57 protein-coding genes, 1 tRNA gene and 1 pseudogene (2 of these 59 only partly in view) are annotated in these 54,997 nt (G+C 63.8%); 20 read left to right on the top strand and 39 right to left on the bottom strand.

Going from position 1 to position 54,997, the window contains the following annotated elements; all coding sequences use genetic code 11:
- A protein-coding gene (locus tag AB3N21_RS04650; RefSeq protein ID WP_367934106.1) for an aldehyde dehydrogenase family protein crosses the window boundary here: on the bottom strand, window positions 1-302 show its beginning. 1,171 nt of this gene lie to the left of the window's left edge; the window shows 302 of its 1,473 coding nt (coding positions 1-302); it begins with the start codon at window positions 300-302; its stop codon lies beyond the left edge, outside the window.
- 75 nt (window positions 303-377) lie between these two features.
- Here AB3N21_RS04650 and AB3N21_RS04645 point away from each other — a divergent pair, with 75 nt between their 5' ends.
- Together AB3N21_RS04645 and AB3N21_RS04640 are read left to right on the top strand one after the other, a co-directional pair.
- A complete protein-coding gene (locus AB3N21_RS04645; protein WP_367934105.1) occupies window positions 378-1,253 on the top strand; it encodes a LysR family transcriptional regulator in 876 nt (291 codons plus the stop codon).
- Between the two features lie 96 nt (window positions 1,254-1,349).
- Window positions 1,350-1,426: transfer RNA gene (locus AB3N21_RS04640), tRNA-Arg, on the top strand.
- A 23-nt stretch (window positions 1,427-1,449) separates the two neighbouring features.
- On the opposite strand, the gene AB3N21_RS04635 is transcribed toward AB3N21_RS04640, so the two are convergent.
- The 4 genes and pseudogenes from AB3N21_RS04635 to AB3N21_RS04620 all read right to left on the bottom strand — a co-directional run bounded on the left by AB3N21_RS04635 (window position 1,450) and on the right by AB3N21_RS04620 (window position 3,929).
- Window positions 1,450-2,709 (bottom strand): FCSD flavin-binding domain-containing protein, encoded by a 1,260-nt coding sequence (locus tag AB3N21_RS04635; protein WP_367934104.1) that lies wholly within the window; start codon window positions 2,707-2,709, stop codon window positions 1,450-1,452.
- A 25-nt stretch (window positions 2,710-2,734) separates the two neighbouring features.
- A pseudogene (locus AB3N21_RS04630) lies at window positions 2,735-2,995 on the bottom strand (cytochrome c); the annotation flags it as partial.
- Between the two features lie 160 nt (window positions 2,996-3,155).
- Window positions 3,156-3,485, bottom strand: coding sequence for a thiosulfate oxidation carrier complex protein SoxZ (gene soxZ, locus AB3N21_RS04625; RefSeq protein WP_367934103.1), 330 nt, complete (start codon window positions 3,483-3,485; stop codon window positions 3,156-3,158).
- A gap of 15 nt (window positions 3,486-3,500) precedes the next feature.
- Window positions 3,501-3,929: a thiosulfate oxidation carrier protein SoxY gene (locus AB3N21_RS04620; RefSeq protein ID WP_367934102.1), complete on the bottom strand. Its 429-nt coding sequence runs from the start codon at window positions 3,927-3,929 to the stop codon at window positions 3,501-3,503.
- Window positions 3,930-4,110: 181 nt separating this feature from the next.
- Between AB3N21_RS04620 and AB3N21_RS04615 the strand changes: the two genes are divergently transcribed.
- The 9 genes from AB3N21_RS04615 (at window position 4,111) to pqqE (ending at window position 11,184) form a co-directional block, all read left to right on the top strand.
- Window positions 4,111-4,857, top strand: a complete 747-nt coding sequence (locus AB3N21_RS04615; RefSeq protein ID WP_367934101.1) for an ABC transporter ATP-binding protein — start codon at window positions 4,111-4,113, stop codon at window positions 4,855-4,857.
- Window positions 4,854-5,645, top strand: a complete 792-nt coding sequence (locus AB3N21_RS04610) for an ABC transporter permease (RefSeq protein ID WP_367934100.1) — start codon at window positions 4,854-4,856, stop codon at window positions 5,643-5,645. The genes AB3N21_RS04615 and AB3N21_RS04610 overlap by 4 nt, the downstream gene beginning before the upstream one ends.
- A 2-nt stretch (window positions 5,646-5,647) precedes the next feature.
- On the top strand, window positions 5,648-7,243 hold the full coding sequence (locus AB3N21_RS04605) for an ATP-binding protein (protein ID WP_367934099.1): 1,596 nt from the start codon (window positions 5,648-5,650) through the stop codon (window positions 7,241-7,243).
- Window positions 7,244-7,252: 9 nt separating this feature from the next.
- Entirely contained in the window at window positions 7,253-7,936 is a 684-nt protein-coding gene (locus AB3N21_RS04600) for a response regulator transcription factor (protein WP_367934098.1), read from the top strand.
- A 102-nt stretch (window positions 7,937-8,038) separates the two neighbouring features.
- On the top strand, window positions 8,039-8,137 hold the full coding sequence (pqqA, locus tag AB3N21_RS04595; RefSeq protein WP_171173089.1) for a pyrroloquinoline quinone precursor peptide PqqA: 99 nt from the start codon (window positions 8,039-8,041) through the stop codon (window positions 8,135-8,137).
- A gap of 23 nt (window positions 8,138-8,160) precedes the next feature.
- Window positions 8,161-9,057 (top strand): pyrroloquinoline quinone biosynthesis protein PqqB, encoded by an 897-nt coding sequence (pqqB, locus tag AB3N21_RS04590; RefSeq protein ID WP_367934097.1) that lies wholly within the window; start codon window positions 8,161-8,163, stop codon window positions 9,055-9,057.
- Entirely contained in the window at window positions 9,054-9,803 is a 750-nt protein-coding gene (gene pqqC, locus AB3N21_RS04585; RefSeq protein ID WP_367934096.1) for a pyrroloquinoline-quinone synthase PqqC, read from the top strand. Before pqqB ends, pqqC begins: the two co-directional genes overlap by 4 nt.
- Window positions 9,803-10,078 carry a pyrroloquinoline quinone biosynthesis peptide chaperone PqqD gene (gene pqqD / locus AB3N21_RS04580; protein WP_171173432.1) on the top strand — a complete coding sequence of 92 codons (276 nt, stop codon included), beginning with the start codon at window positions 9,803-9,805 and terminating at the stop codon, window positions 10,076-10,078. The genes pqqC and pqqD overlap by 1 nt, the downstream gene beginning before the upstream one ends.
- Entirely contained in the window at window positions 10,075-11,184 is a 1,110-nt protein-coding gene (gene pqqE / locus AB3N21_RS04575; RefSeq protein WP_367934095.1) for a pyrroloquinoline quinone biosynthesis protein PqqE, read from the top strand. Before pqqD ends, pqqE begins: the two co-directional genes overlap by 4 nt.
- 4 nt (window positions 11,185-11,188) lie before the next feature.
- On the opposite strand, the gene AB3N21_RS04570 is transcribed toward pqqE, so the two are convergent.
- Genes AB3N21_RS04570 through AB3N21_RS04540 form a run of 7 tightly spaced genes read right to left on the bottom strand, consistent with a single transcriptional unit; the run spans window position 11,189 to window position 16,411 of the window.
- Window positions 11,189-11,785 (bottom strand): ABC transporter ATP-binding protein, encoded by a 597-nt coding sequence (locus AB3N21_RS04570; RefSeq protein WP_367934094.1) that lies wholly within the window; start codon window positions 11,783-11,785, stop codon window positions 11,189-11,191.
- A complete protein-coding gene (locus tag AB3N21_RS04565) occupies window positions 11,782-12,531 on the bottom strand; it encodes an ABC transporter permease (protein ID WP_367934093.1) in 750 nt (249 codons plus the stop codon). Before AB3N21_RS04565 ends, AB3N21_RS04570 begins: the two co-directional genes overlap by 4 nt.
- A gap of 6 nt (window positions 12,532-12,537) precedes the next feature.
- Entirely contained in the window at window positions 12,538-13,503 is a 966-nt protein-coding gene (locus tag AB3N21_RS04560; protein WP_367934092.1) for an ABC transporter substrate-binding protein, read from the bottom strand.
- Between the two features lie 16 nt (window positions 13,504-13,519).
- A complete protein-coding gene (locus tag AB3N21_RS04555; RefSeq protein WP_367934091.1) occupies window positions 13,520-13,768 on the bottom strand; it encodes a PepSY domain-containing protein in 249 nt (82 codons plus the stop codon).
- Window positions 13,769-13,782: 14 nt separating this feature from the next.
- Window positions 13,783-14,220: a hypothetical protein gene (locus AB3N21_RS04550; RefSeq protein WP_367934090.1), complete on the bottom strand. Its 438-nt coding sequence runs from the start codon at window positions 14,218-14,220 to the stop codon at window positions 13,783-13,785.
- Between the two features lie 19 nt (window positions 14,221-14,239).
- A complete protein-coding gene (locus tag AB3N21_RS04545) occupies window positions 14,240-15,211 on the bottom strand; it encodes a YVTN family beta-propeller repeat protein (RefSeq protein WP_367934089.1) in 972 nt (323 codons plus the stop codon).
- Window positions 15,212-15,223: 12 nt separating this feature from the next.
- Window positions 15,224-16,411: an ABC transporter substrate-binding protein gene (locus tag AB3N21_RS04540; protein WP_367934088.1), complete on the bottom strand. Its 1,188-nt coding sequence runs from the start codon at window positions 16,409-16,411 to the stop codon at window positions 15,224-15,226.
- A gap of 258 nt (window positions 16,412-16,669) precedes the next feature.
- Between AB3N21_RS04540 and AB3N21_RS04535 the strand changes: the two genes are divergently transcribed.
- Both AB3N21_RS04535 and AB3N21_RS04530 read left to right on the top strand, forming a co-directional pair.
- A complete protein-coding gene (locus AB3N21_RS04535) occupies window positions 16,670-17,212 on the top strand; it encodes an SRPBCC family protein (protein ID WP_367934087.1) in 543 nt (180 codons plus the stop codon).
- Between the two features lie 5 nt (window positions 17,213-17,217).
- The gene (locus AB3N21_RS04530; RefSeq protein WP_367934490.1) at window positions 17,218-18,033 is read left to right on the top strand and encodes a quinoprotein dehydrogenase-associated SoxYZ-like carrier; all 816 of its coding nucleotides are present in this window, start codon (window positions 17,218-17,220) and stop codon (window positions 18,031-18,033) included.
- A 1-nt stretch (window position 18,034) separates the two neighbouring features.
- Here AB3N21_RS04530 and AB3N21_RS04525 read toward each other — a convergent pair whose 3' ends face one another.
- From AB3N21_RS04525 to AB3N21_RS04495, 7 genes are all read right to left on the bottom strand, one after another.
- Window positions 18,035-18,586: a PQQ-dependent catabolism-associated CXXCW motif protein gene (locus tag AB3N21_RS04525; protein WP_367934086.1), complete on the bottom strand. Its 552-nt coding sequence runs from the start codon at window positions 18,584-18,586 to the stop codon at window positions 18,035-18,037.
- Window positions 18,583-19,434 carry a substrate-binding domain-containing protein gene (locus AB3N21_RS04520; RefSeq protein WP_367934489.1) on the bottom strand — a complete coding sequence of 284 codons (852 nt, stop codon included), beginning with the start codon at window positions 19,432-19,434 and terminating at the stop codon, window positions 18,583-18,585. Before AB3N21_RS04520 ends, AB3N21_RS04525 begins: the two co-directional genes overlap by 4 nt.
- Window positions 19,409-19,915 carry a c-type cytochrome, methanol metabolism-related gene (locus tag AB3N21_RS04515; RefSeq protein WP_367934085.1) on the bottom strand — a complete coding sequence of 169 codons (507 nt, stop codon included), beginning with the start codon at window positions 19,913-19,915 and terminating at the stop codon, window positions 19,409-19,411. Before AB3N21_RS04515 ends, AB3N21_RS04520 begins: the two co-directional genes overlap by 26 nt.
- A gap of 68 nt (window positions 19,916-19,983) precedes the next feature.
- Window positions 19,984-21,786, bottom strand: coding sequence for a lanthanide-dependent methanol dehydrogenase XoxF5 (xoxF5, locus tag AB3N21_RS04510; protein ID WP_367934084.1), 1,803 nt, complete (start codon window positions 21,784-21,786; stop codon window positions 19,984-19,986).
- A gap of 123 nt (window positions 21,787-21,909) precedes the next feature.
- A complete protein-coding gene (locus AB3N21_RS04505; protein ID WP_367934083.1) occupies window positions 21,910-22,311 on the bottom strand; it encodes a cytochrome c family protein in 402 nt (133 codons plus the stop codon).
- A 24-nt stretch (window positions 22,312-22,335) separates the two neighbouring features.
- Window positions 22,336-23,166: an S-formylglutathione hydrolase gene (fghA, locus tag AB3N21_RS04500; RefSeq protein WP_367934082.1), complete on the bottom strand. Its 831-nt coding sequence runs from the start codon at window positions 23,164-23,166 to the stop codon at window positions 22,336-22,338.
- 2 nt (window positions 23,167-23,168) lie between these two features.
- Window positions 23,169-24,281 carry an S-(hydroxymethyl)glutathione dehydrogenase/class III alcohol dehydrogenase gene (locus tag AB3N21_RS04495; protein WP_367934081.1) on the bottom strand — a complete coding sequence of 371 codons (1,113 nt, stop codon included), beginning with the start codon at window positions 24,279-24,281 and terminating at the stop codon, window positions 23,169-23,171.
- Window positions 24,282-24,441: 160 nt separating this feature from the next.
- On the opposite strand from AB3N21_RS04495, the gene AB3N21_RS04490 reads away from it, so the two are divergent.
- Window positions 24,442-25,065 (top strand): hypothetical protein, encoded by a 624-nt coding sequence (locus AB3N21_RS04490; protein ID WP_367934080.1) that lies wholly within the window; start codon window positions 24,442-24,444, stop codon window positions 25,063-25,065.
- A gap of 8 nt (window positions 25,066-25,073) precedes the next feature.
- Here the strand turns inward: AB3N21_RS04490 and AB3N21_RS04485 are convergent, their stop codons facing one another.
- Complete coding sequence (locus tag AB3N21_RS04485) at window positions 25,074-26,111, bottom strand: quinoprotein relay system zinc metallohydrolase 2 (RefSeq protein WP_367934079.1); 1,038 nt, start codon at window positions 26,109-26,111, stop codon at window positions 25,074-25,076.
- A 124-nt stretch (window positions 26,112-26,235) separates the two neighbouring features.
- Between AB3N21_RS04485 and AB3N21_RS04480 the strand changes: the two genes are divergently transcribed.
- On the top strand, window positions 26,236-27,048 hold the full coding sequence (locus tag AB3N21_RS04480; protein ID WP_367934078.1) for a quinoprotein dehydrogenase-associated SoxYZ-like carrier: 813 nt from the start codon (window positions 26,236-26,238) through the stop codon (window positions 27,046-27,048).
- A gap of 498 nt (window positions 27,049-27,546) precedes the next feature.
- Window positions 27,547-28,782 (top strand): adenylate/guanylate cyclase domain-containing protein, encoded by a 1,236-nt coding sequence (locus AB3N21_RS04475; protein WP_367934077.1) that lies wholly within the window; start codon window positions 27,547-27,549, stop codon window positions 28,780-28,782.
- Between the two features lie 177 nt (window positions 28,783-28,959).
- Here the strand turns inward: AB3N21_RS04475 and AB3N21_RS04470 are convergent, their stop codons facing one another.
- The 17 genes from AB3N21_RS04470 to AB3N21_RS04390 all read right to left on the bottom strand — a co-directional run bounded on the left by AB3N21_RS04470 (window position 28,960) and on the right by AB3N21_RS04390 (window position 49,631).
- Window positions 28,960-29,310, bottom strand: a complete 351-nt coding sequence (locus AB3N21_RS04470) for a hypothetical protein (RefSeq protein ID WP_367934076.1) — start codon at window positions 29,308-29,310, stop codon at window positions 28,960-28,962.
- Complete coding sequence (locus tag AB3N21_RS04465) at window positions 29,307-29,981, bottom strand: hypothetical protein (protein WP_367934075.1); 675 nt, start codon at window positions 29,979-29,981, stop codon at window positions 29,307-29,309. Before AB3N21_RS04465 ends, AB3N21_RS04470 begins: the two co-directional genes overlap by 4 nt.
- A 31-nt stretch (window positions 29,982-30,012) precedes the next feature.
- Window positions 30,013-32,298 (bottom strand): PAS-domain containing protein, encoded by a 2,286-nt coding sequence (locus AB3N21_RS04460; RefSeq protein ID WP_367934074.1) that lies wholly within the window; start codon window positions 32,296-32,298, stop codon window positions 30,013-30,015.
- Window positions 32,298-33,455, bottom strand: a complete 1,158-nt coding sequence (locus tag AB3N21_RS04455) for an FIST N-terminal domain-containing protein (RefSeq protein ID WP_367934073.1) — start codon at window positions 33,453-33,455, stop codon at window positions 32,298-32,300. Before AB3N21_RS04455 ends, AB3N21_RS04460 begins: the two co-directional genes overlap by 1 nt.
- A 23-nt stretch (window positions 33,456-33,478) precedes the next feature.
- On the bottom strand, window positions 33,479-34,198 hold the full coding sequence (locus AB3N21_RS04450; protein WP_367934072.1) for a response regulator: 720 nt from the start codon (window positions 34,196-34,198) through the stop codon (window positions 33,479-33,481).
- A 124-nt stretch (window positions 34,199-34,322) separates the two neighbouring features.
- Window positions 34,323-35,525: a hypothetical protein gene (locus AB3N21_RS04445; protein ID WP_367934071.1), complete on the bottom strand. Its 1,203-nt coding sequence runs from the start codon at window positions 35,523-35,525 to the stop codon at window positions 34,323-34,325.
- Window positions 35,522-36,196, bottom strand: coding sequence for a hypothetical protein (locus tag AB3N21_RS04440; RefSeq protein WP_367934070.1), 675 nt, complete (start codon window positions 36,194-36,196; stop codon window positions 35,522-35,524). The genes AB3N21_RS04445 and AB3N21_RS04440 overlap by 4 nt, the downstream gene beginning before the upstream one ends.
- The gene (locus AB3N21_RS04435; protein ID WP_367934069.1) at window positions 36,193-37,092 is read right to left on the bottom strand and encodes a VWA domain-containing protein; all 900 of its coding nucleotides are present in this window, start codon (window positions 37,090-37,092) and stop codon (window positions 36,193-36,195) included. The genes AB3N21_RS04440 and AB3N21_RS04435 overlap by 4 nt, the downstream gene beginning before the upstream one ends.
- The gene (locus AB3N21_RS04430; protein ID WP_367934068.1) at window positions 37,089-38,051 is read right to left on the bottom strand and encodes a VWA domain-containing protein; all 963 of its coding nucleotides are present in this window, start codon (window positions 38,049-38,051) and stop codon (window positions 37,089-37,091) included. The genes AB3N21_RS04435 and AB3N21_RS04430 overlap by 4 nt, the downstream gene beginning before the upstream one ends.
- On the bottom strand, window positions 38,044-38,412 hold the full coding sequence (locus AB3N21_RS04425) for a hypothetical protein (RefSeq protein ID WP_367934067.1): 369 nt from the start codon (window positions 38,410-38,412) through the stop codon (window positions 38,044-38,046). Before AB3N21_RS04425 ends, AB3N21_RS04430 begins: the two co-directional genes overlap by 8 nt.
- Entirely contained in the window at window positions 38,409-39,314 is a 906-nt protein-coding gene (locus AB3N21_RS04420) for a DUF58 domain-containing protein (RefSeq protein WP_367934066.1), read from the bottom strand. The genes AB3N21_RS04425 and AB3N21_RS04420 overlap by 4 nt, the downstream gene beginning before the upstream one ends.
- Window positions 39,311-40,267, bottom strand: coding sequence for an AAA family ATPase (locus AB3N21_RS04415; RefSeq protein WP_367934065.1), 957 nt, complete (start codon window positions 40,265-40,267; stop codon window positions 39,311-39,313). Before AB3N21_RS04415 ends, AB3N21_RS04420 begins: the two co-directional genes overlap by 4 nt.
- Window positions 40,268-40,814: 547 nt before the next feature.
- Window positions 40,815-41,306, bottom strand: coding sequence for a hypothetical protein (locus AB3N21_RS04410; protein ID WP_367934064.1), 492 nt, complete (start codon window positions 41,304-41,306; stop codon window positions 40,815-40,817).
- Window positions 41,307-41,324: 18 nt separating this feature from the next.
- Window positions 41,325-45,314 (bottom strand): hypothetical protein, encoded by a 3,990-nt coding sequence (locus AB3N21_RS04405; protein WP_367934063.1) that lies wholly within the window; start codon window positions 45,312-45,314, stop codon window positions 41,325-41,327.
- Window positions 45,315-45,331: 17 nt separating this feature from the next.
- Entirely contained in the window at window positions 45,332-46,561 is a 1,230-nt protein-coding gene (locus AB3N21_RS04400) for a hypothetical protein (protein ID WP_367934062.1), read from the bottom strand.
- 127 nt (window positions 46,562-46,688) lie between these two features.
- On the bottom strand, window positions 46,689-47,408 hold the full coding sequence (locus AB3N21_RS04395; protein ID WP_367934061.1) for a response regulator: 720 nt from the start codon (window positions 47,406-47,408) through the stop codon (window positions 46,689-46,691).
- Complete coding sequence (locus tag AB3N21_RS04390) at window positions 47,409-49,631, bottom strand: ATP-binding protein (RefSeq protein WP_367934060.1); 2,223 nt, start codon at window positions 49,629-49,631, stop codon at window positions 47,409-47,411.
- Window positions 49,632-49,883: 252 nt separating this feature from the next.
- Here AB3N21_RS04390 and AB3N21_RS04385 point away from each other — a divergent pair, with 252 nt between their 5' ends.
- The 4 genes from AB3N21_RS04385 (at window position 49,884) to AB3N21_RS04370 (ending at window position 53,217) form a co-directional block, all read left to right on the top strand.
- On the top strand, window positions 49,884-50,708 hold the full coding sequence (locus AB3N21_RS04385; RefSeq protein WP_367934059.1) for an alpha/beta fold hydrolase: 825 nt from the start codon (window positions 49,884-49,886) through the stop codon (window positions 50,706-50,708).
- Window positions 50,709-50,751: 43 nt separating this feature from the next.
- Window positions 50,752-51,651, top strand: a complete 900-nt coding sequence (locus tag AB3N21_RS04380; protein ID WP_367934058.1) for a class I SAM-dependent methyltransferase — start codon at window positions 50,752-50,754, stop codon at window positions 51,649-51,651.
- A 128-nt stretch (window positions 51,652-51,779) separates the two neighbouring features.
- The gene (locus tag AB3N21_RS04375) at window positions 51,780-52,154 is read left to right on the top strand and encodes a group 1 truncated hemoglobin (protein WP_367934057.1); all 375 of its coding nucleotides are present in this window, start codon (window positions 51,780-51,782) and stop codon (window positions 52,152-52,154) included.
- Window positions 52,144-53,217, top strand: a complete 1,074-nt coding sequence (locus AB3N21_RS04370) for an adenylate/guanylate cyclase domain-containing protein (RefSeq protein WP_367934056.1) — start codon at window positions 52,144-52,146, stop codon at window positions 53,215-53,217. The genes AB3N21_RS04375 and AB3N21_RS04370 overlap by 11 nt, the downstream gene beginning before the upstream one ends.
- Window positions 53,218-53,230: 13 nt before the next feature.
- Here AB3N21_RS04370 and AB3N21_RS04365 read toward each other — a convergent pair whose 3' ends face one another.
- Together AB3N21_RS04365 and AB3N21_RS04360 are read right to left on the bottom strand one after the other, a co-directional pair.
- The gene (locus AB3N21_RS04365) at window positions 53,231-54,097 is read right to left on the bottom strand and encodes a GTP-binding protein (RefSeq protein WP_367934055.1); all 867 of its coding nucleotides are present in this window, start codon (window positions 54,095-54,097) and stop codon (window positions 53,231-53,233) included.
- Window positions 54,094-54,997, bottom strand: the 3' portion of a protein-coding gene (locus tag AB3N21_RS04360) for an amidohydrolase (protein ID WP_367934054.1). Its footprint extends 725 nt past the window's final position; only the last 904 of its 1,629 coding nucleotides appear in the window; the start codon falls outside the window, past its right edge; its stop codon occupies window positions 54,094-54,096. The genes AB3N21_RS04365 and AB3N21_RS04360 overlap by 4 nt, the downstream gene beginning before the upstream one ends.

The following is a 54,997-nucleotide window of genomic DNA, read 5'->3' as shown; positions in this document are numbered from 1 at the left end:
GGCTTGCCTTCCTCGCGGCTGAGCAATGTGCCCAGTTCTTCGGCCCGCGCCATCAGTTCATTGCCGATATTCATCAGCACGGCCTGCTTGCGCTCCATGCCATAGGCGGCCCATTCGGCCTGCGCGGCGCGCGCCTGTTCCAGTGTCGCGTCAAGCTGATCGGCGCTGGCTTGGGCAAAGACGCCGACAAGATCGCTCAGGTCCGAAGGGTTGCGGTTCTCGATCTCGCTTTCGCCCGCCAGCCACTCGCCAGCGATCAGGTTCAGTTTGGTCACGTCGGGCCCCAAATCCACAAGTTCCATTCTGGTCAGGATGGACTTCCGACCTTACATCAGTCAAACTCAATAAACTTAACCAAACTTCAGAAAATCTGAAATATGGCGATTAAGATCGAAATGCTGCGCTATTTCTGCACTGTGGCGCAGACCGGAAATCTGGCCGAGGCCGCAAACCGGCTGGGCCGGACGCAATCCGCCGTTTCCATGACGCTCAAGCAGCTTGAGGATCATCTGGGCAAGAAACTGTTCGAGGGCGAGCGCAAGAACCACCTGTCTCCGCTGGGCGAACAGGTGTTCGAACTGGCCCTGAAACAGGTGCGCGGGTTCGATCAGACGGTGCAAAGCATCGAAATGGTGGCCGAGGCCATTCACGGCCTGATCCGGATCGTTTCCGTCCCGTCGGTCGCAGCACTCGTGTTCCCCGAGGTTCTCGACCACATGACCCATCGCTTTCCGGGCCTGAAGATCGAATTGCGCGACACCGACACCCAGCAGGTGATCGACGCATTGGCCGAGGGCAAGGCCGATATCGGCATCGCCTCCGGGTACCACCCCCTTAACGGCGTCAGGGCGGTACCACTGTTCGAGGACCGGTTCGGGCTGGTCTGCGCCGCCGATCACCCGCTGATTCAGCAGGCCGATCCGCCGAACATCGCGGATGTGTTCGCGGCACCCTTTGTCCGCAATGCTCTGTGCGAGCTGATCGGCACACCGCGTTTCGTGGAGGCTCTCGAAGGCGCCGATATCGCCATCCACAACACCCATTCGCTGCTCACCATGGTCCGCACCGGGCGGTGGGTCACCGTGCTGCCTCTAACCGTTGCCCAGTTTTCCCCCGAAACCATCGCTTTTCGCCCCATCGCCGACCTGCCCGACAAGCGGCAGGTGTATCTCTATCAGCGCGAGCGCACGCGGTTCAAAGAGCTGACCGATGCGTGCTGCGACTTCATCGCGGCGCGCGACTATTCGCATTGACGCAGGCTACCAAAGCTCTGACAAAAGAATCCTTTGATCTCAACGCGGGCAGGTAATAACAAAGGCGGGCGGGCCGCGTGCCGGCCCGCATCGCGCGGCCCCTTAGCTCAACTGGATAGAGCACGGTCCTTCTAAGTCCGGGGTTGCAGGTTCGAGTCCTGCAGGGGTCGCCATTCCGCCTGAAAACACCAGCCGCCTAACCGAACATGTCCGCGATGATCCCGGCATACCAGCCTTCGGACTCTTCATATGTGGCCTGCCGCAATTCCGTACTCTCGCCGGGCTGGCTGATGAACCCGTCCACGCGGGCGATCTTTTCCTCGGTCGCCTCATAGGTCGCGCCAACCTTGACGCCATCTCCGGCGGCGATCAGGGACCAACAGGTGTTCGAGTATCTGGGCGGAAAGACCTTGGAGCCGGTCAGCGCCCCACGCACCGCATTCGCGCAGGCCTTGGCCTGCGAATTGGCCGAGAAGGCGGATTTCGGCATGTCGCCCTGCTGGCTGGCATCGCCCAGCACATGGACATCCGGATCGGCCTTCGACGACATGTCCGCCGCATTGACTGGGGCCCAGTTGCCGTCGGTCACGCCCGCAACCTCGGCGATGCGACCCGCCTTCATGGCGGGGATCACGTTGCACACATCCACCGCCGTCTCGTCACCGTCGATGGTCAGCGTCATCGCGTCCGGATCGACCGAGACATTGCCGCCCCCGAACTCCTCACCGATCCAGTCGATCATCCCGGGGTAGTGATTGGCCCAACCCTCTTCGAACAGCGCCATTTTCGAGAACTTGGGCTTGGGGTCGGCCACGATGATCTTGGCCGTGGGGTTCGAGGCCTTGAGCACATGCGCCACCATCGAGATCCGTTCATACGGTCCCGGCGGGCAGCGGTAGGGGTTTGGTGGCGCCACCATCGCATAGGTGCCGCCCTCGGGCATGGCCGCGATCTGCGCCTTCAACAGCTCGGTCTGCGATCCGGCCTTGTAGGCGTGCGGCATCCGGTTCTGGGCCGAGATGTCCCAGCCCCCAACCGCGCCATCCACGAAGTCGATGCCCGGGCTGAGGATCAGCTTGTCATATTCCAGCACCCCGCCCCCGGCCAGCGTCACGATCTTGCCCGCCCGATCCACCTCAACCGCCCAGTCATGCACCACGTTGATGCCATGGGCAGCAGCCAGCGCGCCGTAGGTGTGGCCGATGTCGTCAATCGTCTTGAAGCCGCCCAGATAGAGGTTCGAGAAGAAACAGCTGAAATAGGTCCGCGTGGGCTCGACCAGCGTGACGTCGATCCCCCCTTCGCTGTCCTTGGCGATGTAGCGCGCCGCCGTGGCCCCTCCGGCGCCCCCGCCGATCACCACGACGCGCGACTTGCCCTGCCCCTCGGCCAGCACATGCGGCGCCGCCACCACGGCCGCGCCGGTGCCCAGAAAGGTCCTGCGGTTCCAGGTCATATCATCTCCTCCCGTCTCGGCGGCCTCATTCGAGGTCCTTGAAATAGGCGGCCAACGCCGCGATCTCCTCGTCACTCAACCGGCCTGCCACCATCTGCATGATGGGGTGACTGCGCCAGTTCTGCTTGTAGGCATGCATGGCGGTCACGAAATCATCGGGCTCCCACCCCGTGATCCGGGGAATACCCTCCGCCAGCCCATCCGCCCGGTGGCAGGTCAGGCATTCGCCCGCCAAGTACTCACCCCATTCCGCATCACCTTCGATGGTCAAAATCGCCGGGTCCAGCGACGGGGCCTCGTTGCCCGTGACCGAACCGCCCGCCAGAACGGCGGCAAGCGCTGTCAGGGCGAAACCCGCTCGGCACATCACTGTCCCACCAAATGCTTGCGCATACTGTCCCCTTTTCACGGGCCCACCAGAACCGACACTTTGGTCGGCATTCCGCTCAGCTTACGGCGATGTCCCGACGCTCAGTGTAGATCGCGCCATCGTCGTCATACCAGGAAAAGACCAATCCACCCGGCCCCGGCACCCGAAACTGAAACTCGAAGAACGGGTTGGTCGACACGCCCGGCCCGACGGCCATGTCCACGACCGTTTCCCCCTCGAACGCGCAGTGAAAGCGATGGATGATCGAGCGGGGCACGCGCAGGCCAAGCGCGTTCACGCGCTGCCCGGATTCCATCCGGTGAGTGATCAGCGTCTTGACCGTGATCGTGTCGCCCGCGCTGATCGTCTTGGGCAGCTTGATCCTTGGCTTTACACCGTCCGCCATGGCCTCCTCCCTCGATCAGGCACAACCGCCCACCACCACGTCCACCTGCCGGATTGCCCGCCGCACGCTGCCGTCCGGCATCCGCGCCAGGGCCAGAACCTCCTGCGTCTGACCCAGCCGCATCCGGGTCGAGACCCGCTGCACCACCGCCATCGGCCCGAAGGTCACAGCAAGAACCTGCGGCACCGGATTTCCGGGGGCGATCAGCACCACCTCGGCCGCGCCCGGAGCGTCGATCTCAACCGCCACGCGATAGCCGTCCTCGACCAGATCCGGCAGTGTCAGCGTCACGCCTCCGTCGCTGACGGGCGCATCGCCGACAAAAGCGGCAATTGCCTGTTCCGGGGTGATCTCGCTCTGCCCATGTTGCGCCCGGGCAGGCATGGCAAAGCCAGCCAGCGCACCGGCCCCAACCCGCATCGCATCGCGGCGTGTCACGCTCATCCGGACACCTCCGTTTCGGATTCTGACGCAGCTTATCCCGTCAGGACAGCAGCCAGAGCATAACATATCGGTGAGCGGACCTATACTTAAGTCGCGGCGCCCCGCCGCCTTGCCTGCTTGAGAAATACCGGGTTTGCGGGCAATCTGCATTTGAATTCAACGTAGTCTGGCGGAGTGAAACGTGCCCGAAGCGATCAGTGCGCAAGAGGCGACCGGGGGGCTGTCCGTCCGCGATCTGAGCTTTCGCTATGGTGCGAAAACGGCCTTGGACGCGGTGTCGCTGGACGTGGCCCCGGGATGTTTCTGCGCACTGCTGGGCCCGAACGGGGCGGGAAAATCCACGCTCATCGCGCTGCTGACCCGTCTTCTGGTGGCCCCCGGCGGCGATATCCGCATCGCCGGGCACGACTTGCGCGCGGCCCCGCGCCGGGCGCTGGCCGATCTGGGCGTGGTGTTCCAGCAGCCGACGCTCGATCTGAACCTGACCGTGCGCCAGAACCTCGCCTATTTCGCGGCCCTTCACGGCCTGCCCCGCGCCGAGACGCCGGGGCGCATCGACGCCGCACTCGACCGTCTGGGCATGCGCGAGCGCGCGGATGAAAAGGCGCGGGCCCTGAACGGCGGCCACCGGCGGCGGATGGAACTGGCCCGTGCCCTGCTGCATGACCCCAAGGTGCTGCTGCTGGACGAGCCCACCGTCGGCCTCGACGCTGCCGCACGCCAGTCGATCACCGATCACGTGCACGATCTGGCCGATCAGGGCCTCTGCGTGCTCTGGACCACCCACCTGACCGACGAGGTGCGCGATACTGATCACCTCCTGGTCCTGCATCAGGGCCGAATCCTTGCCGACGGCACAACCGGAGAAATCCGTGGGGATACCCCCCTGTCCGACTGGTTCCTGTCCAAAACCTCGGTGCAAGCATGAGTGGTTTCTGGGGTGTTTGCCGGGCCATCGTCGGGCGCGAATTCCTGCGCTTCATCCACCAGCGCGAGCGTTTCCTGGCAGCGCTTGTACGGCCTCTGGTCTGGCTGCTGGTCTTTGCCGCCGGGTTCCGCGCCGCGCTCGGCTTGTCGATCATCCCGCCCTACCAGACCTACATCACCTACGAGACCTATATCGTCCCCGGCCTCTGCGCGATGGTGCTGCTGTTCAACGGCATGCAAAGCTCGCTGAGCCTCGTCTACGACCGCGAGATGGGCTCGATGCGCTTGCTGCTGACCAGCCCCTTTCCGCGCTGGTGGCTGCTGTTCTGCCGCCTGCTGGGCTCAACCGCCATCTCTATCCTGCAGGTCTACACCTTTCTGGCCATCGCCGCCCTGTTCGGCATCACCATGCCGCCGCTCGGCTATGTCGCCGTTCTGCCCGGGCTGGTTCTGGGCGGGCTGATGCTGGGCGCGCTGGGGCTGGTGCTGTCAAGCTTCATCCGCCAGCTCGAAAACTTCGCCGGCGTGATGAACTTCGTCATCTTCCCGATGTTCTTCCTGTCCTCGGCGCTCTATCCGCTGTGGAGAATGACCGAAAGCTCGCCACTTTTGCGCGACATCTGTGCCCTCAACCCCTTTACCCACGCGGTCGAGCTGATCCGGTTCCTGCTCTATCTGCAGATCAACTGGATCGCGCTGCTCTGGGTCATTCTCAGCACCCTCATTCTGGGCGCCATCGCGGTCTGGGGCTACGACCCCGCGCGCGGGCTGATGAAGCGGAAAGCCTGACCATGCCGGGGCCCGCGCCAAAATCCGCACTGTCCCTCAAGACCCGCCTGGGTTTCGGGGCGGCGATCCTCGGGGCGGGCACATTGCTGACGGCGGCGATCCTCTATCTCGGCATGCAGGCGGTCGCTGACAGGCTTGAAACCGCTTTGGCGTCCGAGGCGCGCATGGCGCGCTATGCAACGCTGTCGACCCAGGCTGCCACCTTTCTGGTGGTGGCGACCGAGGCAGTCCAGACCGGCCAACCGCCCGAGATCCGCGCCGACCGGCTGGCACCGGTCTCCGATCAACTGCGCCGGACCTTCGGGCAGTTGCGCGCCGATGTCGAGGATGCGGTGGCCGCCGCAGGTGCGTTGGGGCTGGACGAACAATCCCGCTATGGCACCCAATCGCTGGGGCTGGCGCGGATGGAGGCGATGCTGGACAGCACCCTGCGCGGGCTGCGGACCGATACCGACGACAAGGCGCGGCTCAGGGCCCATATCGACACCTTTGCCTCCAGCTTCGATCCGCTGCTCAGTCAGGCGGTCAACACCGAGGTGCTGTTCCGCAACGACATCCTGTCGGGGATCGAGAGCCTGCGGCGGCGGCTGGCCGTCACAGCTCTGGTCATCGCTGTGCTGACGATCCCGATTGCCGGGTGGTTCTATTTCGGCCTGATCCGCCCGCAATTCCGGCGCCTCGACCGGCTGCGCGATGCCGCCCACCAGATCGGGCAGGAGGATTTTGCCGTCGCCCTGCCCGCAACCCGGAATGACGAGATCGGGCGGCTCTACAGTGAAACCAACCGCATGGCTGCCGCCCTGCTGGCCCGGCAGGACGAGGTGCAGGCCGAATGGGCGCGCCTCAACGAGACCATTGCGCAGCGCACCGAGGAACTCCGCGCCGCCAATGCCTCGCTGGCCGAGATCGACGAAAACCGCCGCCGTTTCTTTGCCGATATCAGCCACGAGCTGCGCACGCCGTTGACGGTCATCCTGATGGAGGCGCAGATCGGCCGTCAAGGCCTCGGCAACGAGCAAGAGGCGTTCACCACCATCGAGTCCCGCGCCGCAAGGCTGAACCGACGCATCGACGACCTGCTGCGTGTGGCCCGTTCGGACAGTGGTCAACTTGCGCTAGAGCCGCAAACCGTGCCTCTGGCCGGTCTGATCGCCGCCGTCACCGAGGAGATTCAGGCCGAGTTGGACAACGCCGGGTTGACCCTGACCACCCCCGACCTGCCCGAGGTCAATCTGCTCTGCGACCCGAACTGGATCCGGCAAGTGCTGGTCAGCCTCATCCGCAACACCATCCGCCATGCCCGCGACGGCAAGCTGGTCTCGCTCACAGCCCAGCCTGTGGACGGCATGGTCGAAATATCCGTCACCGATAACGGCCCCGGCATTCCCGCAGCGGATCAGGCGCAGATCTTCGAGCGTTTCGTGCAGGGCGGCACCGGGAACGCGCAAGGCTTCGGGGTAGGGCTGGCGCTGGCCCGCTGGGTGGTCGAAACGCAAGACGGCCAGATCACCCTGAACAGCCCCCTGCCCCGTGCCGAGGCGCTGGGCGATGCGCCCGGGACAAAGGTCGCCCTTCGCTTGCCCCTTGCAGAAACGTAGACTGATCCCATGGCAACCCGGCTTCTCATCGTGGACGACGACCCCGAGATCACCTCGGCCCTTATCCGCGGCCTCAGCCTGCACGGCTACGAGGCTCAGGCCGAGAACCGCGCCGACCGGGCCCTGACCCGGCTGCAGAGCGAGGCGTTTTCCGGCGCCATCGTCGACGTGATGCTGGGCGCCGACAGTGGCATCGATCTGGTCAGAAAGGCGCGCGACAGCGGCGTTGCCCTGCCGATCCTGATGCTCTCGGCGCTCTCTGAGGTCGAACACCGCGCCGCCGGGCTCGAAGCGGGTGCCGACGACTATGTGGTCAAACCCTTCAGCTTCGAGGAACTGGTCGCCCGCCTGCGCGTTCAGGAGCACCGCGCACAGACACACCGCCCCGAACCCGCCCGGCTTGCCCCCGCCACCCGGACGCTCAGCACCGCGCAGGCCGAGATCACCCTGACCGAACGTGAATACGCCCTGCTTGAGCTTCTGGCCCAAAACGCCGGTCAGCCAATGCCACGCGGGGACATATTCGACACGCTCTGGTCGGCCGAGGGCTCAAGTAACGAAAACGTGGTCGATGTGTATATCGGATATCTGCGGAAAAAGCTGTCTGAGGCCGACTTTGGGTTCGAGATCAAGACCTTGCGCAACCAGGGCTTCTGCCTGCAAGGCCTCACACCGCTGCCCGAAGAGCCATGAATGTAGACCAAAGTCTAAGCCGTTCTTATAAATTAAGATTCGCCTGAAATCCGGTTTCCTGCCACGTTGGATACAGGTTTCAAATCAGTGGAGGAAACGCAGATGGCCTGGTCAAAGCCCGTGATCCGCGAAATCGAGTGCGGAATGGAAATCAACATGTACGGACCCGAACACGAGGACGATCGCGAAGTTCTGTTCTGAAAGACAATGCGTGCGGAACTCCCATGACCTTCCGCGCGCATATCCTCGGGGCCGCTGCCGGAGGCGGATTACCCCAATGGAATTGCGGATGCCTTAATTGCTCACTCGCGCGCTCCGGCAAGATCGCTTCTCAGACTCAATCCTCTCTGGCCGTCTCGGCAGATGGTGACAGTTGGGCTGTGCTGAACGCATCGCCGGACATCCGCATCCAGCTGTCGCACGCCCGGTCCCTATACCCGACCGGCCTGCGGCAGCTTCCTTTGGCTTCCGTTCTGGTTACCAATGGCGACATCGACCATGTGGCCGGTCTGCTTACGCTGCGCGAGATGCAGCCCTTCACCCTGTTTGCCACACAAGCCATCCATGATGTTCTGGCGCAGAACCCGGTCTTCGACGCCCTGAACGCCTCGGTCGTGGCCCGGACCGCCATCGCGCTCGACACCCCCTTCAAACTTGTTCCCGGCCTCACGGCAACGCTGTTTGCGGTGCCCGGCAAGGTCCCGCTCTATCTCGAAGGCGAAGAGGTGCAGACCGATCTGATCGGCGACCAGACGGTCGGCGTGGCCCTGCAAACCGGCTCCCAAAACACGTTCTACATCCCCGGCTGCGCAACCCTGAACGATGACCTGCGCAGCCGCCTCGACGGCGCAGACCTGCTGTTTTTCGACGGCACCCTCTGGGCGGACGACGAAATGCTGCGCGCAGGGCTGGGCCAGAAAACCGGCAAGCGCATGGGGCATATGTCGATCAGCGGCCCGGACGGCACCATCGCCGCCTTCGCGGAGCTGAATATCGCCCGCAAGGTTTTTGTGCACATGAACAACACAAACCCGGTGCTGCGCCCGGACTCTGCCGAACGGGCCGAGGCCGAAGCCGCCGGATGGATCATCGGTCAGGATGGAATGGAGATCACGCTATGACCCAAACCCGCGATGAATTCGAAGCCCGCCTGCGCCAGATCGGGGCCGAGCGGTATCACGACCTGCACCCGTTCCACGACCTGCTGCATGGCGGCGGCTGCACCCCCGATCAGGTCCGCGCCTGGGTGATCAACCGCTACTATTACCAGCACTCGATCCCGATGAAGGACGCGGCCTTCATGTCCCGCGTCGAAGACCCCGACATGCGCCGCATCTGGCGTTCGCGCATCGAAGACCATGACGGCACCGACCAAAACGAAGGCGGCATCCGGCGCTGGCTGCGGCTGGCCGAGGCGGTGGGGCTCGATCCCGACTACGTCGCCTCGTGCAAGGGCGTGTTGCCCGCGACCAAATTCGCGGTGGACGCCTATGTGCGTTTTGTCCGCGAAAAGACCCTGCTTGAAGCTGTTGCCGCATCGCTGACCGAGCTGTTCGCGCCCAAGATCCACGCCAACCGCATCGAAGGACTGCTGAAACACTACGACTTCGCCGACGACGCCTCGCTGTCCTATTTCCGCAACCGGCTGAAAGAGGCCCCCAAGGATGTGGCCTTTGGGCTGGCCTGGGTGCTGGATCACGCCGATACCGCCGAAAAACAGGACGCGGCGGCGGAGGCGCTGATCTTCAAGACCGACGTGCTCTGGTCCCAGCTCGATGCGCTCTGGGGGGCCTATGTCGAACCGGCCCGCATTCCGCCGGGCGCCTGGGTTCCGGGCACCGGCCTGCTGCTCCAGAGGGCCTCGTGATGCTGCCCGAGGATATCCCCGCCCTCCCCCGTGGCGTTCGGCTGCACTTTGACAAGGTGCGCGACAAATGGGTCCTGCTCGCGCCTGAGCGCGCGGTGACGCTCGACGCCATCGGCCACGCCATCCTGAACGAGGTGGACGGTACGCGCAGCTTTGGCCAGATCACCACCGCCTTGTCCGAAAAGTACAACGCCCCCGCCGACCAGATCGCCGAGGACAGCGCTGGCTTTCTGGACGCGCTGCGCGACCGGCGGTTTCTGGATGTGACCTCATGACAACCGCGCCGCCCCCCATCGCCATGCTGGCGGAATTGACCCACCGCTGTCCGCTGTCATGCCCCTATTGCTCGAACCCCATCGAGATGGCCCGGCAAGAGGCCGAGATGGATACCGACACATGGGCCCGCATCTTTCGCGAGGCGGCGGCTTTGGGTGTTCTGCAACTGCATATTTCCGGAGGTGAGCCCGCCTCGCGCCGGGATCTGACGCAGTTGGTCCGGGCCGCGCGGCGCGCCGGGCTTTATACCAACCTCATCACGTCGGGCATCGGCTTGACCGAGCGGCGCCTGCGCGAGCTGGATGAGGCCGGCCTTGATCACGTCCAACTGTCACTCCAGGGTACGACACCCGAGATGGCGGATGAAATCGGTGGCTATCGCGGCGGCTACAAACGCAAGATGCAGGTGGCCGGCTGGATCGGGGACATCGGGTTTCCGCTGACGCTCAACGCCGTGCTGCACCGGCGAAACATGCACCAGCTGCCCCGCGCACTGGAGATCGCGCAGGACATGGGCGCGCGGCGGATCGAGGTGGCAACGGTGCAGTTCCACGGCTGGGCCCTGAAAAACCGCGACGCGCTGATGCCCACGAGAGAGCAGGCGCAGGAGGCCACGCGCATCGTGACCGAGGCGCGCAAGACACTGAAGGGCACGCTGGTGATCGACTATGTGCCCGCCGACTACCATGAGGATTACCCCAAGCGCTGCATGGGCGGCTGGGGCACAAGCGGGCTCAACGTGGCCCCGGACGGGCTGGTCCTGCCCTGTCACGCCGCGCAATCCATCCCGCATCTGAGTTTCGAGCGGGTGCAGGACAAACCACTTGCCGACATCTGGTACCACAGCGCCGCCTTCAACGCCTATCGCGGCACCGACTGGATGGCCGAACCCTGCCGCAGTTGCGAGCGCAAGACGGTGGATTTCGGCGGCTGCCGCTGTCAGGCCATGGCGATCCTCGGCGATGCCGGGGCAACCGATCCGGTCTGCAGCAAGTCCCCCCACCACGGCGCGTTGCAGGCACAGGCAAACGAACATGCCGCCCAGCTGGACGCCCCGCTCGTCCATCGCGTGGCCCCCGGCGCCGCCAAGGAACCTGCGGAATAACACGCTAGTCCAGCGTTGCCCCCTCCGGCCCGGCCCGCAGACTCAGGATACGGTCCCCCAGTCGCTCTGCTTCGGTCCGGGAATGGGTCACGAACAGCGTGGCGGGCTGGTGCCGGGCAATCAGCGTCTCGGTCAGCGCCAGCATGGTCTCGGCAGTCTCTGCATCCAGCGACACGAACGGCTCATCCATGATCAGCAGTTCAGGCTGCCCGGCAACCGCCCGCGCCAGTGCCAGCCGGCGCTGCTGGCCGAGGCTGAGCTGACCGGGAAACAGCGCCTCCTTCCCCGCAAGCCCGGTGCTATCCAGCGCAGCCACCGCCTGCACTCGGCTCAACCCGGGATGCACCAGCAGCAGATTGTCGAGCGCGCTGCGCCAGAGCAGCAGCGTGGGTTCCTGAAACACAAAGGCCAGCGCCTCGGGCCGTTCGACCGCACCGTCGAAATCCGTGTCGATCCCGGCCACAATGCGCAGCAGCGTGGTCTTGCCCACCCCCGAGGGTCCGATCAACGCCACGGTTTCTCCCTTGGCAATCTCGAACCTTATAGGCCCCAGCACCGGCGTCTCGCCAAAGCGCTTGGCGCGTATGTCCACCCGGATCATGCCGTCCTCCACCGGCTGGCGCGGCGTTCCCACGGTTGCAGGATCAGCCACTCGACCAGCAGCATCACGCAGATGAAGGACAGCGCATAAACCAGCACCAGCGCCACGTCGAACAGCTGGAAATAGAGGTGGATCTGAAATCCGATGCCCGACGAGCGGCCGAGGAACTCGACCACCAGCACGATCTTCCAGATCACCGCCACGCCTGACCGCGCGGCACCGGCGATAAAGGGGGCAAGCTGCGGCAGGATCACGTGGCGCATCCGCGTCGCCCATGGCATGCGATAGACCTGCGCCATGGCGTCCAGATCACGATCCAGCGCCCGCCCGCCTTCGCGCACCACGGCGGCCACATTCGGCACCTTGTTCAGCGTCACCGCAATGATCGCGGCCGCCTCGGTCAGCCCGATCCACAGGTAACACAGCACGATCAGCACCAGCGCGGGCAGGTTCAGAAAGATCACCAGCCACGGGTCGAGCCAGCGGTTCAGCCGCTCTGACCGTCCCATGGCCAACCCGATGGCCGTGCCCAGCGTCATCGCCAGTGCAAAGGCCCAGATCACCCGAAACAGCGTCGCCCCAAGATGCCGCAGCAACTCGCCCGAGGCCAGTTCCTGCGCCGCGAGCGGCGCCAGTGCCCAAGGCTTCGGCAGGATCTGCGCATCATCCGTCAGCAGCGCCGCCACGACCCAAAGCGAAATCAGCCCCGCGATCGACAGTACCGGCGTAAGGCGCGCATCCTGCATCCGCGCTTACTTCACATCCGCAAAGAGACCCTCGGGCATCGATGTCGCCTCACCCACCAGCTCGGCCCCGCCCAGTTCAGCCATCAGCGCCAGCATCCGGTCCGCCGCCGCCGCATCCACCGGACCGCGCGCGGGGATGCCTGCGATCCAGTCTGCCTTAAGCTGATCGAACTGCGCGTCCGTCTTGGCGTTCATCCGGGGGCGGATCGCCTCCCACGCCGCATCTGAACCTGCCAGCATCTCCTTCGCCTCGCGGCTGGCCTCAAAGAAGCCCTGCGCAAGATCGGGGTGTTCGTTCAGAAAACTCTCCTTGAAGTAATAACCCAGCAGCGGCGTATCGGTATCCAGCCCCAGCGCCTGCCCCGCCTCTTCGACCGAGATCAGTTCCTTCATGCCCGAGGCTTTCATCTTGGCGAGGAAATGCCAGAAGTTGATGGCACCCGCATATTCGTTGCCCAAGGCCGATTTGAAGATCAGCGGCGGGGCGCCATAGACCTGCTCGGTCTCGGCCTTCAGGTCGAGGCCGTATTCCTGCTGTGCATAGGCCCGCAGGATCAGCCAGGACTTGTCCAGCGGCCCGCCTGCAATCCCGATCTTGCCGCCCGCCAGATCGCGCAGGGTTCCTGCAGAGCTGTCTTCGGGGACCACCACACCGCCGACCGCCCTCGAATAGGGGATAAAGACATAATCCTTGCCCGCCGCCCGCTGCCGCGCCACCCAGATCCAGTCGGCCACGGCCATATCGGCCTCGCCGCCCTCAACCGCGATACGGGTGGCGCCGTTGTCGGCATAGGGCTGCATATCCAGTTCAAACCCGTGCTTTTCGTCCAGACCGTTTTCGGTGATCGTGGCCAGCTCCCAGTTCACCGTGCCGATCTTGAGAACCGCCGCCCGGATCGTCGGCAAGCCCTCGGCCCACACGGGGCCGGCCAGCAACGCCAGCGCGGCAAATAAGGGCTTGAGCGCTCTCATGGCTTCCCCTTCCTTGTCATTCCTCCCGGCGGCCAACCTCATTGAGGTCCTTGTCCAGCTCGATATCGAACTGCTTGCCGCCCTTGCAGATCACGTCGTCCAGCTCATATCCGCCCTCTTCGACCTCGATATCGTCCGGGTCCATCTGGCATTCGATCGAGGCCAGATACGCCTCGATCTTCTCAACGGTCTCGGCGTCCACCTCGCCCTCGGCAAAAGCGGGCGCGGCGACAAGGGCAGCGGCAAGTACAACGATCTTCTTCATGGTCGGTCCTCCGGTCATTGAATGCTGATGGTCACGCTCTGCGCATCGCCGGTCGAGCCAGGGATGCGGATTTCATGGCTGCCGGGCTTGATCGCGATAAAGGACAGCTCGGCCACGCCGGCCTTGTCGAACTCGATACTGTCGATGGCCATGGGGCGGATTTCGATCTTGTTGATGACGATCTCGTTCATCCAGATCGCGCGAAAGAAATCCGGCCCCTCGACCGCCAGCTCCGCCGAGCCGTCGGCAGTGATCTCAAGTTTGTAATAGGCCCCCGATTGCAGCACCGCGTCCTCGCCCAACGGCTGGCCCGAGGCCAGCGTCAGCTTGATCGTCTCGCCCCGGTTGCACTTGGCCAGCAGCCCGGCAAAGCCCAGATCGTCACACAAGGGGGCCGCCGCTACCGGGCCCCCGATCATCGCGGCCAGCGCCGCTGCCATAAGTCTCTTCATCCTTATCCCTCCCCTTGGATCAGTCGATTGTCACCACGCCCCAGGGCTGCTGACCCACCTGCACGGATCGAACCGCCTTTTCCGCGGCCACATCGATCACCGTGATGTCGTTTGAGTTGCCGTTGGTGGTCAGCAGGTACTTTCCGTCCGGCGTGAAATCCAGCTGCCAGACACGCTGACCCACAAGGATGTAGTCCAGCACCTCAAGGCTCTGCGCATCCACCACGGCCACCCGGTTCGCGGGCCCCAGCGCCACGAACAGCCGCGTACCGTCCGCCGTCACCTTGGCGCCAACCGGCTGCAGCCATTCCGGCAAGACGCCGGGCACCTCGAACCCAATCTTGCCCACGACCGAAGGCGTACCATCCTCGGCAATGTCCATCACCGTGACAGTGCCGCCAATCTCGGAGGTAACGAACAGGCGCGTCCCGTCCTTGGTGTATTGCGCATAGCGCGGGCGCTGATCGACCAGCACGTTGTGCTTGATCTGGTAGTCCTCGGTCGAGATGAAATGCGCCATGTTGGTGGTCTCGGACGTGTTCACCACGAACTTGGCATCCGGGCTGATCCCCATCCCCTCGGGCTCGACCCCCACCGGCACCTCGGCCAGGATGGTGCGGGTTTCCGTATCGGTCACGGTCACCAGATTGTCGTCCTCGTTGGCGATGTATAGACGCTTGCCTGCAGGTTCGATCACGAACAACTCAGGGTCCGGTCCCGAGGGCAGGCTGGGCAGCTCCTCATAAGTTTCGGTGTCAAAGACCCGCACGATGTTGTCGTCCGAGGCGCAGACATAGAGCTTGGTGCCATCCGGGCTGACCGTGATACCGCGCGGACGGTTGCCGCCGAAGAACTCGGTGATGACCTCCCAACTGTCGGTATCGACCACGGTGATCGTGTTGCCGCGCTCGTTCGACACAAACGCCTTGCCTGCATGTCCCGGCCCGGCAATCAAGCCAGCAAGAGCGATGGAAAAAACCAGGGATTTCATGCGCATCTCCATTTATTCAAAGGCCGTGCACCCGGATTCCGGACCGTCGAGCCCCATGGTGTCGAGCGGTGAGGTCTGGTGCAGAAACCCCTCCTGCGGGCTGACACTGACCGTGATCGAGCCGTCATAGAGCAGGATCGGCTGCCGCAACTGCCCGTTCCAGTCGCGGAACGTCACCTTCTGCCCCTTGAACGCGGCCAGCCCGAATTCCTCCGACAAGACATAGTCGCGCACCCCGTCGGGCTCGGCGGTGTTGGCGCGCGTCACCGCCTCGCCCACAACGCGCAGGGCAAGCCAGGTGTTGTAATCCTCGGGCCGGACATAGCGCCCTGCCAGTTCCTCGAACCGGGTCTGGAACTGGGTCGCCCCCCAGGCCTCATGCGCGCCGTGAAAGGCGACCGGGCGCAGACCGCCCGCGCCCATGACGGGCCGGGGTGTCCAGATGTGATACGAGAGATACCGGGCGAAATAATCCGTCTCATCCGCCGCAATCACCACGTCATGATCGCTGGCGTCCTGCGTGTCGAGCGGCAGTTGCCGCTGCACCAGAACATGGCCCGAATCCGTCCGCCGCGAGCCCCCGGTATCCTCAAAGGTGCGATCCTCGACGATCCTGGCCCCAAACTTGACCGCCGAACGCCGGAACGCCTCGGCCAGCGCCACATCCGCGGGATTCGAGCCCGCAATCAGGAACCAGTCGCCCCATTTCTTCCACACCGCGAATTGCGCCACCGCATCCGCGTTCATCGCACGCGATGGCGCGATATGCAGCAGGTTGCCCCGGCATTCCCCGTCCCGCAGCGCCGTATCGGGGGCGGTTGCGTTGAACACCAGCGCACCGGCCTCGGCCGCCTTGTCCGTCAGGCGCAACAGATCCTCGGCATTCGCAAGGACAACCACCAGCCGAACCCCATCGGCCAGGATTTGGTCCAGCGCCGCATCCGCCTGCTCGGGCGGCGCTGCGATATGCGACGTTTCATAAGTATGGCCAAGGAAACCGCCGGTGGTGCCGTTATCCTCATCCGCCAGCACCGCCCCGGCAAATCCCAGATCGTCCGGGCGCAGGTCATAGCGCGAGATCGGCAGCAGCGTCTGATAGTCTACCCGCAGCACCGCCGCCTTCACCTCGACCGCAGCCGCCGAGATGGCCGACGCACACCAGATCAGGGCCGCGAATAGCGGCGTAAGGCGGTTACGCAAGATGTCCTCCCACAGCCCGCCCCGGCCAGGCGCGGGCTTTCCCTTTTATCAGCGGCTCAGGGCTCGGATTGGAACCGATACTTTTGGCCGTGTTGTAAAAGAAACCCTAGCAGCTTCATCATTAACCTCGATTCTTATTTTATAAGAATGGACGTATGCGACTGATCTTGCTTCTGTTTCTCGCGCCATGTGCGGCGGGACGAGACAGGGCGGGCAACGCGATTCAAACACGCCGATCTTCACGGAGGAAAAGGATCGATGATACGAAGGACGTTTCTCGCGGCACTGGGGCTGGCGCTGTTCCCGGCCTGGGCGCTGGCACATGGCCCCACCCGGCAGAAGATCACGCTGACCGCTGAGGTCGCCGCAGCCCCGGATGAGGTCTGGGCCGCCATCGGCGATTTTCAGGACATGTCCTGGCACCCGGCGGTGCATGCGACCACGGGCGAGAACGGCAACGACATCGACGCCACCCGGGTGCTGACCCTGGGCGAGGAAGGCGGGCCTACGATTTCGGAAGTGCTCTATAAATACAGCGCCGACGCGATGAGCTATTCCTACCGGATCACCGATGTGAAGGTCGAGGTGCTGCCGGTCACCAATTACTCCTCGCATCTGACCGTCAAACCGCGCGACGATGGCGGGTCGCTGATCGAATGGCGCGGGGCCTTCTACCGCGGCTACCCCAACAACGACCCGCCCGAAGAGTTGAACGATCAGGCCGCGATTGCAGCAGTGACGGCGGTGTATCAGGCCGGGCTGGACGCCCTTGTGGCACGCTTCGGCGCGGCGGGCTCATGACCGTGCTGGCGAAAGCTTCCGTCGTCGCCGCGCTGATCTGCGCCATCGGCCTGCCTGCCTTTGCCTCAAACGAAGCCTGGGACAATATCCGCGTGCAGCTTTATGGCGACCGCACGCTTCTGAACGGCGACAAGGTGATCGCCATCGACGCGCCCTACCGCACGCCGGACGATGCGCGCACCGAACTGGCCGCGCAGGTGGTGGCGCCCGAGGGTCTCAACATCGGCAAGGTGACACTGGTTCTCGACGAAAATCCGATGCCGGTCTCGGCGGTGTTCGAACTGGATGTGCCGCAACCCAGCTTCTATTTCGACGTGACCCTGCGCGTGAACGGCCCGACGCCGCTGCACGTGATCGCCGAGACCACAGACGGCCGCCTCTGGGTCTCGGAGACCTTCGTCAAGACCTCCGGCCTTGGCGCCTGCGCCGCACCACCGGGCACCGACCCCGAGATCGCCATGGCCACGCTGGGCCAGATGCAGGTTGAGGTCACTGGCAGCGCCCCGGCGCTGAGCGTCGGCGGACGCCTCGCCAATCTGGGTACGCGAGCGAACCGGATGGACGTGGACATCTCTCACCCGTCCCACTCGGGCATGCAGATGGACCAGATCTCGCTGCTGTTCATTCCGATGCGCTATGTGGAATCGGTGGATATCGACCTGGATGGGGCCGGGTATGTCGAGATGACGGGCTCGATCTCGCTGTCTGAGAACCCGCGCGTGGGCCTGTCGGTGCCCAGCCGGTCACGCTCGGTGGATGTGACGATGACCGATACCGACGGAACCGTCAGCCATCTCCACAAGGACCTCGCTGGATTCTAGATTATCCCTGCTGCGAAGGCTGCGGCTCCAGCGGCTCAACCCGTTCCAGCGGATAGTCCCAGAGCTGCCAGCCATCGGTCCCTTCGGGGAACCAGAAAATGTCGGAATAGCCCCATTCGATGGCCCGTTTTGCGGCATTCCAGCTCATCCAGCAATCCTCGAGGCAAAAGATCACCACAGGCCGGGACAGATCGCCCTCGGTAACCTGCTCCAGGCCGCGCCGGAAGTAATCCGCCGTCACATCGGCAATCGCTCCGTACCCCACATTGGGCAGCCAGATCGCCCCGGGGATGCTGTTGCGCGGCTTGTCGCGCCAGATCGTGCCTTTGGGCAGATTGGCGGGCTTGGGCGCTTGCGGCAGCACGTCGATAAAGCCCACACCGCCATCCTGCCAAAGCTCATGCGCCTCTTCCGGGCCAACCGTCGTGCCCCCCGCGATGCTGGCCGGGACCGGCGCGCGATAGTGATCCATGCGGTAGTCGTCCGGCTCGGGCACGGTCTGCGCCACCGCCGCCTGCGCCGTCACCAGCAAGGCGGCCAAGACACGGTTCATTGCGACGGCTCCAGAACCTCGGTGCCCAGATCGCTGACCAGCGGCACGCCCGCCTCGGCCAGCAGGGCATTGATCTCATCCTGATTGCGCCGGATCAGCGAGTTCAGCTTGCGCTGCCAGACCTTCTCGCCATGCCGCACGCCCATGGTGATGCGGAAAAACAGGCGTGGGGGCCGTTCCTCGCGGATCAGCGGGATCACCTTGAGCCCCGGATACCCCTCCTTGACCAGCGGCCCGCCCAAGGGCCCCCACAGGATGGCCGCATCAATCTCACCGGAATTCAGATCCTCCAGCATGTCCACCGCGGGGCTTTCCACACGGCGGTCGACAAACAGGTTATACGGTCTGGCCGTCGCGATCAGCCCGTTGCGCGCCATATGCGCCGAGGGCGGCGTGCCCGCGATGACCCCGACGCGGCGGCCCTTGAGGGCCGGATCTCCCAACGTCTCGACACCCGCAAGATCGCCATCAGCCGGCACGATCAGAACATAGACCGACGTGTAATAGTGGTTGGTGTTCAAAACCAGCTCATGGCCCTGCGCATAGCCCATCACCACGTCGCACTGTTTGGCCGCCAGCGTATTGCGGATGAACCCGGTGGCTTGCGGAAACCAGGTGTATTGCACCGGCAAGTCCAGCTTTGCCGCCATCAGCTCGGCCAGCTTGTTTTCATACCCCGTTTCATCCTGGGACGAGACCGGGTCGTTGGCCGGATCGGCACACACCCTCAGCGCGTTCTGCGACACCAGGTCCGAGGTTTGGGCATCAGCGGGACCTGCCTGAAAGATTGCAAGCGTCAGAATGGCAAGGACGGCAAAAGCCCTACGTGCCGAGGCAGGCATTTTCATCTTCACGGATCACATCCGATTTCTTTTCCTTCTTCGGCGGACGCCCGCGCGGAACAACCTCCGCACCGCGTGCCTTGAGGTAGACATAGATGTCATCGAGATAACACATCACGTTCGGGTTCTCGCCGAACCCGGGCATCACCGATTGCTCGGCCGCGCTCACCTTCTGGATGCCATTGGTGACCACGTCGACAAAATCGTAATAGTCCATATCGATGGCCGACACTTTCAGCGCCGGGGCATAGGTCGATCCCTCGCCCTCGGGCCCATGGCACACATGGCATTCGGAATGATACCGGCGAAAGCCGGAATAGGTCAGCCAGTCCACCGTCCCGTCCTCACCGATGTTGTAGGTCGGGATATCGTCATCGGTGTAATACCGCCCATCCTCGGAATAGGCGGCGGTCAGATTGTCGGCTGTCGTGGCAATCGGAAGGCCCGTCACAAGGCCAATTGCAACAAGTCGTATTGCGTAATTCATGAAAGTCTCACCTGCTCTACGGGCCCGGGGCAGGCGCGGCCCGAAAGCCGCGCCTGCCCTTGTTTACATCAATTCGGCAATGCGAACACGGTCAGTTGACCGCCCAGCGCGGTATAGTCGCTGAGGGCTGCATAACCGCCCACGGCGCCCAGACCGTCATTGGGGTTGGTCAGACCGGCCGCAAGACCGATCCCGGCCCAGCCACCGACACCCGACAGGATGCCGACATACTGCTTGCCGCCGCTCTCATAGGTCATCACGTTGCCGATGATCCCCGAGGGCGTCTTGAAGCTGTAAAGCTCCTCACCGGTTTCGGCGTGAATGGCCTTCAGGTAACCTTCGAGCGTGCCGTAGAACACGACGTCACCCGCGGTTGCCAGAGCACCCGACCAGACCGAAAACTGCTCGGGGATCGACCACTTGATCTCACCCGTGACGTTGTCCCAGGCGATGAAGTTGCCCATGCCGCCATGGCTGTCCGGCGCCGGATACATCGCAAGGGTCGCGCCCACATAGGGCTGACCTGCGGTGTAGGACACGCGGAACGGCTCATAGTCCATGCAGACGTGGTTCGTCGGCACATACATGAGTTGGGTCTTCGGCGAATAGGCCGCCGGCTGCTGGTCCTTGGTACCCAGCGCCGCCGGGCAGATACCGGTCGAGTTCACGTCTTCGCCGTTCTGCTCGGTCGAGTACTGCGCAACCACATAGGGACGTCCGTATTCCTCTTTGCCGGAATCCATTTCGACGCCCGTGGTCCAGTTGACCGCCGGATCGAATTTCTCGGCCACCAGCAACTCACCGGTCACCCGGTCCATCGTGTAGGCCAGACCGTTCCGGTCAAAGTGGGTCAGCAGCTTGCGCGTTTCGCCACCAAATTCCTGCTCCGTCAGGATCATTTCATTGATGCCGTCATAGTCCCACTCGTCATGCGGCGTCATCTGGTAGAACCAGCGCGCAATGCCGGTATCGATGTCGCGGGCCATGATGGTCATGGACCAGCGGTTGTCGCCCGGACGCTGCGCCGGGTTCCAGGTCGAGGGGTTCCCGGTACCGTAGTACATCAGGTTCTCTTCCAGATCCGCCGAGTACCAGCCCCATGTGGTGCCGCCACCGATCGTCCACTGGTCGCCTTCCCAAGTGTTGGTCCCGGAATCCGCGCCAACCGGCTGACCCAGATGCGTGGTTTTCTCCGGATCAACCAGGATGTCCGCGTCCGGTCCCATGGAATAGGCGCGCCAGACCTGATCGCCCGAGTTCATGTCATAGGCCGTCACCGACCCGCGCACACCGAACTCACCCCCCGAGATGCCGACGATGACCTTGTCCTTGATCGGCAGAACGGTCGCGGTGTTGGTCTCGCCAATGGACGGATCGCCATTCTGGACCTCCCAGACGACCGCACCGGTCCCGGCATCCAGTGCCACCACCTTGGTGTCGGCCTGATGCAGGAAGATCTTGCCCTCGGCATAGGCCACACCGCGGTTCACGGTGTCACAGCACATCACCGGAATGACGTTCGGGTCCTGCTTGGGCTCGTATTTCCACAGGATCTTGCCGTCATTTGCCAGATCCAGCGCATAGACGATGTTGGGGAATGGCGTGTGCACATACATTACGTCCCCGATCACCAGCGGCGAACCCTCGTGCCCGCGCAGAACGCCGGTCGAGAAGGTCCACGCCACCTGCAGATCGCCGACATTCTCGGCAGTGATCTGGTCAAGCTGCGAATAGCGCTGGTTCTTGTAGTCGCCCGTCTGGATCGCCCATTGTGCCGGGTTCTCCATCTGGGAAATCAGATCGTCGTTTGCGAACGCCATCGTGGCGGCACAAAGGGCGATCCCGGAAGTCAAAAGCATCAGCTTTTTCATTCGTGCTCCTCCCTTGATTGCGACGCAAGCGCCGCGGTGATGCACCTGATCCGGGATAGGGTCAGGTGCCGTTTTATGCCTGTCCGCCACATCCTCCCCGTGGCAGGCAGGCAATCCCCTTGGTCACGCCCCCTCCTCGGCAAAGGTCGCGAGATACGCAATCACATCCGTTCTTTCAGCTTCCTTGCGCAGACCGGCAAAGGACATCTTGGTGCCCTTGGCATAGTTGCGCGGCTTTTCGAGAAACGCGGCCAGCTCTTCGGGCGTCCAGACCTTGCCCTCGTCGGCCAATGCCTTCAGAGCGTCCGAATACTTGAAGCTCTCATCGGCGGCGACCGCCCGGCCGATGATGCCGTTCAGCATCGGGCCTACCTTGTTTTCGGCGCCTTCACCCACGGCGTGGCAAGCTTTGCATTTGCGAAAGACCTTTTCGCCCTTGGCCGTATCGCCTGCGACTTCGCCGTCGGCCAGCGCCAGTACCGGCAGAAGCGTCAGGCAGGTTGCTGAAATGAGCGTCTTAATCACGAAAACCCTTTCCTTGCTGTTTCGTCAGCACAGCCGCGCCGCGTGCCACGCGACATGGTCTTGTGCGAAGGTGTTCACGAAGAAATACGAATGGTCATAGCCCTGCTGCAGGCGCACCTGCCCGGGCTGCCGCCGCTTGGCCATCATGCCCGCCAGCGCCTCGGGCTTGAGCAGGTCCAGGAACTGGTCGCTGGCGCCCTGATCCACCAACAGATCCCCTTTCCAGCCGTACTCTTCCAGCAGCAGCGTCGAGTCATGCTCGGCCCAGCTGCTTTCATCGTCGCCCAGATAGGTGCTGAGCTGCTTGCGACCCCAGTCGGACTGGGTCGGATGTGCGATGGGCGCAAAGGCCGAGAGTGAATCGAACAGCGCGGCATTGCGGATGGCGATGGTGATCGCCCCATGCCCGCCCATCGAATGCCCGGTGATGCCGTGGCGGTCCTGCACCGGCAGATTGTCGATGACGATCGAGCGCAGCTCGCTCACCACATAGTCATACATGCGGAAATTCTGCCGCCACGGATCGCGCGTCGCGTTGACGTAGAACCCGGCCCCCTGGCCCAGATCATAAGCCTCGTCATCGGCCACCTCCGTACCGCGCGGCGAGGTGTCGGGAAACACCACGGCCAGCCCGTATTTCGCGGCATGTTCCTGAAGCCCGGCCTTGGTCATCGCGTTTTCATGGGTGCAGGTCAGGCCCGACAGGTACCACAGCACCGGCACCGGCCCATCCTTGGCCTTGGGCGGCAGGTAAACGGCAAAGGTCATCTCGCACCCGCAGGTGTTCGAGCTGTGGCGGTACACCGTCTGGATGCCGCCAAAACTCCGGTTTTCCGAGATGACCGTCAGATCCATGATCAGAACTCCACCACCGCGCGGATGGACTTGCCCTCGTGCATCAGGTCGAAACCGTGGTTGATCTGGTCGAGGCTCAGCTTGTGGGTGATCATCGGATCGATCTCGATCTTGCCGTCCATGTACCAGTCCACGATCTTGGGCACATCGGTCCGCCCCTTGGCGCCGCCGAAGGCGGTGCCGCGCCAGACCCGGCCGGTCACCAACTGGAAAGGCCGCGTTGCGATCTCGGCGCCAGCCGGGGCCACCCCGATGATGATGCTCTCGCCCCAGCCCTTGTGCGCGGCTTCAAGAGCGGTGCGCATCACCCCAACATTGCCGGTGGCGTCAAAGGTGTAATCCGCCCCGCCGCCGGTCAGCTCGACCAGATGCGCGACCATGTCGCCCTCGACATTCGAGGGGTTCACGAAATCGGTCATGCCGAAATGCGTGCCCATCCCGACCTTGTCGTCGTTCAGGTCCACCCCGACGATCTGGTCGGCACCGGCCAGCCGCAGGCCCTGGATCACGTTCAACCCGATCCCGCCCAGGCCAAAGACCACGGCCCGGCTGCCGATCTCGACCTTGGCGGTGTTGATCACCGCCCCGATCCCGGTCGTCACACCACAGCCGATGTAACAGACCTTGTCGAACGGCGCGTCCTTGCGAATCTTGGCCAGCGCGATCTCGGGCACCACCGTGTGGTTGGCGAAGGTCGAACAGCCCATGTAGTGATGGATCGGCGTACCATCCAGCATCGAGAACCGGGTGCTGCCATCCGGCAACAGGCCCTGCCCCTGCGTCGCCCGGATCTTCTGGCACAGGTTGGTTTTCGGGTTCAGGCAATACTCGCATTCCCGGCACTCGGGCGTGTAAAGCGGGATCACGTGATCGCCCACCGCAAGGCCCGTCACGCCCTCGCCCACCTCCATGACGACCCCCGCGCCCTCGTGGCCCAGGATCGAGGGAAAGATGCCCTCGGGGTCCGCACCCGACCGGGTGAACTCGTCCGTATGGCACAGGCCGGTCGCCTTGATCTCGACCAGAACCTCGCCCGCCTTCGGACCGTCAAGCTCAACCTCCATGATCTCAAGGGGCTGGCCCGCAGCCATCGCCACCGCAGCTCGTGTCCTCATGCAGTCTCCTCCCCAGCACCGGTGCTTCACGGACACCGATTGTCGGAAACGAGTATGGAGGCAGGCCCATATGCCGAACAATTGAGACAATGGTGTGTATTGGGGCGAATGGACTCGGCCCCTACCCTTCGACATAGTTGGCAGCGTGGAGGGCACGCCGATGTCGAAAACCGGACCGTTCGCATTTGCGCTGGCCGCAATGGCGCTGGCCGCACCGGTGCAGTCTGCGGATTTCTCCGATCCCACCTGGCCCTGCATACAACGCAAGGTGGAACAGCTTTCGCTGGGTCTGATGTGGCCGTTTCCGGTCGATCCGGCCTTGCTGGACACAGATAAAACGCTGCGCGACGACGTCGCGGACCTGGCCGACGCGCTGGCCCTGCGACGGGTCGAGCTTGAGGATCTGCGCCCGCAGGTCGAGGCCTTTGCCACCCAGTACAACGGCGATCCCGCCATTCTCGGCCTGGTCTTCGACCGCGTCTTCAACGGTCTGTCCAAACGCCGCGGGCGAATCATCAAGGGAATTGGCGAGTTTTCGCTGAGCCAGATCGCCTTGGCCGAACAGATCGACGCCACCCGGCTTGAAATGGACACCGCCCTTGCCGCCACCGAACCCGATTTCGACAAGATCGACAGCCTGGAAGAGCGGCTGGATTGGGATCAGCTCATCTATACGGACCGGCAGCGCTCGATCACCTATCTGTGCGAAACACCCCAGATCATCGAACGCCGCCTGTTTTCCATTGCGCAGATGTTGCAGCAGGTGGCACAGGATCAGGGCTGAGCCTGCGGCTATTCCCACTCCAGTTCGGTAAAGGCCACGGTCGCGTTGCGCGGATTATAGGCCTCGAACAGCTCCCACAGCGGGGCCTCGCTCTGGGCGATCCCCTCGACCGCCTCGCCCAGCCGCTGGCCCGCGTCGATGGCCGCGCGGGTGTCAGCCTCCAGCACGTCGAGATACCGTTGCTGATCCGTCCCGCCTGCGGGCCAGTCCAGCACGGGGCCACCGTGACCCGGCACAACGCGCGCAATCTCCAGCCCCGACATCTCCTTCAGTACCGCCTGCCAGCCCAAAAGCCGCCCGTCGAGCGCCGGTAAATGCCGGTGAAACACCAGATCGCCGGCAAACAGAGTGCCTGTTTCCTGGTCCAGCACGGTCAGATCGGCCCCGGTATGCGCCATGGGCCAGGCCCTTAACTCCAACACCCGCCCGCCCAAATCGATCTCTGCCTTGTCCTCGACCGTCACATCCACCGGCACCGCCCCCGCGCCCAGCATGACCTCAGGCCCGATCAGCCGCTCAAGGCTTTCGACGTAATTGTCCCGCCGATCCGCAAAGGCGCGCGGCAACGCGGCGTGTCCAACCACCGTGGCCCCGCCCCGGACCAGCGCGGATGCGCCCAGCACATGATCGGGATGCATATGGGTCAGGATCACATGGCTGACCGGTTTGTCCGTCCGCGCCCGGATCGTCCGCCACACGCCCTCACCCATCCAGGGCGCAGTGCCCGCGTCGATCACCGCCACGCTCTGGCCGCCTACCACGAAACCGATATTCGACACATCGCCGCGATTGGCCCGGTTTGGTTCCTCGATCAGACCCATATGGACAAAGACGCCCTCGGCCACCTCTTCGAAATCCAGCACTTCACCCACCGGCTGACAAAACGGCGCGCCATCGGCCTCAAGCCCCGCGTTGACAACCGGAGGCCACGCCGCAAGCGCAGCTAGGCACAGCGCTTCGGTCGGCGCCTCGTAACCGGGCAGCAACTGGTCCCGGCACGGTCCGCCAGCTACGGTCAGACAGACGGCAATCACAGCTTCGAACATGGCGAAACCTCCCCGGCCACAGCCTGCCACACGCAACCGTGAACACCATGCAGCCTTTGGTCGGAGTATATTTTCCCCGGTTTTTATGCCATATGAGAACAAATGTCATACGGGAGGAGATGATATGGCCTCAAGACTCGTATGGATCGCAGCCGCGACATCGCTTCTGGCCGCGCCCCTGTGGGCGGGCGGGTCGGTAAAGAACCCGCTGACGGAAAGCGCCACATGGCAGGATCTGCGAGGCGACATCGTGGGCGACGTCCAGATCGGCAGCGCCGATACGCTGCTGGCGATGGATGCCCCGTATCGCGCCCATGATGCGGCAACCGTTCCGGTTGTACTCAAACAGCTCGACCCCGACACGCCGATCACGGCGGCAACCGTGGTGATCGACGAAAACCCCGCGCCGGTCGCGGGCGTCTTCACCTTCACTCCCGCAATGGGACAGCTGGATTTCGAGCTGCGGGTGCGCGTTGACCAGTATTCCAACGTGCGCGTCATCGCGGAAACGCCGGACGGGCTGCACATGACCGGTCGGTTCGTCAAGGCCTCCGGCGGATGCTCGGCACCGGCCACGAAAGATCCCGAAGCGGCACTTGCCTCGATGGGCAAGATGAAGCTCCGGCTGTTTGACGGCGACACGCAGATGTCGACGCCGCGCCGCGAAGCCCAGATCATGATCCGCCACCCGAACTATTCCGGGCTGCAACGCGATCAGATCACCCAGCTCTTCATCCCGGCCCATTTCATCGACCATCTCGAGGTCTGGCAGGATGATGAGTTGCTCTTCACCATGGATGGCGGCATCTCGATCTCGGAAAACCCGGTCTTCCGGTTCTCGTATAACGACAACGGCGCAACCGCGCTGACCGTCAAGGCCACGGATACCGAAGGCAACACCTTCGAAAGCGTTCTGCCCAAGGCTTCGCAGACCTGACAACCGGCCAATACCTGTCGTGGCTTGAGATTACCGGCGCTTGAGCGCGGGGATACCTGCCGCAAACTCGCTATGCGGAGACACAAATCGGCACCCTGAGACCAATGGCCGGAAAGACAGGCAAGTGGAGTGAACCCGGCATAAGTTGTCGGATCGCATCACCTGGCGACACAGCGGCAAACCTCCGAAAGCCAATCACGGCCAGAAAAACACACGTTCTCCACACTGTGCGAACGGCAGTTGAGCGGACCATACAGTCATTGGAGTTCTCATCAAAACAGTGGAATCCAGCGTCACTTCATAAATCAAATCTGACTAGCCAAGATTGGATGGCGACATGCATTGCCCATTAGCCGAATGCCTTTGGCACGTTTCAAGGGCGGGCTTGGGGTTGCGAAATGACTGCATGGAATATGCAATGTGCTTAGACTTCATAAAACAGCCCCCTACGTGAAGGCGCGGGCAATTTGATCGAACTGATCGCTGGAAGAGGACGATATGGCAGCTCCAACACTCGAAAACTGGGAACTGACGGCGGCGCTGAAGGATCTCACGGACTGGTTGATTCAGCAGGGTCTTGAAAACACCCCCGTCGAGATTTGGCTTGAGGCGTGCTGCAACCGGCTGGTCGCGGCGGGCATCCCCTTGCAGCGAGCAAACATCACCATGCGCGCCCACCATCCCGAGATTGGCACAGTGGCCTTTCGCTGGCATCGCGATGGCGAAAACGAACGCGTGGATTTTCGGCGCAGAACCGATGCACCGGAAGAATACTTGCAGAGCCCGATCTACTATCTTCTGAACAACAATATTGAGGAAATCCGGCAAAAGCTGTTCGTCCCGGATCCTGCGCTGAATTTTCCCATCTTTGATGAGCTTCGCGACCGCGGGGCCACCGACTATTTTGCCGCAAAGCGAATGTTCCTTCGCCAGGATAACGCGGCCCCCGTAGACCCGATGAACGCCGAAGAAGGCGTGATCATTTCCCTTGCCACGGACGCGCCAGGCGGTTTCAGCGACGCCCATCTCGACGGGTTACGCCAGTTATTGCCTCCTCTTTGCCTGACCCTCAAATGCGGGGCAAACCGGCTGATGGCCGAAGACATCACGGCGGCATATTTGGGCCGTGATGCCAGCAAAAGGGTTCTGTCCGGTGATATCACGCGCGGGTCCTCTCAAACGATCCCGGCAGTGATTTGGTATTTCGATTTGCAGGGGTTTACCAAACTGTCCGAAACCTTGCCCGGCACCGCGATTATCGAAATGCTCAACGACTGCTTTGCCGAGGCCGTGGATGTGGTCGAACGCTACGGTGGAAACGTTTTGAAGTTCATGGGTGATGGGATGCTTGCCATTTTCGACATGGATCAGATACCCGATGCCCGACGTGTTGCAATTGACGCCGCTCAGGAGTTGCGCGATGCATTTGTCTCGTTGAACGAACGGCGCGCAACGGACGGATTGGCAACCACGGGCTTTACCCTTGCTCTCCACGCCGGCGACGTCCTCTATGGGAACATTGGCGGCAAAACGCGGCTCGATTTCACCGTCATTGGCCCGGCGGTCAATACAACCTCACGTATCCTGGGTATGTGCAGCGCTGTCGATCAGGCCATTGTGATTTCCGCCAAGGTCGCGGCCCCATTGCTGGAAAGCGTTCCCGATCTGGTGTCTCTTGGTCAATATCGCCTCCGAGGGGTCCGCGAACGTCAGGAACTCTTTACACTGGATTGAGCGCTGCCATAGGCCGTGTAGATCGAAGGTCTGGACAGGGCTCGAACTGACATTTGCACCGACCGGATTTCAATCTCAGCAATGTGAGCTTGTCGCAGATAATCTCAAGCCCTGACGAGTACCGGCCAAACCAACCGCGTCTGGAAAACATCCGGGGCCGCGGTTGTCATTGGCAACTCAGAAACAGACGATCTCGGCCTCGGCCTGCGCCCGGCGCAACTCGGCCACAAGGGTCTCCGGCATCACCGCGCTTTTGAAGACCGCCATGCGCTCGCCGCCCACGCGCCGCATCGACAGCACCGTCTCGGCCTGCACGTATCTCTCATAGGGCAGGATCGCGGCGATCTCGTCGATCGAGCAGGAACATCGCTCCAGCATCTCGCGGCTCTGGCCATTAGTGGCCATGCAGGCAAAGACGTAATCCGCCCGCGCGGCGGTGGGGTAATCGTTCAGCCGCTCGGCCACGCTTTGCCCCCATGCAGCAAACGGCAGGCAAATGGCAAAGAAAGCTCCGACCCAATACTTCATTGCGCCTCCTCAAGATGGTCGAACTGTGTTTCCGACCGATACACCACGCTCCCCTGATCCGGCGCCGCTTCGGCGATCAGGCTCAGATACCAGCCGGGCACCGCATCCGACATCGTTACGCTCAGCTCCAGATCGCCAAAACCCTGCATCAGCTTGCGGTTCGGATCATCCTCGAACGGGCGCAGCCGGATGGTCTGGGTCGCGACCGTCTTGCCGTCGATCACTGCCTCGCCGGACTCAACCTCGGACGGTTCGATCAGCGACGCCTTAACGCGGTTGCGGATGTAGAACGGGCTGCCGCCCGCCGCTTCGGCCATGTCGCGCACCACGGTTTCATAGAAATACATGATCATCGGATTGCCGACGCTGGCCGGAAAAATACCCAGGGACCTGTGCTTTTCGCCCTGCTGAAACTGCAGATGCGCCATCTCGACCTGATCCGGGCGAAACGACAGGGCGATATCTCCGGTATCGCGCTCGGCGGCGTCCGGTTTCAGCGCATTGACCACCTCGCGGCGGTAAACCAGCGCACTGTCCCGCCCGATGGCATCCAGCGTTCCGGTCTTGAACAGCAGATCATAGGTTTTTTCGCCATCGACCGGCTCGGCCCAAGCCAGACCGGCACTCAGGGCCACGGCGCAAATCCCGGTCAGCAGGGTGCGTGTCCACATGATCGTTCCTCCCCGCACACAGCTTATGGCGTCAGACCGGCCTGTCACCGGCGACTTTTGTCGGTATGCCCAGACCCCCGCCGACACTGCGTGCGGTGGGCTGCCAGCGGATCTTCCAGTCGATCAGCGGACGCAGGCGCGACAGTTTCACCGGCTTGGTCATCACCGACACATCGTTCTGAATGCCCGCCTCGCGCAGGCTTTCGCTGCGGTTGGCGGTGATCAGGATGGCGGGCACATGGGTTCTGGTCATCGCCCTGATCCGCGCGATGGCCTCGACCCCGGTATCGTCCCCGTCCAACTGATAGTCAGCGAGGATGATGTCCGGCGGCATGCCCATGTCCTCGACGAAATCCAGCGCCTCCTGCGTCGACCGCGCGGGCAATACGCTGGCGCCCCACTGTTCCAACCACTGGGTGGTGCCGAACAGAACATCCTGATCGTTCTCGATGACCATGACGATGTAATCCAGCGACATATCCTCGGATTGCGGCAACAGAACCACCGGCTCGGCCGGGATCTGCGCGCTTTCCACCCGGTCCATCTCGATGCTAAAGACCGAGCCCACGCCCGGCTTGGACCGCACCGACAGCTTGTGCCCCAGCAGGCGGCAGGCCCGGTCCACGACCGAAAGGCCCAGCCCCATGCCCGACCCGAAGGGCACATTATCGGCGCGGGCGAATTCCTCGAACACGCGGGCCTGATCCTTGCGGGCGATGCCGATGCCGGTGTCCCAGACCTGCAGGATCACCTTGTCCCCGCGCGGACGGCACCCCACCAGCACCCGCCCGCCCGGATCGGTATACTGAATCGCGTTCACTACAAGGTTCTGGATCGAGCGTAACAGATAGACCGGGTCCGAGCGCACGAAAGCCGAACACGGCACCACATCCAGCTTGACGTTCTTCTTTTCGGCCACCAGCGTCTGGTCGCCGTGAATGCCGCCCATCATCGAGGCCAAACTGACATCCGTGGGCGAAACCGCATCCGGATCGGCGCTTTCCAGGCGAGAGATATCCAGCAGCGAATGCAACAGCTGCTCGGCCGAGCCAAAGGCCCCGTCAAGGCGCTCCATCATGTCGAACAGGTCGGTCTGCCGCGTGGTCTCTTTCAGGGTGGAAATCAACAGCTTGGCCGCGTTGATCGGCTGCAGCAGATCGTGGCTGGCGGCGGCCAGAAACCGGGTCTTCGACGATACCGCCGCCTCGGCCCGCTCCTTGGCCAGCCGCAGCTCTTCCTCGACCTGCGCCTTTTCCTGATACTCCTTGACCAGCTTGTCATTGGCCCGCGTCAGCTCGGCGGTGCGGGCCATCACCCGGTTTTCCAGCATCTCGGTGGTGCGCGCCTCAAGGGTGACGTCCTTGAGTTCCACCAGAAAACCGCCATCGGGCAGCTTGTTGGCGTGAATGTCCAGCACCCGGTCCGACCCGTCGCGCACCCGCTTGCGCAACCAGCCCTTGGTGTTCAGCTCGCGCCGCCAGGTTTCCACCTTCAGCTCGTCATCGGCCTTGATCAGCCCGCGCGCGCGCATGAAATCCAGCAGCCGCTGCACCTGCATTCCCGGTTCCAGCAGCGGCACCGGCAGACCCAGGATCTCGCGAAACCGCCCGTTATGCATCATCACCTCGGCATCCGCCGAAAAGCTGCAAATGCCCGAGCTCATGTTCTGAAACACCGCCTGCAGGTAATCCTCCTGCCGGTCGATCAGGGTTTCCTTTTCATCCCGGTTGCGCCGGACCACCGCGGTGATCTCGGTCAGCAGCAGAACCACGTTCTCGCGCGACGTATGCTGCGCGCTCATCTGATACCAGCGGTCCTCGCACAGCTCGACAACGACCGAGGTGATGGTGCCGTCATCCCGGCTATCCGCCAGCGCCTCGGCCACCTGCATCAGGCTGCGGTCGGACGAGGTGAAATACGTGCTGCCGGACATAAGTGCGAAAAACCGGCTGATCCGCAGCCCCGGCACCACCTGACCCGAGATATCGGGCAACAGGTTCAGAAACAGCTCGTTGCACAGATCAAGCTGACCGTCGGTGAACAGCGCAAAGCCCTCTTCCATCGACGACAGCGCCTCGACCAGGCTCTTGCGGGTGCGCTCGCGTTCATAGCGCACACTTTCCAGCTCGGTGGTGGCGCGCTCCAGATCGCGGCTCTGGGCCATGACCTGCTGCTGCAGCTCGATCGCCGACTGAAACGCGCGAAAGGCCGACGGCCCCACATCCTTTTGCCGGTTGGCCCGCCGCATCAGCGCGTCGATGATCTTTGCCTGTTTGGCTACCTGAAGCTCGAGCGGATCCCGGGGGTCGATCATCATCAGTTCAGCGTCCTGGTCTCGGGTTCAAAGAACGCAACGCCCACAAAGGTCTGGTTCATGTGAACGCCCGATTGCTGCTCGCCATAGGTGTTGAACCCAAGCACCCGCCGCGACTGTAATATGTCGGACACCTGCCGGCGCAGCTGCTTCTGTTCGATCTCAAGCTTGCGCAGCACGCAATCGAACCCAAGGATGAAGTCCGGCGCGCGCCCCTTGTGATCCTTCACGCTCAGACCGGTCTCAAGCGTCTTCAGGATCGCCTGCCCGCGCCCCAGCGTCATGATCAGACCGTCATCGATGGCCGCCAGAAACGAAAGCGCATGCCCGGCGGTCGCATCCCGGATCGCGCGGACATAATATTTCAGGTTATGCCGCAACAACATCGGGTTCTCGGCAAACACCTGCGGCGACAAAGCATCCACCGGACAGCCGACCAGCCGCGCATATTCCTCGGCGGCAGGCGCGCCGTTGATCTCATAGACCACCCGCTCATCCGGGTCCGCATCGGTGATGATGATCTGAGAGCCCACCGGCAGGAAGTGATCGAACCCAAAGCCCTGGAATTGCAGATTGGTCTCGATCAGCAGCAGGATCGCGGCGTTGGTATGCGCCTCGCCCTTGTGCAGCACAAAGGTCTCCTGGAACAGCAGCCCGTCCCCGGCGGAACCGCCGAATATGGGCAAGCCATCCAGTACCGTCTCAAGCGTCGAGACCAGCAGATCCTCCTGCTTCGACAGCCCGTCCGAGAACATCAGCGCCAGCCGGTTCCAGCCCGCCGTGTGCTGAAACTTCTCGGTCTGCTTTTGCGCCTGTTGGGCGATACTCGTCGTATCCAGCGGGTTCAGATCCTCAAACAGGATCGACGCGCAGCGAAAATTGGCCTTGGGAAAGGCCAGCAGCAAAAGCGCATCGGTCTCATACCCTTTGGTGGTGATCTGCCCGGCCGTGGTGCAGCCAAAGACCGGAACCCCTGCAAGGCTGTCGTCAATGCCACCCATCGCGTCTGTCAGATCCAGCGTGCTCGGGATGAAGGCCAGCACAAACCGGGTCTTGGCCAGATCCAGCTCTGACGCCGCCTCGCGGACCGCCTCTCGCGCGTCAGCGGACCCTGACTGACCGATCTGAATGAAGGTGGGGCCGTCTGTGATGTCGAGCATGGTCAATCCTATGGCGTTTCGAATTAGTGTTTTAGAAAGGCGCGCGCCTCCGGTTCGCTGCCGGCCTGACGCGCCAGTACCGAGTCGACCAGCACCACCGCCTGCGTCCGGTTGCGCACGCCCAGCCGCCGCAGCAACGCAGTGATATGCGCCTTTACCGTCGCTTCGGCCAGCGACAGTTCATAGGCGATCTGCTTGTTTGGCTTGCCCGCGCAGATCAGCTTGAGGATGCGCGTCTGCTGCGGGGTCAGGGTCGACAATTCGGGGGTCGAGCGGAACTCGCATTGTTCCGGCGCCGGCGTCTCGGCGGTCTGGCGATACTCCTGCGGCACATAGCGCCGCCCGGACGCAATCTCGTTCAACGCAAACTTCAGCGTCTGCACCGAGGCATCCTTGGGCAGAAACCCCATCGCCCCGCTGTCCAGCAGCGACCGCACCAGCTCGGCCGAGGCCAGTGACGAGATCACCAGCACCCGCGCCGCCGGCAAGCGTTTCCGCAATTCCTGAAATCCTGAAATGCCCGCCACGTCAGGCAGTTTCAGGTCGAACATGATCAGATCGGGCTCGAACCCGTCTTCAAGCGTCTCGAATGTCTCTTTCAGCGTACACGCCTTGCGAATCTGGCAGGCGTCAAAGCCAAGTTCCAGCGCCGAGGCCAGCGCATCGCGGTAAAGCGGATGGTCGTCAACGATCAAGACATTCGACACAGGCCCCGCTGTCACCGGGTGCACCGTCGTCTGCATTATAGTTCCTCCCAAGCAAAAGCTAGCCAAAGCGCAAATGATTTCAACCGTTTCGAATCGAGACCCGGGATTTGCGCGGAACTTCCCTGTGTCGGTCCCGCGCTGCCTCGGCATTTTTGCGATATCACGTCATATGTCCCCCCGTGGATGGCGCCGCCCGCAGAAAGCGCCGCGCGAAGGAAACCGGGTCGGGGCTGGGCTGGCCCGGCGCAAACCAGGCCCGGTCAAACTCGCGGATCAGATCGGCGCGCGCCTGCGATGCCCCGTCCCGCCGCATCAGCGCCGTGGCCGCGCGGCGCAGCCCGGGCGTATCCCCCGCCCACGCCCTCCGCCGCATCCGCCACGCCAAGGGATCAAGCACCGTGAACCGCCGCAACGCGCGGAGCCCGATCAGCCTGCGCCCCCACATCCCCAGACCCGTGCCAAACGCAAAGACAAGGCCCGCGACAAGTGCGACCGGCCATCCCGGCAACACGGCTGCCTCGACCGGTTGCGGTGTCGGCGCCGGTTCAGCGGTGACCGCGCCATAGGCCACCCGCTGCGCCGAAATGGTCACCTCCTGCGCCGCGCGCTGCACCGTGTCGAAATAGGTAAAGCTCAGCGGCTCGACGATGGTCGAAGTGTCGTTGGTCGGACGGATGGTCCAGCGCCAGAAGGCATAAGTGACCGGTCCCTGCGGCGTCAGCTCCACCAGCCGCTTTTCGGGATGCGGAAAGATCATGGCCGAGGGCGAGGTCAGCTCGGGCATCGGCGGGATCATCTCCGGTGTCGCGCCCAACGCCTCGATCCGCACCACGCGCAGCACGCCCTCGCCGGGTTTCAGCTGATCGGGCGCATTGGACCACTGATCCGACACTTCCAGCCTGCGCACCGGAAACCACCAGCCCTGATCCTGCGGCGCTGCCGCAACCTCGATGGTCAGCGGCTCGGACTGGATGCGGTGCTCGAACCAGTCGTCCCCCTCGTCCGTCAACGTCAGAACATGGGTGAACGGCCCGATGGTCAGCGTCCCGGCCCGATCCGGATAGACCGCCATGCGCCGGGTAAAGACCTTGACGGTGCGGCCCCCGATCCGCTCCTCGGTCCAGCTGTCGGGACCAAGCTGCGACCAGCTGAACCCGTCGAAATCCGGCTGGATCAGGCTTTCACGGGTGATATGCCGCCGGTAGAGGCCGCGGATGGTAAGTAACACCATCTCACGGGTGAACGGGGTCCCGACGCCCTCTTCGACATTCACGCCAAGCGACAATTCGGACGGCAGCACCGTTTTCGACTGCGCCAGCGCAGGCACAGGCCAGAGCATGAGACACAGGATCAGCCACCTCATCGCGGGTCCTCCGGCGCGGGCGGGGCAAGACCCAGCTTGACCCGCCGCTTGTGTTCCTGCGCGATACGGGCCGCCATGAACTCGCCCGGCACGTCCGACAATTGCTGCAGCCAGCGCTCATCGGCCACCATGAACGTGTCATCGAAGATCCGCCGCACACCCAGACGCCCATGACTGTCCAGCTGCGCCAGCCCCAGCATCGTGTTGGAATTCGTCACGTCGCTGCCGGTTCCCGCCGCACGCGCATCGCCGCGCGCAACAAAGCTCTCGACCTTGGGCCCCTCCTTGCGCTCGGGAAACAGGCCCAGAGCCTCCGGATCGATGCCCAGACCCGCGTAATAGCTGGCCACCACGTCAAAATTGGCCCGCGCATCCGCGTGCCCTTGCGCAATCGCCAGATCATACGCCTCAAGTGCTGCGGCATAGCGGCCCCGATGCGCCTCGGCATTGCCGAGGTTGTATTGCGCGCCCGCCACATCAAAGGCCTGCGCCGCGCCGTCGAAATCCCCCGCCCGGTACAGGGCCACGCCCTGCCACTCCGCATCCTCAAAGACCTGCGCCGCCAAACCGGGCAGACCCAGCGCCAGCAAAACCCGGCCATAGGGCGCGGTGCCGCCAAGCGCTGCGGCCAGCACCAAGGCGGCCAGAGAGAAGATCGCCAGCGCCCTCATGCGGCCTCCCTCCGGAACAGCAACAGCAGCGGCAACAGCGCAAGCACCAGCAGGTAACGGCCCATGTCGCGCCAGTAGAGCAACGGGTAATCCTGCCGCTCCAGACGGGTTCTCGCCTCATCCGCCAACCACCGCCCCAGATCGTCGGTCTGGTCCAGCGTGAACACCTGCCCGCCCCCGACCCTCGCATGGGTCTCCATCGCGGGCACCGGGTCGCCCAGCGCGACCAGCGACACCCGCGTGCCCTGCCCGGCAATCGCCGCGGCCTCATGCAACGAGGCCGGCCCCAGCCCGGCCCCATCGGTGAACATCACCACATCGCCCGCAATCACCTCGGCCCCGGCCAGCAGCCCGGCGGCCAGCGACAGCGCCCGTTCGGGGCGCGAACCCGGGTCGGGCACGGTATCCGCGTCGATCAGGGAAAAGCTCTGCCCCAGTTGCAGATGATCCGCCGTCATGTCCGAGGCCACATAGGCATCGCCCGCAAAAACGATGATCCCACCGGGCCGCGTGCCAAGGGCGCCCAAACCGAACCGGCCCATGGTCAGCATCTGTGGCCAGCGCGCATCCTCGGTCACGCTGGGCGAGGCATCGACCAGAAACAGCACCCCGTCGAGATTGCGGTAGGATTGCGTGTCGCGCCGCTCGACCGCCGGACCGGAGAGCGCCAGCACACATAGCGCGACCGCCCCCAGCAGCGCCGCCATCGGCAGACGGGCAGCGGCGGCATCAACCCGGCCAAGCGCCGCCATTGCCTGCATCAGAACCGGATCGGCCGCCTTGTCCCACGCGCCGAACCCGCCGCGCCGCGACCAGAGCCACCAGCCCACCAGCCCCAGCAGCGGCAAAGCCAGCAGCCACAGCGGCCTGAGCAGGGTGACGTCCAGCCCGCTCATTCCACGTCCCTCCACAGCAGGAACAAACCCAGCACCACCGCCAGCGCGGCGGGCCATGGCCAATAGTCGCGATAAACCTCCGCCGCCAGACCGTCGCTATCCGTGGCCTCCAGCCGGTCCAGCGCCTGGGTCACCGCGATCAGGTCCTCGGTGGTTTTCACGCGAAAGCTCTCGCCGCCGGAAATCCGCGCAATCGCCCGCAGCGTCGCAGCATCCACCACCCCGCGCTCACCCGCTGCCGCACTTTCCAGATCCTTCGGACCCAGCGCGATCGTGTGCACCCGCACCCCCATCCGCGCCGCCAGCTCCGCCACGCCCAGGGGGTTGGTCGCGCCCGCATTGTTGACCCCGTCCGACAGCAGGATGACCACGCGCGAGGCCGCCTCGCTCTCCGCCATCCGCTTCAGCGCCAGCCCGAGCCCGTCCGAGATGTTCGTCGCGCGCCCCGATATTCCGATGGTCGCCTCTTCGATCCGCTGCGCGACCGCCTGCGTGTCGAAGGTGAAGGGGGTTGCGTAATAGGCCTCGGACCCGAACACGATCAGCGCCACCCGGTCCCCTCCGCGCCTGCGGGCAAACTTGGCGCCGATGGTGGTGAAAGCCTCCAACCGGCTCACCTGCCGCCCGTCCAGGTGAAAATCGTCGCGCACCATCGAGCCCGACAGATCGAGCGCAATCGCCAGATCGCGGCCCGAGACCTTGAGCGCCGACACCGGCGCCAGATCGCGCGGACCCGACAGGGCAAACAGGGTCAGCGCCCAGATGGCCCAGAGCAGCCCCTGTTTCAGCGAATACCGCCCCTGCCCCAAGCGCGCCCGGCTGGCGGCCAGCAGGGCACCACCGATGCGGTCGGGCACCAGCAGGGTGCGCCCGGAAAAGCCCTGCGGCGCCAACAGCCGCGCGGCGATGAACGGCAAGGGCAGCAAAACAAGCACCAATGGGTCGGCCAGCTCAAACAAGGCGTGCGACCTCCGCCTCCAGCGTTGCGATGTCCGGGCCCCCTTGCGGACGATAGAGGTCTGCTTTCAGCGCCGCATATCGCGCGGGCGCATGGGCGCGCAGCAGATGCAACAGCGCCACGCGCCGCTCGGGGTCCGGAGCATCGGACAACGCGGCAAGCGCATCGCCCAGCGTCTTGGTTTGCAGAACCCGCCGTCGGCTGAGCAGACGCAACAGGGCAACGACGCCCAGGGCACACAGCCCCGCGCCACCCATGGCCACGGCCAGCTCCGCCGCCAGCCCGCCAGCAGCCTCCGCAGGCAATTGAATTTCGCGCAGGCTGGCCAGCATGGTGGCTTCGGAGAGAGGTGTATCCGTCATGCCGCGTGCCTCACCGGGAAGGCCGCCGAGATGCGCCGCGCCGTTTCCTCGACACTGTCGCCGGCATTCACGACCAGCGCCGGGCGCGCGCCGATCTGCCGATGCAGCTCTGCGTCCTTGGCAGCGGCTTCGGCAAGATGCACGCGGACGGAGCGGCCATCGGCCATCCGGATCGGATACGACCCGCGCGGCAGGCGGCCCGGATCGGCCTCGGTGATCAGGATCAGGCGCGGACTGCGGCGATGCGCCAGCGCGTCCATCCGGTCCCGGAATCCGGCGCCGGGGGCGTCAAAACCCGAGGCAATGACGATCTCGGATCCCGGCGGCACCAACCGCCCGGCCCGGATCAAGGCGCGATCCAGCGGCGCGCCCTCATCCTGACCGGACATCACGGCCTCAAGACCATCCTGATGGGCCTGAACCAGCCCGCCGATCACATCCAGCATACCCCGCGTCCGCCCCCGTGGCGGCACCACCACCGGCGCCCCCGGCGTGATGGCCAGCAACCCCACGCGCCCGCCGCTTTCCACCACGTGCCAGCCGATCAAAGCCAGCGCCTCGGCTGCGGCCACCGACAGAAACGCCCGGCGCAGACCCCAGAACATCGGGGGCCGGAAATCAGCGACCAGCAGGCTGATGCGGTCACGCTCCTCCTGAAACTGCCGCACATGCAGGCGCCCGGTGCGTGCGGTGGTGCCCCGGTCGAGATGCCGGATATCGTCGCCGGCCACGTATTCGCGCATATCCGCAACTTCGAGCCCATGTCCCTTGCGCCGCGTTGCAAACCCGCCCGGCAGCGCCGCCAGAACCGGCGCCGCATCCGCCATCAGGGCCACCCGGCGCAGCGCGATCAGCGTCTCGGACGCAAGCGTCACACCCACGGCTGCCAATGGCCCGGTCACAGCGGCTCCACGGTTTTCAGAATGTCCTCCACCAGATCACGCGGCCTGCGTCCATCGGCCACCGCCCGCCATGTCAGCACCATCCGATGCGCCAGCGCATCCGGCGCCAGTGCGGCAACATCCTCGGGCAGCGCATAGTCGCGCCCGCGCAAATAGGCCCGCGCCCGCGCCGACGCGGCCAGCGCCAGCGAGCCGCGGGGCGACACAGCATGTTCCACGTCCTTCGCATGCGGCCCGTCCCGCGTGGCGGTGACCAGCCGCACGATATAGTCGCGCAGTTCCGGCGCCAGATGCACCGCCCGCACCTGCGCCCGCGCCGCGCTCAGATCGTCCAGCGTCAATTGCCCCGGTTCAGGAGGACCATCCTGCGTCTCGGCCTCGACCAGATCGAGGATTTTCCGCTCGGTCTCCAGATCCGGCAGACGCAGAACCACATGCAGCAGAAACCGATCCAGCTGCGCCTCGGGCAAGGGAAAGGTGCCGTCATGCTCGATCGGGTTCTGGGTCGCCACCACAAGAAACGGATCGGGCAGAATATGGGTCTCGTTGCCTGCCGTCACCTGATGCTCGGCCATCGCCTCCAGCAAGGCCGACTGCACCTTGGGCGGGGCACGGTTGATCTCATCGACCAGAACCAGATTGTGAAACACCGGACCCGGCACGAATTCGAACGTGCCGTCCTGCGGGCGATAAACAGGTGTCCCGGTCAGGTCCGAGGGCATCAGGTCCGGCGTGCACTGAATCCGCGCAAAACTGCCCTCGACCGCGTTCGACAGCCACTTGACCGCGCGGGTCTTGGCCAGCCCGGGCGCGCCCTCGATAAGCAGATGCCCGCCGTCCAGCAGCGCGATCAGCAGCCGTTCGATCAGTTGCTCATGGCCCACCAGGCCCTGCGCAAGATGCGCAGACAGGGCCCTCACGCCGCTTGGCGGGGTCTCCGGTCTGGTGTCCATGGCTCCTCCCCGCGGCCCCCTCTGGCCGCTGACGGTGGACACAGGCTAACCGGAGTCGCCCCTTGGGCAAACACACCCGAAGGTATTACACTGCCCCCCGAAAACGCCGCTCAAACCCGCGCCGGACGGGGGCTCACACGGGTCATTTGGGCAGATTCGTCAAAAAAAGTTCCAAATCCTGCCATTTTTTACGATGCGTTAACGCTTGCCTTCACGCTCCCGTGACAGCCTTAGGGCAAATATGTACACACCTTGCGAGACGGGAAAGGAGGATTTTAGTAGGTAACTATTGTATCGCCATGCATGTCCGGCGGGCTATGGCGCAGTATTGGTTTCCCCAAACGATCAAAAGCGAGCGCGATGAATTCCCCATCGTTCGATTGTGCGGGCGCAATTTATTTAAGTATCTCCAATGCCGGAGCGTACATGGTTTGACGAGGCTGCCCCTTCCGGTCTGACTCCAAACCCGTTCGATACGCAACGCCCGTTTCGTAAGGCCCATTCAACAAAACCCGATATCAGATCGCGGTCCGCCCTGCCCCCGGGGTCAACCCGCGCCGCCGTCCCCCAACGCAGCCTGCGCGGCAGCGGCCCGCTCGTTCAGGGAATCCGCGTCCTCTGCGGCCTCATCCGGCCAGACCCGCGCCCTCAATTCGACAAAGCGCAACCCTGCAGCCAGCAGCCCCGCCTCCAGCGCATCGGCCGGAAACCAGACCGGAGGCAGGTAGACACCCTTGATCTCGACCGCATCGCCATCGCGGCGCAGGGTCAGACGCTCGTCCGAACTCCACGATGCCAGCTCGGCCTCACCAGTGTCCCGCAACTGCGCCACCGCATCGAAACACAGCCCCGGCACCATATACAGCAACGCATCCTCGACTGTCGCCATGGCGTCGCCCGCCGTGATGTCGAGCGAGCCTTCCAGATGATAGCTGACCCCGAACCGGGACGGGTCGGCCTTGGCCGCGTCAGCCTCGCTCACAGCCTCGCCATCGGGCAAGAAAAAGGTGATCTCGACGGTTACATCCGGTTTTGCCATGTCTTGTCCTCAATACGCTTAAGTCAGAGCGCCTTTTATTGCATGCATGTCGCGCGTGGTCACCTGAACAACGTGGGTTCCGCCCCTGGGAAACAGTTGTCCCATATAGGATTTTTGCGGATTACTGGCATCGCTCGGGTCCGGGTTGAAACCAATCTTCAGCGGTACGGTTTCCACGGTGCCGGAATCGGGGTCGGTGTAGGTAGAGGTCACCGGATCGTAGTACGTGTAGGTTCCGTTCAGATCTTTGACATCCTGCGGCGGGTTCCGCTTCTGTCCGGCACCATGATTGGCCGGGTCGCGCCATTGGCTGGCATTTGCGTGCGCAGCCCCAAAATTGTGCTGACGCCCATAAGCTGGATGCCCCGGAAACCCTTCCAACGCGGTCTTGGACATTTCGGTCAGTTCGGTTTCTGTCACCGTGCGCGGGAACAAGGAGACAGGGGTTGTGCTGTTGATCCCACCCAACCTGAAATCATTGTGCTTGCGCGTATGGCGGCAGGCCGCGTGACCGACACGAAAATTGGTTGCCGCCTGCCCATGTGGCGCAATCGGGGTCGAGATCGCATGCAGGTCCGCCAAACCATTGGGATTGGTTGGGTCCGTGTGCTCGAAGGACGCAGCGTGCTGGATCAACTCGTCCAGCGTCAGGCGGTTGACACCGCCAATGGACCCACCGCCCTGATTGGTTTTGAGCTGGGTATAAAACTTGCTATGCAGTTGCGCGACATTCCCACTATGACCCGACGCATTCAGGACATTCTGCAGCCCCATGCCGGGTTGGTTGGGCTCTTTCGCCTTCGATTCCTTCAGAATCCAGTCCTCGGCGGTCTCCATCGCGTCCAGCATAGAATCCAGATCGGCCAGATGATCTCCTGAGTGGTCCTTGAACGCGTCATAGAGCCCCTTGAGCTTCTTGCCGTCCGGCTTGGTGCCGTTCTTAGGCGTGAACCCGTAGCGCATCACACTGGCCAGACGGTCGCGGTGGATGTCGCGGCCAGAAACATTGGTCTTGCCCCGCTTTGAAAACCCGCCCGCTGCCAGCAACTCCCCGAACTTGGCCGCCTCGGTATCACCCCGGAACTCGCCCACCATGTCGATCAGGATCTTGGGATCTTTCGCCCCGGTCCCGTCCGCCGGGCCGGTCGCGTCGTTCAGACAGCCGTGCTTGTAAAGCGAGCCGAGAACCTCCGGGTGGTGCCCCAGCGCGCCCTTGGTCATCACGCCCTTCAAATCGCCCAGCGCGTTCGGGTTTGCGGTGGTGTCGCTCAGCGCCGTCATCAGCTTGACCAGCTCGGCCGGATCGCCGTCCGAACCCGGCTCGAACAGGTTGGCCAGACATTTCGCGTCCGTCCCCGTGGGCGCATTCGCATCGTCCCGGGTGCCCAACCCGCCCTTTTGCAGCAGATCGGTCAGATTGGCCTTGTTGGTCCCCTTGTTCAGCTCGGTCGTCAGCGCCCCAAGCTTGGCCCCATCGCCCTTGCACCCGATGCCCGCCAGATGGCCCAGAACCACCGGGTCCTTGCCCAGACCGCTGTCCTCCAACACCTCTTTCAGCGCATCGCAGCCGACATCGCCCATGCCGATGCACAGGGTCGCCAGCGCCTTGGCGCGGCGGGTATCTTCGGGGTCGGTGGCGGTGGCCGGGCGCGGCCCGCCGCTGTGTTTGAGCAGTTGCGCCAGACATTTCGGATCGGCCTTGGGCTTGCCATCGCCGCCCACAACGCTGCTGTCCAACCCGCCCTTCTTCAGCATCTTCGCCAGACCGTCGCGCTTGGGCTTATCGTCGAAGGCACCGATGGTGGCCTTCAGCTTGGCGGGATCGCCGTCGCACCCGACACCGATCAGATGGCCCAGCGGCTCGGGCGCCTGACCCAGACCACCCTCGCCCAGCACATTCTTGAGCGCTTCGCAATCGCTCTTGCCCATCCCCTTGATCAGTCCGGCCATCTTGCCCATCCGGGCATTGGCGTCGCCGGGGTTTGGTCCGCCCCCGTGTTTCAAAATCTGGCCCAGGCATTTCGGATCGATATCCCCGGCCTCCAGCTTGCCGGATTTGCCCGTTAGCCCGCCATCGGTCAGCATCTGCTTGAGCTTGACGGGCCCCGGATCATCCTTGAACGCCCCGGTAAAGGCCTTCAGTTGCGCCGCATCGCCCCCGCAGCCAATGCCGATAGCGTGGCCCAGAGCGTCCGGCGCCTGACCCAGACCGCCATCGCTCAGTGTCGTTTTGAGCGCCTTGCACGCATCCGTGCCCATGTTGGTAAACAGCGTCGCCAGTGCATCCGAGCGCCGCTCGACATCGTCCCCCGCAAACCCGTGCGCCGCAGGTCCGGCCGCGTGTTTCAGCATCATCGCCAGGCATTTCGGGTCGATATCGCCATCGGCCAATGCGCCGGACTTGCCCGTCAGACCGCCATCGGTCAGCATCCGCTTCAACCCGTCGCGCGCAGACGGATCTTCGAAGGATTTCCCAAGCTGAATCAGCGCCTTGGGATCGCCATCGCAGCCCGTGCCCAGCAATTCGCCCAGCGCGTCCGGGGCATCGCCCAGCCCGCCATCCTCCACCAGCCCCTTCAGCTTCGCACGGTCATCCGGGTCCGAGAACCCCTCGCACAGGGTCTTGAACTTGCCGGCATCCCCGCCGCAACCCTTGGTAAACAGCGCCACCAGCGCCTTGGGCTTGGCGTCCAGCCCCGCATCCTTGGCCAGATTGGTCAGGTGGCTGACATCGCCGCCAAAGGCCGCATGCAACTGCACCACATCCGCAGGCTTGACCCCGCCGCTCAGCAACTCGGCGGTAAACGAGGGGCTCAGATCCTTGCAGAGCTTTTTCAGCCCGGCGCCGTCCAGATTGCCCTCAACCACCAGCGCCACGACCGCATCGGCCTTGCCCAGCCCGTCGATGATCTTTTTCAGCTTGGCCGCACCACCGACCCCGGTCAGGATCCCGTTCAGCTTGTCGGCCCCGCCCATCGACTTGCACAGACCACCCAGCGTCTTGGCGTCGAAGGTTTTCAGATGCTCGGCCAGTTTGGCCCGGCCTCCAAGGTCCGTTTCCAGCTTGGCGAACTCGTCCTCGGAGATACCCGCTGCCGCACACAGATCCTTGATCCCGGCCTCATCGCCCAGCGCCTCCAGCTCATCCTTGATCCGATCCGAAACCCGGCGCAGCTCATCCAGCGCCTCCTGCGCCTTGCGATTGCGCTCATCGGTGATCGGGTCCTCAAGCGCTTTGTTGAACGCCTCACGCGCCTGCGCCATATCCGTTTTCTGGTCCGGCAAATAGCCCAGATCCGGAACCTGCGCGCCCGCCTCGGCAATCCGCCTGTGCTCCTTCAAACGCTCAGCGCCAGCCTCCGCAATTGTCTCGAACAATTCCTGCGCCTCGGACAGCGCCTCCTTTGCGGTCGTCAGCTCCAGCTCCGACAGCACAAACCCGCTGAAACACTTCTCGACCGCGCCGATGGCTTTTGTCAGCTCAGCCGCCTCCTCCCCGGTCGCCCCCTCGGGCGGCGGTGCCAGCTTGGCCAGGTCCTCCTGAATCCGCTGGCCTTCCCGCCTGCGTTCTTCGACCCGATCGGAAATCTCCTGCACCTGCGTTTGGATCTGACCGACCTCAGCCTCCAGCGCCTCCCGCTCGCTGTCCGCAGCGTCCCTGATCCGCGCCTCAAGCTGCCCCGCGGCAGTGATGACGACGACAAGCTCGTCCTCGGTCGATCCCGGCACGATGGAACTGTGCGAGGCGCCCTCGGGCACCGCCCTGCGCAAACGCTCGATCAGCGGTGGCCGCCAGTCCGGTTCGTCGTCGTCATGATCCTCGGGGCCGTTATCATCGTAATCGTCATCATCGTAATCATCATCGTCCCAGTCATCGTCATCGTCCCAATCGTCCCAGTCTTCGTAACTGCCGGGCGAGACGCCATAATGCGGTGCAAGCGACATACCCCACTCGATCTCTTCCTTCTGCCAGCGCTTCTTGCCCTTGTTCTTGCCGGGTTTGGCCATGGAACGTGCTCCGGGGTTCAGGCCGCGATGGCCCGGTCAAGACTGTCGAGCGCACCGGTCAGCGTCGACCGCAACGTCAGCGGGATGTTCAGCGGATTTTCGTCCAGCATCGGCAGCACCGGGTTGGTCTCGACAAACCCGCGCATGTCGGTCAGCGCCGCCTGCAGCTTTTTGCGCGCCGCCTGCTGGGCCGCGGCATCGGCGGCCCCATCCAGATCCATCATGCTGGCCTGCAACGCCACCAGCCGGGTCTCGGTAATGCTGTTCAAACCGGCATCGGCGATCTGTTCAAACAGCGGCATCCCGCTCTTCTTCATCGCATCCTGCAACTTGCCGAACTGGTCGTTGACCTCGTCCCGGGCCTCGCGCCAGATCGGCAGGGTCGGAGCGATATCGGCCATCTGCGCAGGCGCCTGCGCCGCCTTCTCCGCGACCTGTTCGATCCGGGCCATCTTGGCGTCCGCCTTGGCCAGTTCGCCGTCCCGGATCATCTCTACGGCCTCATCGAACACTTCGCGCAGCTTGGATTTCGCAGGCTCGGGCAAGGCCTCGATGGCCGCCTTCACCGCCTTCGCCCGCGCCGCCAGCGCGGCCGGGTCGGGTGCGGCACTTTCCAGCTTGTCCAGCGCCTGCTCAACGGCACGGATCGACTTGTCCGCGCCGTCCAGATCACCGGCCCTGATCTTCTCGATGGCCCCCAGCATAACCTCTTTCAGCCGTTTGCCTGCATCCCCGCGTACCTCGGCAACCCGCGGCTGAACCGCCTGAACCCGTCCCGCCAGCTCCTTCTTGCGCTCCGCATCCGGATCGGGCTCCGCCTCGGGCGCTTCTTCCTCAGCCGGTGCGCCATCGACCGGCTCATCGCCCTCATCCCATTCCGGATCGTCGGGCAGGTCGCTGATATCGCTCTCGACCACCGACCCGTCCGGGCCCATGATCACCACATTGACATGGATCTTGTTGGACTTGAGATAGCGTTTGACCGTCTTGGCCATCATCGGCACCAGACGCTCGCAGGTCATCTCGACGGTCTTGCCCTTCACCTGGAAGGTGCCGAACGAGAACTTCTTGGCATCCGCCATCTTGCGCGCGGCCTTGCCCAGCATCGGCGGCGGCTTGCGGCGGTGCACCAGCAGCACGGTGGCCTCCATATCCTTGTGCGGAGCATAGCCGAACTGGATGGCCATCTTCTTGCCCAGCTTGACCATTTTCTTGAGCTGCGGACCGGTCAGCCTTTCCTCGGCCATGATCGTCTACTCCTGATCTGCCCCCATCGGGATATGCAACGAGCAGACGACAAGGCTGACGCTAGGTCAAGCTAAAGCTGTGCCACCGGGGCGCCTTGAGAGATTGCAGCCAACCGGGCCCGAGGGCTCAATCGCCCGAGGGATCGTAAATGTATCCGATCCCGCGCACCGTGCGGATGATCTGGGGTTTTTCGGGATTGGCCTCGATCTTGCGGCGCAGGCGCGAAATGCGGATGTCGATGCTGCGGTCGAACGGGTCCCAAGACCGGTCATGCGCCTGTTCCAGTATCTGGTCACGGTTCAGCACGCGCCCCTTGTTGCGGGCAAACACCTTGAGCAGGCTGAACTCCATCGCCGTCAGCTTCAGCTCCTCGCCATCCGGCGTCGCCATCTTGGCCGCCTCCACATCCAGAATGTAATCGCCGAACCGGGCGGTCTCGCCCGCCCCGGTATCCGCGGGAGCCTCCGTCACGCTCTGCCTGCGCCGCAGCACCGCCTTCAGCCGCGCCTCCAGCTCGCGCAGATCGACCGGTTTGCCCAGATAATCGTCCGCCCCCATCTCCAGCCCGATGATGCGGTCCACCACGTCGCCCGCCGCCGTCAGCATGATCACCGGAACCGGGTTCTCGGGCCGCAGCGACCGCAGCAGCGACAGGCCGTCCTCGCCGGGCATGTTGATGTCGAGAACGATCAGATCGACATCGCCGCCCGCCAGAATCTCGCGCAGTTCCGAGGCATTGGCCGCTGGCGAAACGTCATAGCCGCGCAGGGTCAGATACTCTTCCAGCATCTCGCGCACATCGGTCTCGTCGTCGCACACCAGTATTCGTGTCGGGTCCTGTGTCATCTAGCGGTCTTTCGCATCCTTGAGAATATCCTGCACCAGCTGCCGCAGCTCCCTCGGCGCCACCGGCTTTTCCAGATAGGGGCGCCCGGCCTCGCGCAGCATCGCCTGCGAGGATGCCCCCATCGTATCACCGGTGATAAAGGCCGTGCGCCCGACCATGTCCGGAAAACGGGCCTGCAAAGCTTCGAACAACGCCCGGCCATCGACACCCGGCATGTTCAGATCGCTGAGCAGCACGTCGAACCCCGCGGTTTCCAGCTTGGTCAGGGCTTCGTCCCCCGACCCGGCCACCTCAACCAGGAACCCGTCACGCCGCAGCGCCTCGGCCATCAGTGCGGCCACCTCCTGTTCATCATCCACGATCAGAACCCTGCAGGGCCGGGGCACGCCATTGGCGGCATCGGTCTCTTCATCCTCGACATGCTCCGCCGGGGCCACGGGCAACTGAATGACAATGCGGGTTCCGCCCTCATACTCCGCATCCAGCCGGATCCGTCCGCCATGGGAATGAATGATCCGGTGGCAGATGGTCAGGCCAATACCGGTGCCGTCGCCAACCTCCTTGGTGGTGAAGAACGGCTCGAAAATCCGCGCCCGGTGGGCATCGGGAATGCCGGGCCCGTTGTCCTCGACCGCAACCTCGACCATCTCGCCGGAGGCCCGCGCGACGATGTCGACGCGGTCGCCGGTTCCGGACTTGGTAATGGCCTGCACCGCATTGATGATCAGGTTGATGATCACCTGCGTGATCTGATCCGCATCGGCCAGAATGTCCGGCAACGCGCCCGGCGGCTGATAGCGAACCATCAGGCCATCCTGCGTGTGCCCATACCCGGCAACATCCACCGCCGTCGCCACGACCGAGCCGATATCGACCGGCTCCATCTGCGACGGGCTCTGCCGGGCCATCGCCAGAAACGTCTTGACGATCTTGGCGCAGCGTTCTGCGGCCGAGGCGATCTTTTCCACCCGCCGCTGCACATCCGGATCGAGCGTATCCTCCTGCATCATCAGCGCATGGCCCACCACCACCGACAACGGGTTGTTCAGCTCATGCGCGACGCCCGCCAGCAACTCGCCCAGCGCCGACATCTTCTCGTTCTGAAAGACCATCTCGCGCTGCAGATCCAGTTCCTCCTGCATCGCCAGCTCGTCGGTCATGTCCCGCGTGTTCGACACGATCACCGGCTCGCCGTGAAACTCGATCAACCGCGACGAGACCGAGCCCCAGAACTCCTCTCCGGCCTTGTTGATGAACCGCGCACGGCGGTTCTTGACGAAACCGCTCGCCTTCAACTCTTCAAGATAGGCCGCGCGTTCGTCGGCATCGGCATAGTAGGACCGGGCACTGTCCACCCGCCCGAACAGGGCGGTGGTCTCGGGGCTGCTGAACAGAACCTTCCCGGTCTCGGCATTGGTCATCTGCACCGGCACCGGGCAGGCCTCGAGCACCCGCCGGATCAGCGCCTGCGCCTCGACCTCCTTGGTGAGGTCGATCACGCTGGTCACGATGACATCCTCGCCGTGATATTCGACGATCCGCGCCGACAGCAACGCCGGAAACTCGCGCCCCTGCGCGCGCACGCGCAGGCGGTAATTGTTGATCTGGCCCGCCGCCAGCAGCTCGGTCACGAAATCGGCGCGGTCCTCGGGGTTCACGTAATGCTCGCTGGCGGACTTGGTCTTGCCGAACAGCACCTTGGCGGCGGGCGAGCGATAGATGATCTCGCCGCTGCCCACCCGGGTCATGATCACCACGGCCGAGCTCGCGTCCAGCACCGTCCGCACCAGCGTATCGCCGTCGCGCTGCGCCTCCTCGGCACGCTTGCGGTCGGTGATATCGGTGCGGGTCACCACAAACCCGCCCAGCGACGTCGGATGGGTCGAGACCAGATAGCACCGGCCATCGGTCTGCTTCAGCTCGAAATCGGTGACATGGTCATGGGTCGTCTCCAGCCGGTTGCGCACCCATTCCTCTTCGCGCCCGACCGCATCGGCATAGATCCCGCGCCGCGCCGTCTCGCGCATCAGGATCTCCCAGTCCAGACCCGGCTCCAGCATCTCGGCCACCGCGGCATTCATCTCGCGATAGCGCTGGTTGCAGATCACCAGCTTGCGGTTCTCGTCATAAAGCGCGAACCCCTCGGACAGGGATTCAATCGCGTCGCTGATCAGGTTGCGCACGCGATCGGGGTTCTGGGTTGCTTCCTGCCAATCGGTCATGGTGCAAATCTATCCACCTTACGTTTCAATCGGTTTTCAATGGCGGCGCGCTTTGTTTCAATTGTTTCAGAACCGGGCCCGAATTCCGCCCGCCTGCTGACCCAGCCCCCGAAAATTGCAAGCGAATTTCCGCCCCGGCCCCGGATCCGGCCCCGAAACAACTGAAACACAGAAACCGGCGCGCCGACAACAAGCTGAAACAGCGGTCTCCCAAATAAGGTTCATTCAACGAAACCCCGCGGGAGACAGACCATGACCGCACATTTCAAAGCACCAAACCATTTGAACGCACCGGTTGTTGCGCTTCATTCGTCGGCCTCCAGCAGCGCCCAGTGGCGCGACCTGCAGGCACAGATGGCCGAACGCTTCAACTTCGTGGCCGTCGATCTGCCGGGCTATGGCCTGGACATGTCGCGCACCACGACCGCCAAAGGCTTTGATCGCGTTGCCAAGCCGATCATCGACCGGATCGAGACACTGGGCGGCCCCGTCCATCTCGTCGGCCACTCCTTTGGCGGCGGCGTCGCATTGCGCATTGCCCTGACGCGCCCCGACCTGGTCAAAAGCCTGACCGTCTTCGAACCGGCGGCGTTTCATTTGCTCAAGGCGTCCTCGCCCGAGGATCGCGAGATGTTCGAAGCCCTGCGCGCCATCGGCCAGCGCTTTGCCGAGGCCGATGCCCAGACCGGTATGCAGACCTTCATCGACTTCTGGAACGGGCACGGCGCCTGGGACCGGATGCCCAAGGACCGCCGGGAAAAGATGGCGATGCTGTCGCCCAACGTGGCCGCGGATTTCGAGGATCTCGACACCGACGAGTCCCAACTGGCCGACCTCAGGACCCTCGGCATCCCGACCCTGGTTCTGGTCGGCATGGATTCACCGGCGGTTGCCCAGCGCACGGCAAAACTGGTTGCCGCCAACGTGCCGGGGGCCGAGCTCGCCCTGTTGCCCGATCTTGGCCACATGGCCCCGATCGTGGCGCCGGAATGGGTCAACCCCCGGATACATCAGCACATTGCCCGCGTGCAGAAAGCGGCGGCGCATGTCCGCTGGCCAAACGCCCGGGCCGCCTGACCGGCGGTCCGGATCCCCCACCACCCCAACAACGGAGAAACCGATGTCCGTCCCCAATGCCCTTCGCGCCCTCACCGGCACTCCCCAAACCCTGAACACCCGCAAAAAGGAAACCACCATGATCACAGCCATGCAGCAGACCGCCCCCGACTACACCGCCATCAAGGCCAAGCAGAACGCCGCCTGGGCGTCCGGCGACTACGCCAGGATCGGCGTGACCCTTCAGATCACCGGCGAGGAACTGGCCGAGGCCGCCAACCCCGCCCCCGGCGCCAGGGTTCTGGATGTCGCGGGTGGCAACGGCAACGCCACGCTGGCCTTTGCGCGGCGCTGGTGTCAGGTGACCTCGACCGATTACGTCGACACCCTGTTGCAGGCCGGGCGCGCCCGGGCCGAGGCCGAAGGGCTCGATGTGACCTTTGAGGTCGCCGATGCCGAGCACCTGCCCTATGCCGACCAGAGCTTTGACATGGTGGTGTCGACCTTCGGCGTCATGTTCACCCCGAACCAGAAGAAATCAGCGTCCGAGATGATGCGCGTCCTGCGCCCGGGCGGCCGCATCGCCATGGCGAACTGGACACCCGACAGCTTCATCGGCCACCTGTTCAAGACCCTTGGCCGCCATGTCCCGCCCCCCGCCGGGGTGCAATCTCCGGCGCTTTGGGGCACCGATGACTGGATTGCCGAGCAATTCGCCGACGGGTCGCGCGAGATCGCGCTGAAGATGAAGAACTTCAACTTCCGCTACGCCTCGACGCAGCATTTCGTGGATATCTTCAAGACGTTCTACGGCCCGGTGCACAAGGCGTTCCTGGCGCTTGGCGACAGCGCGCCCGCGCTTGAAGCGGACATCGTCGAAACCGTCGAACGCTTCAACATCGCCACCGACGGAACCATGCTGGTGCCCTCGGAATATGCCCAGATCGTCATCACCAAGGCGTAAGGCCAATACCGGGCGGCGGGGCCTCAGTCCCGCCGCCCCACCCCGCGCCGGGCTTTCCCGGTCGGGTGAATTGTGCAAACATATTCCTTTAAGTTCATCATATTCGACGTAATCAGGGGGTGGGGGACATGCCTTCTCAGACGCTATTCGAAAAATACGGTGGCTTTTCCAGCGTCAGCAAGGTCGTCATGGCATTCTACGACACCCTGCTGGACAGCGACGATATCGGTCCATTCTTTGACGAGGTGGACATGTCGAAGATGGTCGATCACCAGACCAAGTTCGTCGCCATGCTGCTGGGCGGTCCGGCCTCTTACACCGATCATCAACTGCGCCAGTTGCACTCCCATCTCGACATCCGCGACGCCCATTTCGACGAACTCAAGGTGGTGCTGTCCGGAACCCTGCAGGATCACGGTTTCGACCCCGAGGATATCGAGGCCGTTTTGGCCGAGTTTGAAAGCCGCCGCACCCTGATTGTGGATGACGCCCATGTCGATTGAAGCCATCAATGAACAGCTCCTGCGCGCGATCGGCGTCGGCGTGGGCCTGCTCGACCGCAAGACCTTTCAGTTCCTGTTCCAGAACGACATGTTCGAGGACTGGTTCGGCGACCGGCTGGTCTCGGGCAAGCTCGAAGACGTGTTCGACGGGTTCGACATGGAGGAACTGGCCACCGCACTTGCCGAGTCCGGCCGCTACACCGCCGAGATACGGCACCGCAAGAAACGCCGCCAACTGGTGATCGCGGCGGATTTCACCGCAACCAATGAGGCGGGTCAGGACCTCGTGGTGCTGGTCTGCCAGAACATCACTCGCATCCGCGAGCTTGAATCGATGATCGACTCCTACTCGATGATGGTCGAGCGCAACACCCGCGAGATCAAGCGCGAGAAAGAGCAGGTCGAAAAGCTGCTGCTCAACATCATGCCCCGCGCGGTGTACGAGGAATACAAGGCCTTCGGCGTGGTCACACCGCAGCTTTACGATCCGGTCTCGGTCCTGATGCTAGATTTCGTGGGCTTTTCCGAGATGGTGGCCGCCGCCGACCCCAGCGTCACGGTCACCGAGCTGAATGACATCTACAGCGCCTTCGACCGGATCGGTGAACAGTTCGGCTGCGAGCGGATCAAGACCATCGGCGACGCCTATATCACCGTCGCCGGGCTACCCGATCCCACGCCGGATCACGCCCGCGCGGTGGCCAACACTGCCCTGCGCTTCGTCCGCTATTTGGAACGGCGCAATGAAAGCCATCCGAACAAGTGGAAATGCCGCATCGGTCTGGCGACCGGCGCGGTGGTCGGCTCGGTCGTGGGCATCCAGAAATACGTCTACGACATCTTCGGCCCGGCGGTGAATCTGGCGACCCGGCTGCAGGACTGCTCCGAGCCCATGCAGATCACCATTCAGGACGAGATCGAAAAGGCGCTGCGGGACCAGTTCGACATGGTCGCCATGGGCGAACGCGACATCCGCGGCTTTGACCGCCAACAGATCTGGCGCCTGCTGGACAGCAAGACCAGCGCCACAACGACCTCCTCCGAGGAGATCTCGCGAAGCTGAGCGGCCCGCCCGGTCATGTCCCCGACCACCAACCCTCGATCTCGGCCAGTGTCACCCGGTCTGCCAGCCCCAGCGCCACCAGACCGCGGGCCTGCCCGCCCGCAACCGCCCGCAGCTCGCAATTGGCCCCAACGACCTGCACCTCGATCATTCCGTCACCGGTCTGAACCAGACCCTTGATGCGCCAGATGCCGCCGGGCCTGCCCTCCAGCTTGTCCTGCAACGCCGCCCGATCCCGCATCTGCGGACACGCACAGTGCCAGCTCGTATAGGCCGGATGCCCGGACGGCATGACCCGCTGACCCATCGGCACCACATCCAGCAACAGCGGCGCGACCCGACCCCCACCCAGCAGAACCGGCGCGCGCGGATGCAGCGGTGCCAGCAAATCCGCAACCTCGCCCGGCACACCCTCGGTCTTGGTCAGAACCACCAGATCCGCCACTCCGATCTGCTGCCGGATCTGCGGTGCGATCTGCGCATCGCCCAACAGCCCCCCGATCTGCCCCGCATCCACCACCGTGACGATCCCGGCATAGCTCAGCTCGGGTTCGGCCCGCGCCACATTCGCGATGGCCGCCGGATCGGCAATGCCGCTGGCCTCGATGATCAAGTGATCGGGGCGCGGGGCGCGGTCCAGCACATCGCCGACGGCCATGAACAGATCGGCCCCCATGGTGCAGCAGACACAGCCGTTGGTCAGCGCAATCGTGTCCTCATCCGCCGAGGCCAGCAGCGCCGCGTCGATGTTGATCGCACCGAAATCGTTGACCAGCACCATCAGGCGCAACCCGTGATCCTCGGACAGCAACCGGTTGATGAGCGTCGTCTTCCCGGCGCCCAGATAGCCTCCGACAACGCTCAGCGGCAGCCGGGTCACAGCAGATGCACCTCGCCACCCGACACGGTGCCCAGCACCGGCACATCCCGGATCGCCTCCGGCGCAACCAGGGTCGGGTCCTCCCCGAGGATCGCGAAATCCGCGATCTTGCCGGTCTCGATACTGCCGATCTCACCATCCAGACCCAGCGTATAGGCCGCGCCCAGCGTGATGGCATACAGCGCCTCGCCCACCGTGATCCGCTGCGCCGCGCCCAACACCCGGCCCGACATGGTCGTGCGGTTCACGGCGCACCACGCGGTAAAGAGCGGCCCCATGGGCGTCACCGGCGCATCGGAATGGATGGCTATCCACACGCCCTCGTCCAGCGCACTGCGGGCCGCATCCATCCGCTGCGCCCGATCCTCGCCAATGGTCAGCGCCGCGTGCTGATCGCCGAAATACCAGATGTGATTGGCAAAGATGTTGGCGCAGACCCCCAGCTGCGCACAGCGCCGGAACTGATCGGCACCCATCATCTGGCAATGCTGCAACACATGCCGCGCGCCCGGCCACGGATGCGCGCGCGCCGCCGCCTCCAAAGCCGCCAAAGACACGTCCGAGGCCTCGTCCCCGTTCACATGGATATGCATCTGCACCCCATGCCTCTGCATCGCCGCGCATAGCGCAAATATCTGATCCGGTGGCGTATTCCACAACCCGTTGGGCTGCCCGCCCACATAACCCGGCCATTTCACCCGGGCCGTCCAGCCCTGAATGGACCCGTCCGTCATCAGCTTGACCGCCCCAAGCCGCAGCTTGTCGGTCGACTGCGCCTTCAGCGCTAGCGCCCGTTCGGCAATCCGCCTAGGCTCACCGCCCGCCGCGCCCAGCGCGGGCACCAGCCGCAGGCCAAAGCCCGGCTGCCCGGTCACCCGCAGCAGCGTATCGACATCACCC

Source organism: Ruegeria sp. (genome assembly GCF_040830605.1).
Classification (GTDB): domain Bacteria; phylum Pseudomonadota; class Alphaproteobacteria; order Rhodobacterales; family Rhodobacteraceae; genus Ruegeria.
The sequence above is the reverse complement of the archived record's forward strand: the minus strand, read 5'-3'. Positions and strand labels throughout refer to the sequence as shown.

What these genes read in the sequence shown, in the direction of transcription:
- pqqC (WP_367934096.1), top strand. Translation starts at nt 9,054, where the DNA reads ATGACCCAAACCCGCGATGAATTCGAAGCCCGCCTGCGCCAGATCGGG.
- AB3N21_RS04520 (WP_367934489.1), bottom strand. Translation starts at nt 19,434, where the DNA reads ATGAAAATGCCTGCCTCGGCACGTAGGGCTTTTGCCGTCCTTGCCATT.
- AB3N21_RS04460 (WP_367934074.1), bottom strand. Translation starts at nt 32,298, where the DNA reads ATGATGATCGACCCCCGGGATCCGCTCGAGCTTCAGGTAGCCAAACAG.
- AB3N21_RS04565 (WP_367934093.1), bottom strand. Translation starts at nt 12,531, where the DNA reads ATGCAGGATGCGCGCCTTACGCCGGTACTGTCGATCGCGGGGCTGATT.
- AB3N21_RS04635 (WP_367934104.1), bottom strand. Translation starts at nt 2,709, where the DNA reads ATGACCTGGAACCGCAGGACCTTTCTGGGCACCGGCGCGGCCGTGGTG.
- AB3N21_RS04440 (WP_367934070.1), bottom strand. Translation starts at nt 36,196, where the DNA reads ATGAGGGCGCTGGCGATCTTCTCTCTGGCCGCCTTGGTGCTGGCCGCA.
- AB3N21_RS04370 (WP_367934056.1), top strand. Translation starts at nt 52,144, where the DNA reads ATGTCGATTGAAGCCATCAATGAACAGCTCCTGCGCGCGATCGGCGTC.
- AB3N21_RS04560 (WP_367934092.1), bottom strand. Translation starts at nt 13,503, where the DNA reads ATGAGAGCGCTCAAGCCCTTATTTGCCGCGCTGGCGTTGCTGGCCGGC.
- AB3N21_RS04380 (WP_367934058.1), top strand. Translation starts at nt 50,752, where the DNA reads ATGTCCGTCCCCAATGCCCTTCGCGCCCTCACCGGCACTCCCCAAACC.
- AB3N21_RS04450 (WP_367934072.1), bottom strand. Translation starts at nt 34,198, where the DNA reads ATGCAGACGACGGTGCACCCGGTGACAGCGGGGCCTGTGTCGAATGTC.
- AB3N21_RS04610 (WP_367934100.1), top strand. Translation starts at nt 4,854, where the DNA reads ATGAGTGGTTTCTGGGGTGTTTGCCGGGCCATCGTCGGGCGCGAATTC.
- AB3N21_RS04600 (WP_367934098.1), top strand. Translation starts at nt 7,253, where the DNA reads ATGGCAACCCGGCTTCTCATCGTGGACGACGACCCCGAGATCACCTCG.
- AB3N21_RS04475 (WP_367934077.1), top strand. Translation starts at nt 27,547, where the DNA reads ATGGCAGCTCCAACACTCGAAAACTGGGAACTGACGGCGGCGCTGAAG.
- AB3N21_RS04490 (WP_367934080.1), top strand. Translation starts at nt 24,442, where the DNA reads ATGTCGAAAACCGGACCGTTCGCATTTGCGCTGGCCGCAATGGCGCTG.
- AB3N21_RS04375 (WP_367934057.1), top strand. Translation starts at nt 51,780, where the DNA reads ATGCCTTCTCAGACGCTATTCGAAAAATACGGTGGCTTTTCCAGCGTC.
- AB3N21_RS04545 (WP_367934089.1), bottom strand. Translation starts at nt 15,211, where the DNA reads ATGAAATCCCTGGTTTTTTCCATCGCTCTTGCTGGCTTGATTGCCGGG.
- AB3N21_RS04395 (WP_367934061.1), bottom strand. Translation starts at nt 47,408, where the DNA reads ATGACACAGGACCCGACACGAATACTGGTGTGCGACGACGAGACCGAT.
- AB3N21_RS04480 (WP_367934078.1), top strand. Translation starts at nt 26,236, where the DNA reads ATGGCCTCAAGACTCGTATGGATCGCAGCCGCGACATCGCTTCTGGCC.
- AB3N21_RS04390 (WP_367934060.1), bottom strand. Translation starts at nt 49,631, where the DNA reads ATGACCGATTGGCAGGAAGCAACCCAGAACCCCGATCGCGTGCGCAAC.
- AB3N21_RS04485 (WP_367934079.1), bottom strand. Translation starts at nt 26,111, where the DNA reads ATGTTCGAAGCTGTGATTGCCGTCTGTCTGACCGTAGCTGGCGGACCG.
- pqqB (WP_367934097.1), top strand. Translation starts at nt 8,161, where the DNA reads ATGACCTTCCGCGCGCATATCCTCGGGGCCGCTGCCGGAGGCGGATTA.
- AB3N21_RS04470 (WP_367934076.1), bottom strand. Translation starts at nt 29,310, where the DNA reads ATGAAGTATTGGGTCGGAGCTTTCTTTGCCATTTGCCTGCCGTTTGCT.
- AB3N21_RS04645 (WP_367934105.1), top strand. Translation starts at nt 378, where the DNA reads ATGGCGATTAAGATCGAAATGCTGCGCTATTTCTGCACTGTGGCGCAG.
- AB3N21_RS04570 (WP_367934094.1), bottom strand. Translation starts at nt 11,785, where the DNA reads ATGATCCGGGTGGACATACGCGCCAAGCGCTTTGGCGAGACGCCGGTG.
- pqqA (WP_171173089.1), top strand. Translation starts at nt 8,039, where the DNA reads ATGGCCTGGTCAAAGCCCGTGATCCGCGAAATCGAGTGCGGAATGGAA.
- AB3N21_RS04400 (WP_367934062.1), bottom strand. Translation starts at nt 46,561, where the DNA reads ATGGCCGAGGAAAGGCTGACCGGTCCGCAGCTCAAGAAAATGGTCAAG.
- AB3N21_RS04415 (WP_367934065.1), bottom strand. Translation starts at nt 40,267, where the DNA reads ATGGACACCAGACCGGAGACCCCGCCAAGCGGCGTGAGGGCCCTGTCT.
- AB3N21_RS04535 (WP_367934087.1), top strand. Translation starts at nt 16,670, where the DNA reads ATGATACGAAGGACGTTTCTCGCGGCACTGGGGCTGGCGCTGTTCCCG.
- AB3N21_RS04435 (WP_367934069.1), bottom strand. Translation starts at nt 37,092, where the DNA reads ATGAGCGGGCTGGACGTCACCCTGCTCAGGCCGCTGTGGCTGCTGGCT.
- AB3N21_RS04455 (WP_367934073.1), bottom strand. Translation starts at nt 33,455, where the DNA reads ATGCTCGACATCACAGACGGCCCCACCTTCATTCAGATCGGTCAGTCA.
- pqqD (WP_171173432.1), top strand. Translation starts at nt 9,803, where the DNA reads ATGCTGCCCGAGGATATCCCCGCCCTCCCCCGTGGCGTTCGGCTGCAC.
- AB3N21_RS04495 (WP_367934081.1), bottom strand. Translation starts at nt 24,281, where the DNA reads ATGAGGACACGAGCTGCGGTGGCGATGGCTGCGGGCCAGCCCCTTGAG.
- AB3N21_RS04385 (WP_367934059.1), top strand. Translation starts at nt 49,884, where the DNA reads ATGACCGCACATTTCAAAGCACCAAACCATTTGAACGCACCGGTTGTT.
- AB3N21_RS04425 (WP_367934067.1), bottom strand. Translation starts at nt 38,412, where the DNA reads ATGACGGATACACCTCTCTCCGAAGCCACCATGCTGGCCAGCCTGCGC.
- fghA (WP_367934082.1), bottom strand. Translation starts at nt 23,166, where the DNA reads ATGGATCTGACGGTCATCTCGGAAAACCGGAGTTTTGGCGGCATCCAG.
- pqqE (WP_367934095.1), top strand. Translation starts at nt 10,075, where the DNA reads ATGACAACCGCGCCGCCCCCCATCGCCATGCTGGCGGAATTGACCCAC.
- xoxF5 (WP_367934084.1), bottom strand. Translation starts at nt 21,786, where the DNA reads ATGAAAAAGCTGATGCTTTTGACTTCCGGGATCGCCCTTTGTGCCGCC.
- AB3N21_RS04605 (WP_367934099.1), top strand. Translation starts at nt 5,648, where the DNA reads ATGCCGGGGCCCGCGCCAAAATCCGCACTGTCCCTCAAGACCCGCCTG.
- AB3N21_RS04550 (WP_367934090.1), bottom strand. Translation starts at nt 14,220, where the DNA reads ATGAAGAGACTTATGGCAGCGGCGCTGGCCGCGATGATCGGGGGCCCG.
- AB3N21_RS04445 (WP_367934071.1), bottom strand. Translation starts at nt 35,525, where the DNA reads ATGAGGTGGCTGATCCTGTGTCTCATGCTCTGGCCTGTGCCTGCGCTG.
- AB3N21_RS04515 (WP_367934085.1), bottom strand. Translation starts at nt 19,915, where the DNA reads ATGAATTACGCAATACGACTTGTTGCAATTGGCCTTGTGACGGGCCTT.
- AB3N21_RS04410 (WP_367934064.1), bottom strand. Translation starts at nt 41,306, where the DNA reads ATGGCAAAACCGGATGTAACCGTCGAGATCACCTTTTTCTTGCCCGAT.
- AB3N21_RS04465 (WP_367934075.1), bottom strand. Translation starts at nt 29,981, where the DNA reads ATGTGGACACGCACCCTGCTGACCGGGATTTGCGCCGTGGCCCTGAGT.
- AB3N21_RS04405 (WP_367934063.1), bottom strand. Translation starts at nt 45,314, where the DNA reads ATGGCCAAACCCGGCAAGAACAAGGGCAAGAAGCGCTGGCAGAAGGAA.
- AB3N21_RS04555 (WP_367934091.1), bottom strand. Translation starts at nt 13,768, where the DNA reads ATGAAGAAGATCGTTGTACTTGCCGCTGCCCTTGTCGCCGCGCCCGCT.
- AB3N21_RS04620 (WP_367934102.1), bottom strand. Translation starts at nt 3,929, where the DNA reads ATGAGCGTGACACGCCGCGATGCGATGCGGGTTGGGGCCGGTGCGCTG.
- soxZ (WP_367934103.1), bottom strand. Translation starts at nt 3,485, where the DNA reads ATGGCGGACGGTGTAAAGCCAAGGATCAAGCTGCCCAAGACGATCAGC.
- AB3N21_RS04525 (WP_367934086.1), bottom strand. Translation starts at nt 18,586, where the DNA reads ATGAACCGTGTCTTGGCCGCCTTGCTGGTGACGGCGCAGGCGGCGGTG.